The 55,486-nt window shown below is 70.1% G+C and carries 55 protein-coding genes and 4 tRNA genes (2 of these 59 only partly in view); 21 read left to right on the top strand and 38 right to left on the bottom strand.

The annotated features are described in order from the left end of the window. From AC06E6_RS05845 to serS, 10 genes are all read right to left on the bottom strand, one after another. A protein-coding gene (locus AC06E6_RS05845) for a thiamine pyrophosphate-dependent enzyme (protein WP_240211991.1) crosses the window boundary here: on the bottom strand, positions 1-1,765 show its 5' portion. The gene continues 512 nt to the left of window position 1, outside the view; 1,765 of the gene's 2,277 nt are visible here — the first part of the coding sequence; its start codon is at positions 1,763-1,765; its stop codon lies beyond the left edge, outside the window. Between the two features lie 43 nt (positions 1,766-1,808). After that, positions 1,809-2,468: a glutathione S-transferase family protein gene (locus tag AC06E6_RS05850; protein ID WP_202626338.1), complete on the bottom strand. Its 660-nt coding sequence runs from the start codon at positions 2,466-2,468 to the stop codon at positions 1,809-1,811. Between the two features lie 216 nt (positions 2,469-2,684). After that, positions 2,685-3,221, bottom strand: coding sequence for a GNAT family N-acetyltransferase (locus tag AC06E6_RS05855; protein ID WP_478060579.1), 537 nt, complete (start codon positions 3,219-3,221; stop codon positions 2,685-2,687). A 48-nt stretch (positions 3,222-3,269) separates the two neighbouring features. After that, entirely contained in the window at positions 3,270-4,124 is an 855-nt protein-coding gene (locus AC06E6_RS05860) for an EcsC family protein (protein ID WP_240211989.1), read from the bottom strand. A 3-nt stretch (positions 4,125-4,127) separates the two neighbouring features. Further along, positions 4,128-4,712, bottom strand: a complete 585-nt coding sequence (gene orn, locus AC06E6_RS05865) for an oligoribonuclease (protein ID WP_104939007.1) — start codon at positions 4,710-4,712, stop codon at positions 4,128-4,130. 97 nt (positions 4,713-4,809) lie between these two features. Next, positions 4,810-5,322, bottom strand: coding sequence for a tRNA adenosine(34) deaminase TadA (gene tadA / locus AC06E6_RS05870; protein WP_240211988.1), 513 nt, complete (start codon positions 5,320-5,322; stop codon positions 4,810-4,812). Continuing rightward, positions 5,319-5,783: an acetyltransferase gene (locus AC06E6_RS05875; protein WP_240211987.1), complete on the bottom strand. Its 465-nt coding sequence runs from the start codon at positions 5,781-5,783 to the stop codon at positions 5,319-5,321. Before AC06E6_RS05875 ends, tadA begins: the two co-directional genes overlap by 4 nt. A gap of 63 nt (positions 5,784-5,846) precedes the next feature. Then, positions 5,847-5,936: transfer RNA gene (locus AC06E6_RS05880), tRNA-Ser, on the bottom strand. A 69-nt stretch (positions 5,937-6,005) separates the two neighbouring features. Beyond that, positions 6,006-6,998, bottom strand: coding sequence for a LysR family transcriptional regulator (locus AC06E6_RS05885; RefSeq protein WP_161613668.1), 993 nt, complete (start codon positions 6,996-6,998; stop codon positions 6,006-6,008). A 173-nt stretch (positions 6,999-7,171) separates the two neighbouring features. After that, entirely contained in the window at positions 7,172-8,452 is a 1,281-nt protein-coding gene (gene serS, locus AC06E6_RS05890; protein ID WP_104939011.1) for a serine--tRNA ligase, read from the bottom strand. A 130-nt stretch (positions 8,453-8,582) separates the two neighbouring features. Between serS and AC06E6_RS05895 the strand changes: the two genes are divergently transcribed. Both AC06E6_RS05895 and AC06E6_RS05900 read left to right on the top strand, forming a co-directional pair. Beyond that, on the top strand, positions 8,583-9,233 hold the full coding sequence (locus AC06E6_RS05895) for an energy transducer TonB (protein ID WP_240211986.1): 651 nt from the start codon (positions 8,583-8,585) through the stop codon (positions 9,231-9,233). 130 nt (positions 9,234-9,363) lie between these two features. After that, on the top strand, positions 9,364-9,918 hold the full coding sequence (locus AC06E6_RS05900; RefSeq protein ID WP_478060581.1) for an energy transducer TonB: 555 nt from the start codon (positions 9,364-9,366) through the stop codon (positions 9,916-9,918). Positions 9,919-9,987: 69 nt separating this feature from the next. On the opposite strand, the gene aroA is transcribed toward AC06E6_RS05900, so the two are convergent. From aroA to AC06E6_RS05920, 4 genes are all read right to left on the bottom strand, one after another. Next, the gene (gene aroA, locus AC06E6_RS05905; RefSeq protein ID WP_240211984.1) at positions 9,988-11,298 is read right to left on the bottom strand and encodes a 3-phosphoshikimate 1-carboxyvinyltransferase; all 1,311 of its coding nucleotides are present in this window, start codon (positions 11,296-11,298) and stop codon (positions 9,988-9,990) included. A 142-nt stretch (positions 11,299-11,440) separates the two neighbouring features. Next, entirely contained in the window at positions 11,441-12,589 is a 1,149-nt protein-coding gene (pheA, locus tag AC06E6_RS05910) for a prephenate dehydratase (protein ID WP_161614095.1), read from the bottom strand. 56 nt (positions 12,590-12,645) lie between these two features. Continuing rightward, positions 12,646-13,731, bottom strand: coding sequence for a phosphoserine transaminase (gene serC / locus AC06E6_RS05915; RefSeq protein ID WP_240211983.1), 1,086 nt, complete (start codon positions 13,729-13,731; stop codon positions 12,646-12,648). Positions 13,732-13,872: 141 nt separating this feature from the next. Then, on the bottom strand, positions 13,873-14,673 hold the full coding sequence (locus AC06E6_RS05920) for an FHA domain-containing protein (protein ID WP_240211982.1): 801 nt from the start codon (positions 14,671-14,673) through the stop codon (positions 13,873-13,875). Between the two features lie 119 nt (positions 14,674-14,792). On the opposite strand from AC06E6_RS05920, the gene AC06E6_RS05925 reads away from it, so the two are divergent. Next, positions 14,793-15,068: a polyhydroxyalkanoic acid system family protein gene (locus tag AC06E6_RS05925; RefSeq protein ID WP_240211981.1), complete on the top strand. Its 276-nt coding sequence runs from the start codon at positions 14,793-14,795 to the stop codon at positions 15,066-15,068. A 92-nt stretch (positions 15,069-15,160) separates the two neighbouring features. Next, the gene (locus AC06E6_RS05930) at positions 15,161-15,622 is read left to right on the top strand and encodes a phasin family protein (protein ID WP_478060585.1); all 462 of its coding nucleotides are present in this window, start codon (positions 15,161-15,163) and stop codon (positions 15,620-15,622) included. Between the two features lie 185 nt (positions 15,623-15,807). Here the strand turns inward: AC06E6_RS05930 and AC06E6_RS05935 are convergent, their stop codons facing one another. The 4 genes from AC06E6_RS05935 to AC06E6_RS05950 form a co-directional block, all read right to left on the bottom strand. Further along, positions 15,808-17,214 carry a coniferyl aldehyde dehydrogenase gene (locus AC06E6_RS05935; protein ID WP_478060586.1) on the bottom strand — a complete coding sequence of 469 codons (1,407 nt, stop codon included), beginning with the start codon at positions 17,212-17,214 and terminating at the stop codon, positions 15,808-15,810. A gap of 105 nt (positions 17,215-17,319) precedes the next feature. Then, positions 17,320-19,782, bottom strand: a complete 2,463-nt coding sequence (locus AC06E6_RS05940; RefSeq protein WP_240211978.1) for a TonB-dependent receptor — start codon at positions 19,780-19,782, stop codon at positions 17,320-17,322. A gap of 92 nt (positions 19,783-19,874) precedes the next feature. Then, on the bottom strand, positions 19,875-21,002 hold the full coding sequence (locus tag AC06E6_RS05945; protein ID WP_240211977.1) for an SO2930 family diheme c-type cytochrome: 1,128 nt from the start codon (positions 21,000-21,002) through the stop codon (positions 19,875-19,877). A gap of 10 nt (positions 21,003-21,012) precedes the next feature. Further along, positions 21,013-22,230, bottom strand: coding sequence for a parallel beta-helix domain-containing protein (locus AC06E6_RS05950; protein WP_478060588.1), 1,218 nt, complete (start codon positions 22,228-22,230; stop codon positions 21,013-21,015). 121 nt (positions 22,231-22,351) lie between these two features. Here AC06E6_RS05950 and AC06E6_RS05955 point away from each other — a divergent pair, with 121 nt between their 5' ends. After that, positions 22,352-23,389 (top strand): AraC family transcriptional regulator, encoded by a 1,038-nt coding sequence (locus AC06E6_RS05955; RefSeq protein ID WP_104939021.1) that lies wholly within the window; start codon positions 22,352-22,354, stop codon positions 23,387-23,389. Positions 23,390-23,516: 127 nt separating this feature from the next. Here the strand turns inward: AC06E6_RS05955 and pgi are convergent, their stop codons facing one another. The 6 genes from pgi to pcnB form a co-directional block, all read right to left on the bottom strand. After that, a complete protein-coding gene (gene pgi, locus AC06E6_RS05960) occupies positions 23,517-25,031 on the bottom strand; it encodes a glucose-6-phosphate isomerase (RefSeq protein ID WP_240211975.1) in 1,515 nt (504 codons plus the stop codon). Next, positions 25,028-25,408 (bottom strand): aspartate 1-decarboxylase, encoded by a 381-nt coding sequence (gene panD / locus AC06E6_RS05965; RefSeq protein ID WP_104939022.1) that lies wholly within the window; start codon positions 25,406-25,408, stop codon positions 25,028-25,030. The genes pgi and panD overlap by 4 nt, the downstream gene beginning before the upstream one ends. A 180-nt stretch (positions 25,409-25,588) precedes the next feature. Further along, entirely contained in the window at positions 25,589-26,428 is an 840-nt protein-coding gene (gene panC / locus AC06E6_RS05970; protein ID WP_104939023.1) for a pantoate--beta-alanine ligase, read from the bottom strand. Next, positions 26,425-27,240, bottom strand: a complete 816-nt coding sequence (gene panB, locus AC06E6_RS05975) for a 3-methyl-2-oxobutanoate hydroxymethyltransferase (protein WP_240211974.1) — start codon at positions 27,238-27,240, stop codon at positions 26,425-26,427. The genes panC and panB overlap by 4 nt, the downstream gene beginning before the upstream one ends. Positions 27,241-27,271: 31 nt before the next feature. Next, on the bottom strand, positions 27,272-27,760 hold the full coding sequence (gene folK, locus AC06E6_RS05980) for a 2-amino-4-hydroxy-6-hydroxymethyldihydropteridine diphosphokinase (protein WP_104939025.1): 489 nt from the start codon (positions 27,758-27,760) through the stop codon (positions 27,272-27,274). A gap of 5 nt (positions 27,761-27,765) precedes the next feature. After that, complete coding sequence (gene pcnB, locus AC06E6_RS05985) at positions 27,766-29,139, bottom strand: polynucleotide adenylyltransferase PcnB (RefSeq protein ID WP_240211973.1); 1,374 nt, start codon at positions 29,137-29,139, stop codon at positions 27,766-27,768. A 41-nt stretch (positions 29,140-29,180) separates the two neighbouring features. Here pcnB and AC06E6_RS05990 point away from each other — a divergent pair. Then, positions 29,181-29,255 (top strand) — tRNA-Glu (locus AC06E6_RS05990). A gap of 223 nt (positions 29,256-29,478) precedes the next feature. Then, positions 29,479-29,802, top strand: coding sequence for a ferredoxin FdxA (fdxA, locus tag AC06E6_RS05995; RefSeq protein WP_161614083.1), 324 nt, complete (start codon positions 29,479-29,481; stop codon positions 29,800-29,802). 131 nt (positions 29,803-29,933) lie between these two features. Here the strand turns inward: fdxA and AC06E6_RS06000 are convergent, their stop codons facing one another. Together AC06E6_RS06000 and dapA are read right to left on the bottom strand one after the other, a co-directional pair. Next, positions 29,934-30,443 carry a hypothetical protein gene (locus AC06E6_RS06000; protein ID WP_161614082.1) on the bottom strand — a complete coding sequence of 170 codons (510 nt, stop codon included), beginning with the start codon at positions 30,441-30,443 and terminating at the stop codon, positions 29,934-29,936. 31 nt (positions 30,444-30,474) lie between these two features. Continuing rightward, positions 30,475-31,368 carry a 4-hydroxy-tetrahydrodipicolinate synthase gene (gene dapA / locus AC06E6_RS06005; RefSeq protein WP_240211972.1) on the bottom strand — a complete coding sequence of 298 codons (894 nt, stop codon included), beginning with the start codon at positions 31,366-31,368 and terminating at the stop codon, positions 30,475-30,477. 63 nt (positions 31,369-31,431) lie between these two features. Between dapA and AC06E6_RS06010 the strand changes: the two genes are divergently transcribed. The 10 genes from AC06E6_RS06010 to AC06E6_RS06055 all read left to right on the top strand — a co-directional run bounded on the left by AC06E6_RS06010 (position 31,432) and on the right by AC06E6_RS06055 (position 37,585). After that, positions 31,432-32,091: a glycine cleavage system transcriptional repressor gene (locus tag AC06E6_RS06010; protein WP_380610844.1), complete on the top strand. Its 660-nt coding sequence runs from the start codon at positions 31,432-31,434 to the stop codon at positions 32,089-32,091. 78 nt (positions 32,092-32,169) lie between these two features. Beyond that, a complete protein-coding gene (locus AC06E6_RS06015) occupies positions 32,170-32,649 on the top strand; it encodes a peroxiredoxin (protein ID WP_240211971.1) in 480 nt (159 codons plus the stop codon). An 81-nt stretch (positions 32,650-32,730) separates the two neighbouring features. After that, positions 32,731-34,131 carry a PhoH family protein gene (locus AC06E6_RS06020; RefSeq protein WP_240211970.1) on the top strand — a complete coding sequence of 467 codons (1,401 nt, stop codon included), beginning with the start codon at positions 32,731-32,733 and terminating at the stop codon, positions 34,129-34,131. A 42-nt stretch (positions 34,132-34,173) separates the two neighbouring features. Further along, the gene (locus AC06E6_RS06025; RefSeq protein WP_158681870.1) at positions 34,174-34,410 is read left to right on the top strand and encodes a hypothetical protein; all 237 of its coding nucleotides are present in this window, start codon (positions 34,174-34,176) and stop codon (positions 34,408-34,410) included. A gap of 28 nt (positions 34,411-34,438) precedes the next feature. After that, complete coding sequence (locus AC06E6_RS06030; RefSeq protein ID WP_427851842.1) at positions 34,439-34,933, top strand: hypothetical protein; 495 nt, start codon at positions 34,439-34,441, stop codon at positions 34,931-34,933. A 25-nt stretch (positions 34,934-34,958) separates the two neighbouring features. Beyond that, positions 34,959-35,633, top strand: coding sequence for a YoaK family protein (locus AC06E6_RS06035; protein WP_104940213.1), 675 nt, complete (start codon positions 34,959-34,961; stop codon positions 35,631-35,633). A 35-nt stretch (positions 35,634-35,668) separates the two neighbouring features. Then, positions 35,669-36,478, top strand: a complete 810-nt coding sequence (gene thiD, locus AC06E6_RS06040; RefSeq protein ID WP_240211969.1) for a bifunctional hydroxymethylpyrimidine kinase/phosphomethylpyrimidine kinase — start codon at positions 35,669-35,671, stop codon at positions 36,476-36,478. Further along, a complete protein-coding gene (locus AC06E6_RS06045) occupies positions 36,475-37,317 on the top strand; it encodes an alpha/beta hydrolase family protein (RefSeq protein WP_240211968.1) in 843 nt (280 codons plus the stop codon). Before thiD ends, AC06E6_RS06045 begins: the two co-directional genes overlap by 4 nt. 62 nt (positions 37,318-37,379) lie before the next feature. Next, positions 37,380-37,456 (top strand) — tRNA-Arg (locus AC06E6_RS06050). A gap of 52 nt (positions 37,457-37,508) precedes the next feature. Further along, positions 37,509-37,585, top strand: a tRNA-Arg gene (locus AC06E6_RS06055). A gap of 255 nt (positions 37,586-37,840) precedes the next feature. On the opposite strand, the gene gyrA is transcribed toward AC06E6_RS06055, so the two are convergent. The 12 genes from gyrA to AC06E6_RS06115 all read right to left on the bottom strand — a co-directional run bounded on the left by gyrA (position 37,841) and on the right by AC06E6_RS06115 (position 53,122). After that, positions 37,841-40,537 carry a DNA gyrase subunit A gene (gene gyrA, locus AC06E6_RS06060; protein WP_240211967.1) on the bottom strand — a complete coding sequence of 899 codons (2,697 nt, stop codon included), beginning with the start codon at positions 40,535-40,537 and terminating at the stop codon, positions 37,841-37,843. Between the two features lie 234 nt (positions 40,538-40,771). After that, entirely contained in the window at positions 40,772-41,836 is a 1,065-nt protein-coding gene (gene mtnA, locus AC06E6_RS06065) for an S-methyl-5-thioribose-1-phosphate isomerase (RefSeq protein WP_240211966.1), read from the bottom strand. A 22-nt stretch (positions 41,837-41,858) separates the two neighbouring features. After that, positions 41,859-42,554: a DUF3011 domain-containing protein gene (locus AC06E6_RS06070; protein ID WP_240211965.1), complete on the bottom strand. Its 696-nt coding sequence runs from the start codon at positions 42,552-42,554 to the stop codon at positions 41,859-41,861. 183 nt (positions 42,555-42,737) lie between these two features. Then, a complete protein-coding gene (epmA, locus tag AC06E6_RS06075) occupies positions 42,738-43,682 on the bottom strand; it encodes an EF-P lysine aminoacylase EpmA (RefSeq protein WP_478060596.1) in 945 nt (314 codons plus the stop codon). Continuing rightward, positions 43,679-44,155 carry a GNAT family N-acetyltransferase gene (locus tag AC06E6_RS06080; protein ID WP_161614073.1) on the bottom strand — a complete coding sequence of 159 codons (477 nt, stop codon included), beginning with the start codon at positions 44,153-44,155 and terminating at the stop codon, positions 43,679-43,681. Before AC06E6_RS06080 ends, epmA begins: the two co-directional genes overlap by 4 nt. Beyond that, on the bottom strand, positions 44,152-46,632 hold the full coding sequence (gene ligA / locus AC06E6_RS06085; RefSeq protein ID WP_240211963.1) for an NAD-dependent DNA ligase LigA: 2,481 nt from the start codon (positions 46,630-46,632) through the stop codon (positions 44,152-44,154). Before ligA ends, AC06E6_RS06080 begins: the two co-directional genes overlap by 4 nt. Positions 46,633-46,739: 107 nt before the next feature. Then, the gene (zipA, locus tag AC06E6_RS06090; protein ID WP_161614071.1) at positions 46,740-47,474 is read right to left on the bottom strand and encodes a cell division protein ZipA; all 735 of its coding nucleotides are present in this window, start codon (positions 47,472-47,474) and stop codon (positions 46,740-46,742) included. Positions 47,475-47,520: 46 nt separating this feature from the next. After that, the gene (smc, locus tag AC06E6_RS06095; RefSeq protein ID WP_240211962.1) at positions 47,521-51,024 is read right to left on the bottom strand and encodes a chromosome segregation protein SMC; all 3,504 of its coding nucleotides are present in this window, start codon (positions 51,022-51,024) and stop codon (positions 47,521-47,523) included. Positions 51,025-51,247: 223 nt separating this feature from the next. Further along, complete coding sequence (gene rplI / locus AC06E6_RS06100) at positions 51,248-51,697, bottom strand: 50S ribosomal protein L9 (protein ID WP_104939041.1); 450 nt, start codon at positions 51,695-51,697, stop codon at positions 51,248-51,250. Positions 51,698-51,859: 162 nt separating this feature from the next. Then, on the bottom strand, positions 51,860-52,090 hold the full coding sequence (gene rpsR / locus AC06E6_RS06105; RefSeq protein ID WP_054666474.1) for a 30S ribosomal protein S18: 231 nt from the start codon (positions 52,088-52,090) through the stop codon (positions 51,860-51,862). A gap of 11 nt (positions 52,091-52,101) precedes the next feature. Further along, positions 52,102-52,533 (bottom strand): 30S ribosomal protein S6, encoded by a 432-nt coding sequence (rpsF, locus tag AC06E6_RS06110; protein WP_104939042.1) that lies wholly within the window; start codon positions 52,531-52,533, stop codon positions 52,102-52,104. Positions 52,534-52,783: 250 nt separating this feature from the next. Then, a complete protein-coding gene (locus tag AC06E6_RS06115; RefSeq protein ID WP_104939043.1) occupies positions 52,784-53,122 on the bottom strand; it encodes a HesB/IscA family protein in 339 nt (112 codons plus the stop codon). 145 nt (positions 53,123-53,267) lie between these two features. Between AC06E6_RS06115 and asnS the strand changes: the two genes are divergently transcribed. From asnS to AC06E6_RS06135, 4 genes are all read left to right on the top strand, one after another. Beyond that, positions 53,268-54,662 carry an asparagine--tRNA ligase gene (gene asnS / locus AC06E6_RS06120; protein ID WP_161614068.1) on the top strand — a complete coding sequence of 465 codons (1,395 nt, stop codon included), beginning with the start codon at positions 53,268-53,270 and terminating at the stop codon, positions 54,660-54,662. A gap of 109 nt (positions 54,663-54,771) precedes the next feature. Further along, entirely contained in the window at positions 54,772-55,077 is a 306-nt protein-coding gene (locus AC06E6_RS06125) for a hypothetical protein (RefSeq protein WP_240211961.1), read from the top strand. After that, the gene (locus AC06E6_RS06130) at positions 55,074-55,388 is read left to right on the top strand and encodes a hypothetical protein (RefSeq protein WP_240211960.1); all 315 of its coding nucleotides are present in this window, start codon (positions 55,074-55,076) and stop codon (positions 55,386-55,388) included. Before AC06E6_RS06125 ends, AC06E6_RS06130 begins: the two co-directional genes overlap by 4 nt. Before the next feature lie 7 nt (positions 55,389-55,395). Then, positions 55,396-55,486, top strand: partial view of an FMN-binding negative transcriptional regulator gene (locus tag AC06E6_RS06135; protein ID WP_240211959.1) — the beginning only. Its footprint extends 620 nt past the window's final position; 91 of the gene's 711 nt are visible here — the first part of the coding sequence; it begins with the start codon at positions 55,396-55,398; its stop codon lies beyond the right edge, outside the window.

Below are 55,486 nucleotides of genomic sequence, written 5' to 3' on the forward strand. Positions count from 1 at the left end.
GCCCGTCCACCCTGGACAGCGCCGCCAGCGTGCGCAGCATCATCGCCGCATCGTCGCCACGCGACGGGCAGCCGACCACCAGCCCGGGGATGTCGCGGATGGCGGTGATCGAATTGTCGTTGTGGAAATGGCCGCCGAAGCCCTTCTGGTAGCCCAGCCCGGCGATGCGGATCAGCATCGGGTTGCGGTACTGGTCGTTGGAGAAGAACTGCAGCGAGCAGGCTTCGCCACGCACCTGGTCGATGGCGTTGTGCAGGTAGGCCAGGTACTGGATCTCCGGCACCGGCAGCATGCCCATGTTGGCGAAGCCCTGGGCCATGCCCAGGATCATGGTCTCGTCGAGCAGGGTATTGAACACCCGGCGCGGGCCGAACGCCTTGTGCAGGCCCTTGGTCACCGTGTAGACGCCGCCCTTCTGCGCCACGTCCTCGCCGAACAGCAGGGTGTCCGGGTACTTGCAGAACAGGTCGTGCAGGGCCTGGTTGATCTGGATGGCAAGGTGCCGCGGCGGCAGGTTCTCGGGCAGCGACGCCTCGCTGCCGAACACCTGCAGGCGGCGCTGCGCGTAGTCGGCGCGGGTCGCCTCGGCGCGCACCTGCTCCGGGGTGTACGGCGCCAGCGGCGCCATGACGTCCTTGAGCGAGGTCAGCCGCGGGCGCTGGTCAGCCTCCTCGGCGGCGGCGAAACAGCGCGCGCGGGTGCGCTCGTACAACGCCAGCACCTCATCGGCACTCATCACCCCGGACTCGACCGCGATCTGCGCCGAGCGCAGCAGCGGGTCGCCCGCCTCCACCGCGCACAGTTCCTCCAGCGCGCGCCATTCGATCTCGAAGTCGGTGCCGGCGTGGCCCATGATGCGGGTGGTGCGCAGGTGCAGGAAGGTCGGCCGGCGGGTGCGCCGGCAATGCTCCACCGCGCGCTGCACGTCGGCGTAGCCGGCGGCCAGGTCCAGGCCGTCGGCGTAGAAGTAATCCAGGTCCGGGCGGTTGCGGAAGCTCTCGGCGATCCAGCCCCCGGGGGTCTTCACCGAGATGCCGATGCCATTGTCCTCGCACACGTACAGCACCGGCGCCGGCAGCTTCTGGTAGGCGGTCCACGACGCGGCGTTGAAGGCGGTCTGGGCGGTGGCATGGTTGGCCGAGGCGTCGCCGAAGGAACAGATGGCGATGCTGTCGCCCGGCACCGGCAGCTCCACCCCGAGCCGCTTGCCGGCCTCGATCGCCAGCGCCGTGCCCAGCGCCTTGGGCAGGTGCGAGGCGATGGTCGAGGTCTGCGGCAGCACCCACAACGGCTTGCTGCCCCACACCTTGTGGCGGCCGCCGCTGGCCGGGTCCTCGGCGCTGGCGGCGAAGCTCAGCGCCGAGTCCATGATCGGGTCCATGCCCGGCAGCTTGCGGAAGCGCTCGGCCATGAAGCCGCCGGAACGGTAGTGCAGGAACGCCGGGTCGGTGTGGCGAGTGGCGCGCGCCACCATGGCGTTGCCCTCGTGCCCGGACGAGCCGATGGTGTAGAAGACCTTGTTCTGCACGCGCAGCACGCGCGCCATCAGGTCCAGGTGGCGGCTCACCAGCTGCGATTCGAACAGTTCGCGGAATCCGCGCGCGTCCAGCGCGCTGCCCGGCAGCACCGGCGCCCCGTCCTGCGGCGCGCCGGCCGGCCCCTGCCCCAGCCCCTTCACGAATTCGATGAAATTGGTATCGCAGATCTCGGCGCGGTTCAGGCCCTTCATGCGGGCCGGAATGGGGTTGGGTACACGGGCGAACATCAGGCAGGACTCCACGGTGCAGACGGGTTGGGGAAAGGAAGGATCAGGGTGACGCGGCGAAGTTGCGCAGCACCTCCGGCGAGGGATCGGGCATGGCCACGAAGCCGGGCCGGGCGCGCAGCGCCTGCAACCAGCGGCCGATGGCCGGATAGGAGGACAGTTCGATGCCGCCGTCGGCGGCGACCGCGGTATAGGCGAACAGCGCGATATCGGCGATGCCGTAGTCCGGCCCGGTGAACCAGGCGTGGCCGGCCAGGTGCTGCTCCATCACCGCCAGCGCCGCATGGCCGCGCTCGCGCAGCCGTGGCAGCTCCTGCCGCCGCGGCGAATCCGGTGGCGTCCAGCCCCGGATGAAACGCGCCACCGCGATGTACGGCTCATGGCTGTACTGCTCGAAGAACATCCACGAAAGCGCCTGCGCGCGCTGCCAGCCATCGGCCGGCAGGAACGGCGTGCCTTCGGCCAGCCAGAACAGGATGGCATTGGACTCGGTGAGCACGCGCCCGTCGCCGCGCTCCAGCAGCGGCACCTTGCCGTTCGGATTCAGCGCCAGGAAAGCGGCCGTGCGGGTCTGGCCGGCGGCACTGTCCACCTCGACCCAGCGATGGCGCGTGCCCAGCTGCGCCAGCAACAAACGGACCTTGTGGCAATTGCCCGAGGTGGACATGCCATACACCGTCAACGCAGCACCTGGATTGCTCAACGACACGATTCCCCACACCGCCGACTGGCAGGCGATCCTGCCATCTGACCGGAATCGGGGGCGGTTGGTAAAGCTGCGACCGCAGCAAAATCCACGCGCGGTCCAGGACCGCACCGCGGCGGCGCCGCCCTTCGCCGCAGGCTGCGCATGCGCCGGGCGGCCGCCGCGCATGCCGGACCCGCGGCCGGCCACGATGGATACATCGGCAACGATGCGTCAGCGGTGGGCTTTCCAGGCCTCCCGCGGCTGTCCCCACACCTCGACGTCGACCTCGTGCGGCGGTGGCAGGCGGGCATGCCGCAGCACCCGCGCGCCCAGCTTGCGCGCCACCGCCTGCGAATTGCTGTTGTCCGGCGCGATGGTGTGGATCACCTGGTCCCAGCCCAGCACGTCGAACGCCCAGTCGATGGCCGCGCGCGCGGCCTCCGGCGCGTAGCCACGGCCCCACCGGTCCGGCACGATGCTCCAGCCCACCTCCGGTCCCGGCCAGCCGTGCGGCTGCCACGGGCCGGCGCGTCCGACCCAACGCCCACTGTCCTTCTCGATCACCGAGAACATCGAATAGCCGAGCAGATGCCAGCTGCCGGCCATGGTAGCCAGGCTGCGCCACGCCACCGACGGCGCCTGCACGCCGCCCAGGTGCTGCATCGGCAGCGGGTCGGCGCAGAACGCGGCGAACGCGTCGAAATCCTCCGCGCACGGTGGCCGCAGCAGCAGCCGCTCGGTTTCCAGGCGCAGGTCGAAAATGCTCATCGCGGGCTCTCAATGTATCCGGCAGGCCACGCTACCACCGCGTGGCGCTCAGGCGGTCATGCGCCCGCTGACCGCGCCGTAGGCCAGGCGCACGGTCTCGAAGCCGTACTTGCGTTCCAGCCGGCGGACAATGAAATGGCCCCGCGCCATGTCCTGGTAGTAGCCGGTGAACAGGGTGTTCAAGGTGGCGCCGGCGACCGCGCCGAGCACCGGCACCGCCTGCGCGGCGAACTTCTCCGACACCACCACGCCGAAGCGGGCGGCGACCTTTTCCACGATCCGGGCCAGCCATTTGCCGGCTTCCTTCGGCCCCAGCCCCAGCAGCAGGCCGTGGCTGCCGCTGAGCGTGGTCCCGGCCAGCTCGGCCGACAGGTGCCGCATCAGCTCGGTGGTGAAGCCGCGTGCCAGGTAATAGCCGGTTTCGCTGGCGTCGTCACCGCCCGAATTGCCGCCCAGCGCGAATACCTCCAGGCACGCCTGGCGGGTGCCGAAGTCCTCCAGGTCGAAGCCCTCGCTGCGGGCGATGTCGGCCACCGCGCGCATGATGATGGTGGTCGACAGCGGCAGCTCGATCGCCAGTGCCGGCAGCCCGCCGGCACCGCCCAGCGCACCGGACGCGGCCGCCGCCAGCTTGTGCAGGCGCGGCGACGCCGGCTTGCCGGGCCGGGTGCGGTCCATGCTCCACAGCGCCGCCTGCGCGGCCTTGTGCAGCGCGGCCTCGGCCGCGCCCTGGATGCGCCTGGATACGCCCGCCGGCAGCCGGCGCACGGCGAACTCCAGCGGCGAGCCGACCAGGTTGGCCATGCGTGCACTGAGCGTCGGCGCTTCCAGCAGCGCCACCGCACGTCGCAGGTCGGCCATGTCCTGCGGGCTGTCGGCCAGGGTCGGCGCCAGTTCGCCCATCGCTCAGGCCGGTTCCGCCACGCCCGGCAGCCCGGCCAGCGCACCCATGTACTGGCGGTAGTGGCGCAGTTCGGCGATCGAATCGTGCACGTCGCTCAGCGCGGTGTGGCTGGAATTCTTGCCCACCCCGGCGGCGATGGCCGGCGCCCAGCGCCGGGCCAGTTCCTTGACCGTGGACACGTCCAGGTTGCGGTAATGGAAATAGCGCTCCAGGCGCGGCATCTGCCGGTGCAGGAAGCGGCGGTCCTGGCAGATGGAATTGCCGCACATCGGCGAGGCGCCGGCCTTGATCCAGTCCTGCAGGAAGGCGATGGTCCGCGCCTCGGCCTGGCCCAGGCTGACGTCGCTGTCGAGCACGCGCTGCCACAGGCCGGAACGGCGGTGCTGGTTGCGGTTCCATTCGTCCATCGCCTCCAGCGTCGCCAGCGGGTGGGCGATGGCGAACTCGGGGCCTTCGGCCAGCACGTTGAGCTGGGCATCGGTGACCACGGTGGCGATCTCGATGATCGAATCGTTGTCCGTGTCCAGCCCGGTCATCTCCAGATCGATCCAGATCAACCGGTCGTTGCCTGTGCTGTTGTCCGTCATGTGGCGCCTCGTGCAGGGGGCCGGCGGCGACGCCGGCCGTGTTGTCGGGCGCCCATGATACGCCGCGGGTTCACCGGGCCGGACGCCGGCCGGCCGCTCAGCTGCCCTCGCCGGGCAGCAGCGGCCGGCCACGCTTGGCACGGAAATAGTTGGTCAGGCGCAGGCTCGCCTCGCGCGCCAGCACGCCGCCGGCCACCTGCACGCGGTGGTTGTGGCGCGGGTCGCCCAGCAGGTCGAACACACTGCCGCAGGCGCCTGTCTTCGGATCGGTGGCGGCATACACCACCCGCGCCACCCGCGCGTGCACCAGTGCCATCGCGCACATCGCGCACGGCTCCAGCGTCACGTACAGGGTGCAGCCGACCAGCCGGTGATTGCGCAGCCGTGCGCCGGCCTCGCGCATGGCCACGATCTCGGCATGCGCGCTGGGATCGTGGCGGGCGATGTTGAGGTTCCAGCCCTCGCCCAGCAGCTGCCCGTCGGCGCCGACCAGCACCGCGCCCACCGGGATTTCGTCGAACTCGCGCTGCGCGCGTTCGGCCAGCGCCAGCGCATGCCGCATCCAGCGTTCGTCGGCCTGCGGATCGGGGCCGGTGGCGGCAGCGTTCATGCTGCCGCGTCCGCTGCGGTGGGCGCACCGGCGTGGCGCAGGTGCACCAGCGGATATGCGCGCCCCTGCCCATCCAGCGGCGAGCGCCCGGTCTCGACGAAACCCAGGCGCGTGTAGAACGCCAGCGCCTGCGGGTTCTGCGCGTTGACGTCGGTACACAGGTGCGGGTGTTCGCGCAGCGCCTGCTCCACCAGCCGGCGTCCCAGCCCGCGGCCGTGCTGCGCCGGATCCACGAACAGCGCCTCCAGCTGGCCGTCCACGACCCACATGAAGGCCTGCGGCACATCGTCGGCGTCCACCGCCAGCCGCAGCGGCGCCGCGGGCAGCAATGCACTGACCTCGGCATCGAGGGCCTGGCGGTCGGCGGGGGCAAGGAAGTGATGCGTGGCATCGACGGCGCGACGCCAGATGTCGATGACCCGGGCGCCGTCTTGCGGGCGCGATGGACGCAGTGTCGGCATGGTTCGCAAGTCCGGAAAGAGCCGGCGACGGGGCCGGGGCCACATGCGCCCGGGCCGTCGGAATGGCGGGCAGAGTGGGATTCGAACCCACGGAAGGTTTGACCCTTCGCCGGTTTTCAAGACCGGTGCCTTAAACCGCTCGGCCATCTGCCCGTGACTGTCGTGCCGATGCCTGCGCACCGGCCAGAGGCGCGCATTCTCGCACGCCGCCGGGGATTGTGCTCAACCGGCCTCGATCGCCAGCGCGCCCATGGTCGAGGCGCGGATCTTTTCCTTGGCGCGTTCGCAGGCGCCGCCGCAGTCCAGGCGCGAGGCCTCCAGCTGCGGCGGCAGGTGTTCGGCGAGGAAGTCGATGAACACCCGCACCGCCGGCAACAGCCCGCGGCGCGAGGCGAACACCGCATGGCAGATGCCCTGCGGCAGCGACCAGTCCGGCAGCACCACTTCCAGTTCGCCGTTGCGCACCGCTTCGGCGCAGACCGTTTCCGGCAGCATGGTGATGCCGAAGCCGTCCTTGACCATGCTCTGCAGCAGCGGGAAATCGAAACCGGCCACGCGCGGCTGCAGGTCCACGCGGCTGACCACGCCACCCGGGCCGTGCAGTTCCCAGCGCTGGCGCGCCTCGTCCTCGCTGATGCTCAGGGTGACGTGCTGGGCCAGGTCGTCGGGCGTCTTGGGGCGGCCGGCGCGGTCCAGGTATTTCGGGCTGGCCACCAGCAGCTCCTGCACCTGGCCGAAGCTTCGCATCACCAGGCTGCCGTCGTCGTCCAGCCGCGAGCGTACCCGCAGCGCCACGTCGTAGCCCTCGTTGATGATGTCCACGCGGCGGTTGCTGATGTTCAGCTGCAGCCGCACCTTGGGGTACTGCTCCAGGAACTTCGGCAGCAGCTTGGGCAACTGCATCTGCGCCAGCGACACCGGCACGCTGGCACGCACCAGCCCGCGCGGCTCGGCACTGAGCCGGTCCACCACTTCGCGCGCGGCCTGCGCCTCGGCCAGCATGGTCTGCGCATGGCGGTGCACGCTCATGCCGACGTCGGTCACCGCGAAGCGGCGCGTCGAGCGCTGCAGCAGGCGCACGCCCAGGTCGGTTTCCAGCTGGCTGATGCGCCGGCTCAGGCGCGATTTGGGGATGCCCAGCGCACGCTCGGCGGCGGCAAAACCGCCATGGTCCACCACCATCGCGAAGTAGTAGAGGTCGTTGAGGTCCTGCATGGATTGATCCCACAACTGGAACGAATGGCAAGATTCAACCACCTTTGTCCTGATTTTACAAATCAGGCCTCAAACGGTCCTGTATGGGCGACCTTCCCGCCCCCTGCTCGCCCCAAAAACGCAGAGGCCCGCATCGCTGCGGGCCTCCGGGACAACCAGGACGACGGCCAGGTTCAGCCGATCCGCTCCACGCCGCCCATGTACGCGCGCAGCGCCTCGGGCACGGTGATCGAGCCATCCGCGTTCTGGTAGTTCTCCATGACCGCGATCATCGCCCGGCCCACGGCCACGCCGGAGCCGTTGAGGGTATGCACCAGCTCCGGCTTGCCGGTGGCGGGGTTGCGCCAGCGCGCCTGCATGCGCCGCGCCTGGAAATCGCCGCAGTTCGAGCACGAGGAGATCTCGCGATAGGTCTGCTGCGACGGCAGCCACACCTCTAGGTCGTAGGTCTTCACCGCCGAGAAACCCATGTCGCCGGTGCACAGCAGCATCTTGCGGTACGGCAGGCCCAGCTTCTGCAGCACGGCCTCGGCACAGGCGGTCATGCGCTGGTGCTCGGCGTCGCTTTCCTCGGGGCGGCAGACCGAGACCAGCTCGACCTTCTCGAACTGGTGCTGGCGGATCATGCCGCGCACGTCGCGGCCGCCGCTGCCGGCCTCGGAACGGAAGCACAGCGAGTGCGCGGTCATCCGCAGCGGCAGGCGCTCGGCCTCCACGATCTCGTCGCGCACGATGTTGGTCAGCGAGATCTCCGAGGTCGAGATCAGGTAACGCTTCTGCTCACCCAGGTGGGTGATGAACATGTCTTCCTCGAACTTGGGCAGCTGACCGGTGCCGTACAGGCTGTCGGCATTGACGATCACCGGCACGTTGGTTTCCTGGTATTCATGCGCGCCGCTGTGCAGGTCGAGCATGAACTGGGCCAAGGCACGGTGCAGGCGCGCGAGTGGACCGCGCAGCACGGTGAAGCGCGAACCGGACAGCTTGGCCGCGGTCTCGCCGTCGAGCCACTTGTTGCGGGCGCCCAGTTCGACGTGGTCGAGCACCGCGAAATCGAACGTGCGCGGCGTGCCCCAGCGCGACTGCTCGACGTTGTCGTTCTCGTCGGCCCCGGCCGGCACGTCATCGGCCGGCAGGTTCGGGATGCCCATCGAGATCGCCTCGATCCGCGCGCGCAGTTCGTCCAGCTGGACCTCCGAGGCTTTCAGCTCATCGGCGAAGGCAGCCACCTCGGCCATGATCGCCGACACGTCCTCGCCCCTGGCCTTGGCCTGGCCGATCGCCTTGGAGCGGCTGTTGCGCAGGTTCTGCAGTTCCTGGGTACGCACCTGGATGCGCTTGCGGTCGGCCTCCAGGGACTCGATCGCGGCCACGTCGAGTTCGAAGCCGCGCGTGTCGCGCAGGCGTTGCGCCAGTTCGGCGGGCTGCTGTCGGAGAAGGGCGGGATCGAGCATGGGGCGGCACTGTAAACGGATACGGAACGCGATTATCGCCCGAACCGCGCCGCTCTGCCGCGCGCCGCTGCGGTCCTGTGCCAGAATCCGATGGTCACCCTCCCGGTCACGCCCCCCGCACGCGCCGCCCATGCCCGCTTCCCGCTCCGACCATACCCCCGCCTTCGTGTTGCCGCACAACGCCCTGAAGGTCGCCGGCATCGCTTTCTGCGCCGGCCTGCTGCTGTTCGTGGTGGTGTGGTTGAACGCGCGCCGGCACAACGACGCCCACCCGGTCGATCCGACGCAGCCGCAGGCCCAGGCCAATGCGGCCATGCCGTTGCCCGAGCCCTTGCCGGCCGGCACCGGCGCCAGCGACATGCCCGATGCGCGCCCGGAAGCGCCGGCGGAGGACGCGCCGCAGATGGTGGAGACCGCGCCTGCGCCACCGCAGCCGCTGCCCGAGACCCCGCTGGCCACGGCGCCGGCCAACCCGGCCGCGCCGCCCGCCGCCGCCGCGCCGGGCGACCGCCCGGTGCCACTGCCGGGGCAGAGTCCGCCGCCGTCCTATCCGCCGGCGGCGCTGCGCCGTGGCGAAAGCGGCACCGTGGTGGTGCGCGTCGAGGTCGATGCCAGCGGCACCCCGCTGGATGCGCGGATCATCCAGCGCAGTGGCTCGCGCGATCTCGACCGCGCGGCACTGGAGGCCGTGCGCGGTTGGCGCTTCCAGCCGGCGCAGAGCAACGGCCAGCCGATGGCCGGCAGCCTGGAAATTCCCTTCGACTTCCAGCCGGCGCAATAAGCTGAACGGCACCTGCGCCGCACGCTGAACTGTGGCGGACCCGGCGGCGCCGCATTGACGTTCCGCTGACACCTGCGCGGCGCGCATCGGGCCAGACTCCAAGCGCCACTGGACGCAGAAGGAGCCGACCATGAGTGCCACCCATGCCCATGAACTGAACAACGCCACGCAGAGCGGGCAGTCGCCCCGTCACGCGGTGTCGCCCGTCCTGTGGGTTGCCCTGCTGCTGGCGATCCTGCTCGGCGTGTTCGCCCTGGTGCGGCGCCACGCCGAGCCCACGCCGGCACTGCCGCCGGCCACCGAAACCGCGCCCATGGCAGCCGTACCGGCGGACGCGGCGCCGGCCGCGGCAACGCCGCTGGAGGCGCCTGCCGCCGGCGAGCGCAGGCCGGCCATGGCGCGCGACCACCAGGCGCGGCCGCTGGCTGGCAACCCTGCCCCCACCTACCCGCCGGCCGCGCTCCGCGCCGGCATTGAAGGCAGCGTGGTCGCCAGCGTGCAGGTCGACGCCCACGGCAAGGTCACCGATGCCAGCATCGTCGCGCACGATGGCCAGCGCAGCCGCGACCTCGATCGCGCGGTGCTGGACACGCTGCGCGGCTGGCGCTTCGAGCCGGCGGTGCGCGATGGCCGCGCGGTGGCGAGCGTGGTCCGGGTGCCGGTGGATTTCCGCACCGGCCGCTGATCGGCTCCGGTGCCACGGACACGGGCCGGCCGCGCCGCGTGGCCGGCCCGGTACGTCGGTTTACCGCCCTCAGGCGGAGGTCAGCGCGAACCCCGCCTCGCGTGCCAGCCGGTCGTAGCCCGGGAACGAGGTGGCCACGTTGGCGACATCGTTGATCCGTACCTGCCCGCGGCTCAACTGGCCGGCGATGGAGAACGCCATGGCGATGCGATGGTCGCCATGGCTTTCGATGGTGCCGCTGCCGAGCACGCCGGGATGGACGGTGGCGCCGTCGTCGGTTTCGTCGACGCGCAGGCCGAGCGTGCGCAGCCCGGTCGCCATCGCCGCCAGGCGGTCCGATTCCTTCACCCGCAGCTCGGCGGCGCCGCTCACCACGATGGGGCCGTCGGCCGCGGCGGCGGCAATGAACAGCGCGGGGAACTCGTCGATCATGTCCGGCACCAGCGCCTCGGGGATCCGGACACCCTTGAGCGGCGCATGGCGCACGACCAGGTCCGCCACCGGCTCGCCGCCGTGCTCGGCAGGGTTCTCCTCGACGATGTCCGCGCCCATCAGCCGCAGCGCGGCCAGCAGGCCGGTGCGGCGCGGATTGAGCCCCACCGAGCGCAGCCGCACCTGTGAGCCGGGAATGACGCTGGCGGCGACGATGAAGAACGCGGCCGAGGAGAAATCCGCCGGCACCGCGATATCGGTGGCGCGCAGCCGCTGGCCACCGCGCAGGCGTGCCCTGCCGGGTTCGAACTCGATCTCCACGCCGAACGCGCGCAGCATCCGCTCGGTGTAGTCGCGGGTCGGGTGCGGCTCGACCACGCTGGTTTCGCCGCTGGCATACAGGCCGGCCAACAGCAGCGCCGATTTCACCTGCGCGCTGGCCACCGGCAGCGCGTAGTCGATGCCGTGCAGCGGCTGGCCGCCGTGGATGCGCAATGGCGGGGTGCCGTCGTCGCGGGTGTCGATGCGCGCCCCCATCTGCGCCAGCGGGCCGGTGACGCGGCGCATCGGCCGCCGCGACAACGATGCGTCGCCGACCAGCACACTGTCGAACGGCTGCGCCGCCAGCAGCCCGGCCAGCAGGCGCATGCCGGTACCGGCGTTGCCGCAGTCCAGTTCGCCGTCCGGCGCCTTCAGCCCATCGACGCCCACGCCATGGACGATGCGCCGCGACGGCGACGGGGTTTCGAAGCGCACGCCCATGCGCGCGAAGATCGCCGCGGTGGCGCGGGTGTCCTCGCCCTCGAGGAAACCGTCGATGTGCGATACGCCGTCGGCCAGCGCGGCGAACATCACCGCGCGGTGCGACACCGATTTGTCGCCGGGAATGTCGAGCGTGCCCTGCAGGGGCTGGCCTTTGCTTGCGATCCAGTGGGGCTGGGAGGTCATGCGGGTCTCGTTGGTTGTGCGTCTGCCATGCCGGCGCAGGCCGCGCATGGCGTTGTCCATGCCGCCCTGGCCGGCAGCGGCGGTGCCAGGCGGCGGCCGGAAGGGGCGCGGAGTACCGTCCACGCGGCGGAGCGGGGTCAGCTCACGGCACCGCGACCGGATAGGAACCCAGCACCTTGATCTGCGCCGAATGAGCCTCGAGTTCGGCCAGTGCCGCCTGCATCGAGGCGTCCTCGATATGCCCGGCCAGGTCGATGAAGAACGCGTATTCCCACTTGGCCTGGTGCGACGGGCGCGACTCGATCCGGTTCATGCTGATGCCGTGGCGCGCGAACGGGCTGAGCACGTCGAACAGGGCGCCGGGCTTGTCGTGGATGAACACCAGCACCGAGGTGCGGTCGTGGCCCGAGGAAGGGAAGAACCGGCGGCCGATCACCAGGAAGCGCGTGGTGTTGTCCGCGTCGTTCTGGATCGGCTTGGTGACCACCTTCTTCAGCCCGTACACGTGGCCGGCACTCTCGCCGCCGATGGCCGCCGCGTCGTCGGCGTTGCGCGCGCGGCGCGCGCCCTCCGCGTTGCTGGACACCGGCACCTTCTCCGCCGCGGGCAGGTTGGCGCGCAGCCAGGCCGAGGTCTGCATGAACGACTGCGGGTGCGCGTAGACCCGCTCGATGTCCTCCAGCCGGCCGCTGCGCGACATCAGGAACTGCTGCACGCGCAGCTCCACTTCACCGCAGATCTTGAGGCTGGAGGTCAGGAACATGTCCAGGGTGATCTGGATCGTGCCCTGCCCGGAGTTTTCCACCGGCACCACGCCGAAGTCGGCGTTGCCCGCTTCCACTTCCTGGAACACTTCCTCGATGCTGGCCAGCGGCAGGCCCAGCGCCGAGCGCCCGAAATGCTTGAGCACGGCCTGCTGGCTGAAGGTGCCCTCGGGGCCGAGGTAGCCGATCTTCAGTGGTTCCTGCTGCGCCAGGCAGGCGGACATGATCTCGCGGAACACGTGCACCAGCAGCTCGTCCGACAGCGGGCCTTCGTTGCGGTCGACCACCATGCGCAGCACCTGCGCCTCGCGCTCGGGGCGGTAGTAGTCGACGGCGGCGGCGAGCTTGCCCTTGGCCTTGCCGACCTGGTGCGCGAACCGCGCGCGCTCGGCGATCAGCGACTGGATGCTGCGGTCGATCTGGTCGATCTTGGCGCGCACGTCGGCCAGCGCCGGCGGCGCGGCCGCCGCTTCGGCGGCGCGCGCCGGCGGCTTGTCTGCGGGGGTCTTCTTCGGCTTTGCGGCCACGTTGCCTTCCTCGATGACGTCTGCTTTCCGCCGCCCGCGGGCGGCGGCCTGTGGGTTCAACCGTTGCGCTGCTGGAAGTCGCGCATGAACGCCGCCAGCGCCTGCGCGCCTTCCAGCGGCATGGCGTTGTACAGCGAGGCGCGGATGCCGCCGACCGCCTTGTGGCCCTTGAGCGCGAGCAGCCCGGCGGCCCTGGCCTCGGCGACGAAGCGCGCGTCCAGCTCGGCGCTGGGCAGGAAGAACGGGATGTTCATGCGCGAGCGCACGGCCGGCGCCACCTGGTTGCGGTAGAAGCCGCCCGACTGGTCGATGGTGGCGTACACCAGCGATGCCTTGGCGGCGTTGCGGCGCGCGAACTCGGTGGTGCCGCCCTGCGCCAGCATCCACTTCACGGTCAGGCCGAGCAGGTACCAGTTCCAGGTCGGCGGGGTGTTGAGCATGGAGTCGCGCGCGGCGTGCGAGCGGTAGTCGAAGATGTCCGCGCGCGGCTGCCCGGCGCGCTCGAGCAGGTCGCGGCGGATGATGACCACGGCGATGCCGACCGGGCCGAGGTTCTTCTGCGCGCCGGCGTAGATCACGCCGTAGCGCGTGACATCGATCGGCTCGGAGGCGATCGACGAGCTGAAATCGGCCACCAGCGGCACCGCGCCCACGTCCGGCGCATCGCGGAATTCGACGCCATGGATGGTCTCGTTGGCGGTGATGTGCACGTAGGCCGCGGCGTCGGACAGCCGCCACTGCGCGCGCGCGGGGATGTCGCGGAAGCCATCGGCCTCGCCGTCGGCGGCGATGTTCACGTCCACGTACGGCCGCGCCTGCTTGACCGCGGTCTTGCCCCAGTGCCCGCTGACCACGTAGTCCACGCGCTGCCCCGGCGCGGCCAGGTTCAGCGGCAGCAGCGCCTGCTGGGTAGTCGCGCCGCCGCTCAGGAACAGCACGGCGTAGTCATCGGGAATGCCGACCAGGGTGCGCAGGTCGGCTTCGGCCTGCGCCGCCACCTGCATGAAGTCGGCGCTGCGGTGGCTGATCTCGACGATGGACGCGCCCACGCCGTTCCATTCCAACATTTCCGCCTGCGCCTGGCGCAGGACCGATTCCGGCAGCGTCGCGGGGCCGGCACTGAAATTGAACGCGCGCGTCATGTCACACCTGTCCGAGGGGAACCCCAAGTATGCCGCAGCGCAACAGGCTTTGGGGGCGCGGAAAAAGTTGCATCTGCAGCCAATTCGCGGGGCCGCGCGTGGCGCGATGGCGCGGCCGCCATGCGCGGCCGCCGGGGTGGTTCAACGGGCGCCGAACAGCAGCAGTGCGCTGATCGCAGCGCCCAGCAGCAGCGCGCTGAGCAGCAGCCAGGGCCAGCGCCGCGCGCGCGGCCGGGTGTCGTCCGTGGCGGTCTCCGGCTCCACGCCGGGGCTATCGGGCGCCGTGGAGAACGCGGCCGCGTGGACGTCCAGCGGCACTTCCAGCACGAAACGCTGGTTGCCTTCGAACACCACCTGGTCGCCCCCCTGCAGCCAGCAGTGGCGAACCGCGACGCCGTTGACCCGGCATCCCTCCGGCGAACCCAGGTCGCGCAGCAGCACCCGGTCGCCATGGCGCTCGAACCGCGCCTGCCGCTCGGGAAAGGCCGGGTCGTCGATCACCACGTCGGCGCTGCCGTCGCGGCCGAGGGTGCGCGGCCGGTCGAGCGGGTAGCAGCGGCCGTGGTGGCGGCCACCGACGCCGCGCAGCAGCACGCGCAGGTCGTCGCCGTGGTCGCCGCCCGCGGCCGGCGGCTGGGCGACGGCTTCGCACTCGCCGCGCAGTAGCATCTCCACGCCGTCGGCATAGACCGAATCCCCGGCGCGCAGCAATGCCATGCGCCGCACCGGGCGGCCATTGACGTGGATGCCGCGGCTGCCGCTGGCCACCTGCAGCCAGACCCCGCGCTCGTCGGTGCAGAAGCGGGCCAGCAGCAACGGGCCGACGCTGTCGTCGCCCAGGCGGACCTGCCCGCTGGCATCGCGGACGATGCGCTGCACCCCCGGCGCTAGGGGCTGATCCGGTTGCTGGCGATTGCTGAAATGGACTTGCAGGGTGCGCACCGGCGGCAGCCTAGCAGGTTGGCAGAGCGTGCAGAAGCCGGACACGGGGCTTGGACTGTGGCGCGCCGGTCCGCACAATGCCGCACCCGCGTTCCACGCCCGATTGCCAGGAGCCCCGCATGTCCACCATCGATATCCGCCATGCCCACCCGCTGACCGACGAGCGGGCCCGCGACGCCATCGCCGAGGTCGCGCGGAAGCTGCAGGAGCGCTTCGACGTGAGTGCGCGCTGGGAGGGGGACAACCTGCATTTCGCCCGTTCCGGGGTCGACGGAGTGATTGAACTGTTGCCGGGCGCGGTCCGGGTCAAGGCCGAGCTCGGCTTCCTGTTGTCGGCCATGAAGGGCACGGTGGAATCGGAGATCCGGCGGGTGCTGTCCGAAAAGCTGGGCTGAACGGCCGGCACGGGCGCCGCTTCCATCACGCCGCGCTTGCGCCGCCGGCGCTACGGTGGTCCCCGCTCGCCGCAAACGGAGGAACACCCGCAATGACTACCCATGAACACCGCAATCCGGGCCACGAGCCGGGCGCGACCGCGCAGGAGCGTGGCGCCCGCGGCGGCCGCACGCTGGGCGGCTCGGCGCAGCAGGTCTGGCTGGCCGGGCTTGGCGCGCTGTCGCGGGCCCAGGCCGGCGGCAGCCGGCTGTTCGAATCGCTGGTCCGCGAAGGCGAGTCGATGGAGGCCCGCAGCCGCGAGGAATCGCCGCGCGGCGAAAGCCTGCGCGATTCCGTGGAGAACACCCTGGGCAACGCCCGCGAGCGCGCGGCCGGCACTTGGGACCGAGTCGAAAAATCGTTCGAGGACCGGGTGCAGCGGGTGCTGCGACGCATGGACATTCCCAGCCGCTCGGACATCGAGGCACTCAACGCACGCCTGGACGCGCTCAATGCGCGCCTGAACCGGGCCGAAGCGCAGGCCAGCACCCGGCCCTCCCCCGACCACACGTGATGTTGCAAAGCAACATCAACTGAGCAAGAATCCCTACACCCGCCAGCAGTACCGCGCCGTTTGTCTCCCTCCCCTCACGGCGCCGGATGGCGGGTTTTTTGTGCCCGTTCCCCAGGCCGCGGCGCCTGCCCTGCGCCGCAGCCGGCGCCAGCGCCGCGAATTGGGGGGAGCCGGCAGCGGCACGCTCAGCGCACGATCAGGTCGATCAGCCACTGCGCCTGCCGGTAGGGCGGCTTCAGCAGGTCGCCGCCGCTGCGCCGCGCCTGCCACAGGATCGGCAGCTGCTTGCTCATCGCGTCGAAGCCGGCGCGGCCATGGTAGGCGCCCATCCCGCTCGGCCCGATGCCACCGAACGGCAGGTCGTTGATGGCGAAATGGAACAGCGTGTCGTTGACGCAGACGCCGCCGGCCAGGGTGGCCCCCAGGATCCGCTCCACCTGCGCGCGGTCGTGGCTGAACGGGTACAGCGCCAGCGGCCGGTCGTGCGCGTTGACGTAGGCGATGGCCTCGTCCAGCGAGCGCACGCTGCGGATTGGAAACACCGGGCCGAAGATCTCTTCCTGCATCACCGTGGCGTCATCGCCCGGCTCCAGCACCAGCGTCGGCGGGAACAGCCGCTGCACCGGATCGGCCTGGCCCAGTTCGATCACCTCCAGGCCACGGGCGCGGGCATCGTCCACGTAGCCCTGCAGGCGCGCGTACTGGCCGGCGTTGATGATGCGGCTGTAGTCGTCGTTGCCGGCCAGGGCCTGGCCATAGCGCGCACGCACCTGCGCGCGCAGCGCCTGCACCAGCGCGTCGCGCCGCGCCGCGCCCACCAGCACGTAGTCGGGGGCGATGCAGGTCTGCCCGCCGTTGAACCATTTGCCGGTGGCCAGGCGCGCGGCGGCCAGCTCCAGCGGATAGTCGTCGCAGACGATCGCCGGCGATTTGCCGCCCAGTTCGAGGGTCAGCGGGGTCAGGTTCGGCGCGGCGGCCGCCATCACCTTGCGCCCGACCGCGGTGGACCCGGTGAACACCAGGTGGTCGAACGGCAGCGCGGCGAACGCGGCGGCGACCTCGGCCGCGCCCTCGGCGATGGCCACGCGCCCGTCCGGGAACACCTCGACCAGCAGCTCGCGCAGGAACGCGCTGGTGCGCGGGGTGTGTTCGGAGGGCTTCAGGTAGACGTGGTTGCCGGCGGCGATGGCGGTCGCCAGTGGGATCAACGCCAGATTGACCGGATAGTTCCACGGCGAGATCACGCCGACCACGCCGACCGGTTCGGCGCGGATCTCCGCGCGCGCCGGCAGGAACCGCCAGCCCACGCCGACCCGGCGCGGCTTCATCCAGCGGCGCAGGTGCCGGCGCAGGTGGTCGATCTCGTTGAGCACGGCCATGCCGTCGGCGATGCGCGACTCATGCAGCGAACGATGGCCGAAATCGGCGGCGATGGCCTGCGCCATCGCGTCCAGCCGCCGTTTCAGGGCCTGGCGCAGGCGCAGCAGGTCGGCGCTGCGCTGCGCGCGATCCGGCTTGCGCGCCTGCCAGGCCGCGCGCAGGCGGTCCAGGGTGGGGCGCAGTTCGGCAATGGGCGTGGTGGTGGTGTCCATGGGCTCGAGTCTAGAGGCTGCGCCGCGACCGGCGCGAGCGGCGGTTGCATCGGGCGGCATGCCGGGGCTGCGGGGGGCCGCTGCCGCACCCGCGCCCCGGCCGGCTCAGAAGCGGTACATCAGTTCCATGCCGTAGAACCGCGGCTCGCTGATGCCGGCCGCGGTGGTGCCGACCACCGTGGTGCCATAGGTATACAGGCCGTTGACATAGCGGTTGTCGAAGACGTTGTTGGCGTAGGCCGCCACGCTCCAGTGCGTGGACGGCGAGCGCCAGCGCAGGTATAGGTCGGTGCGGTTGCGCTCCTCGCCGATGCTGAAGGCCGGGTAGCGGCCGCAGTTGCCCTGGCTCAGCGAACCGGCGTTGCAGCGCGCGCTGCCGCCATACGCGTGGCGCGCCGACAGCGTCAGCTCGCCATGCGCGCCCAGCGGCACGGTGTAGGCGGCGCCAGCGGCGAAGGACAGGCTCGGCTCGCCGGTCGGCTGCCCGTCGAGGTCGATCCCCTCGGGGGTGACGTAGTTTTTGTAGGTCGAGTCGATCCACTCGGCGGCGACATCCACGCTCAGCCGGTCGCTGGCCTGCCAGCGCGCGCTGAAGTCGATGCCGCGCGCGGCCAGGTCGCTGGTGCTGACCATGTAGCGCGGGATCTCGGACGTCGTGTCCAGGCGGATCGCCTGGCGGTTGTCGTAGACATAGTGGAACACCGACGCCTCGTACTGGATGCGCAGGTCGCGCAGGTCGCGCTTGATGCCGGCCTCGAAGTTCCACACGCTTTCGTTGGCGAAGCTGGCGCCCGGCGAGAACGCGTTGTAGCCGCCGGCCTTGTAGCCCTTGGCCACCGAGGCGAACAGCATGGTGTCGGCCGACGGGTGATAGTCGACGACCAGCCGCGGGCTCCAGTCGCTCCAGGCGTGGCGGGCGCGGTTGGTCACGCCCTTGTTGGCCATCGACACGGGGTCGCTGAACGCCAGGTCGAAGCCCGCCAGGAACGCCGCGTCGATCGCGATCAGGCCATCGCCATCCCCGTCCAGGGCGCACAGGCCCAGCACCGCGCAGGGCAGTGGCTGCGGCAGCACGCCGTACTGCTCCAAGGTCTGCAGCGCCTGGTTGAGGGCGTCGGCGCGGTGGTGGTCGTTGAACCAGGTAAAGGCCTTGCGGTCGCGCGTATAGCGCAGGCCCAGGGTCAGGTTGAGGGTGTCGGTGGCATGCCAGATCACGTCACCGAACACCGCGTAGGCGGTCGAATCGAGCGTGTTGTCGTAGGCTTCGCGCCACGGATGGCCGAACAGCTGCACCGGGATGCCGTAGTAGTCGGCCGCGTCCTGCAGCATGCCGAACAGGGGCAGGCCGTACAGTCCGGCGGCGGCGGTGTTGATGCTGTCGCTGGTCAGGTCGACCACGCTGGACTGGCTGGCCTTTTCCTGGAACCAGCTGGTGCCGGCCACCCAGTCCAGTCGCCCGCTGGTGCCGCTGAACTTGAACTCCTGGTACCAGGTGGTGTTGTCCTCGATGTTGATGGTGTCCAGGTACAGCTCGCGGCGGCGGGTGCCGTCTTCCTCGGCGCGGTTGTAGGTGTCGAAGCTGCGCCAGGCGCTGGTCGACACCAGGTGGCCCCATTCGAACGCGTGGTCCAGGATCAGCGTCGCGCCATCGAAGGTGCGGGTTTCGTTGTTGTCCACCACGTCGGTGTAGGCGGCGTGGCCGACCGGGTCCTGATAGCCGGCCGGGTCGGCGGGCACCGGTGGCACGCCCGGCGCCGGCGGCAGCGCGACGATGCCGATCGCCGGGCGCGAGCGCTGGTCCAGGTCCTCGTGGTCCCAGCTCAGCAGCATCTGCGTGTTGTCGCCGATGTCCCAGCGCAACGCGGCGCGCGCGGCCCAGTTGCGGCCGTCGTCCAGCGGCCGGCCGGTGGCGGCGTCCCTGATCCAGCCGTCGCTGCGGCTGTCCATGGCATTGAGGCGGAAGGCCACGGTGTCGCCGGCCGGCAGGTTGAGCATGCCATCGACGTACTGCTTGCCATGGTTGCCGAGGCGTACCCGCGCGCGGCCTTCAGGCGTGTCGCCCGGGCGCTTGGTCACGATGGACACCGCGCCGGCGGCGGTGTTGCGACCGAACAGGGTGCCCTGCGGCCCCTTCAGCACCTCGATGCGTTCCACGTCCAGGAACGGCAGCACGGTGCCGCCGCCGCGGCCGGCATAGACGCCGTCGACATAGACGCCGACCGTGGGGTCGGTGCCGATGCCGAAGTCGCCGGTACTCAGCCCGCGCAGCTTGAAACTGGCCTGGGTCGGCTGGTCGTCGCTGATCGACAGCCCGGGGACGAAGCTGTCCAGGTCGCCCAGGTTCTCGGCCATGGTCTGTTCGATGACGTTTTCGCCGACGACCTGCAGGGCGATGGGGACGTCCTTGAGTTCCTGCTCGCGGCTCTGCGCGGTGACCACGATCCGGTCCAGCTCGACCGCCTCCGGCGGCGGGTGCTGCGCCTGCGCCTGCACGGCCAGCGCCGGCGTGGCCAGCAACGAGGTCAGCAGCGCCCTGCGGACGCCGCGCGACAATCTGTTGTACGTCATCGCGTTCCCCTTTCCCATGTGAGTTGCCCCCTTGCGACCCGGGACGCGGCACGGCCAGCACCGCCGGTTCCCGGTGTGTGCCCCGTCCGGCGCTAGGCGCCGCAGTCCTGCGCGGCCATCGCCGCGATCCACTGCCGTATCAGCGCCACGCCCTCCTCGTGGACAAGCGCGCGCCCCAGTTCCGGCATCATCACGCCCGGGTCGGTGCTTTCCATCCGGTAGGTCAGGATCGAATCGTCCGGCGCGCCGGGCACGATGTCCCAGGCCCGGTTGCCGGTGCCCTGCCCCGCGGCGATCGGCAGTTTGCAGCGGCCGATGCGCAGCGGATCGTGGGTGTTGGCATCCAGCCACATGCCCGAGGTGCGGGCCGCGCCCTTGTCGCTGTGGCAGTGCCCGCAGTTGATGTCCAGGTACGCGCGGGCGCGCGCTTCCAGCGGCGCCTGCGGGTCGTTCCAGGCAACGTTGCGCGGCAGCGTGCCGGCCGGCACGTCGACCAGCTGGCCGAGCGCCTGCCAGTGCCGCAGCTGGTTGGCCTTGCCGGAGGCGTAGGCGAAGTCGTGGTTCAGATGCCGCGCCTTCGGCCCGATCGGGGAAATCTGCCTGGACCTGAGGTCGGTGCCGTGGCAGCCGGCGCACTGGTTCTCGTCCGGCACCAGGTAGTCCAGCTGCTGCCGCCGGCCATCCGCACCGGCCAGGGTCAGCGGCACCAGGTCGCCGGTGCGCATCAGCCGCGCCTCGGTCTGCGCGTCGTTCCACACATAGGGCAATGCCAGCCAGCCCGAGGCACGGCGCACCAGCAGCCGCGTCTCCACCAGCCGCACCCTGTCCAGCGTCAGCCCGCCATCGGGCTCGGCGCCGGTGTCGGCGCTGCGCAGCACGGTGCCGTCATCGCCACGCGGGTAGTAGAACGTCTTGCTGATGATGGTGCCGACCGGGAAATCCAGCGCCCCGTCCGGCTGGTAGCGCGCGGCGCTGCCCGCCGGCATCCACACCGTGCGCAGCTTGTGCGCGTAGTCGGTGAACAGCGCCGAATCCAGGTCGTACGGCAGCACCCGCGCGTTGAGCCGCAGCCGGCCATCGGCCACGTACAGCACGTTCCACTCGGCCAGGCGCTCGGGCTGGCCGTCGGCGAAGAAGCGTACCGGCTCCGGCGCCGGGGCGCGGGCGCAACCCGCCAGCAGCAGTGCGGCCAGCGCCAGCAGCGGGCGATGCAACGGCATGCGCACCCCCTCAACCACGCTTCAGGTCGACCGCCGGCAGCGACGGCAGCGTGCAGTCGTAGGGCCTGGCGTCCTTGCTCGGGTTCTTGTAGCCGCCGGGGCCGTCGGCGTTGAGCACGCCGGAGACGTCGCGCAGGCAGATCTGCGGGCCTTCGGCGCGGCGCGGGTTGACGTAACCGTCGAACAGCACGTCCGGGAAGCTGCCGGTGAGGCCGTACATCGCCACCTTCAGCGCCTTGAAGTCCATCCGGTCGGGTGAATCGCCGCCACCGGACAGGCGGTTGCCGTGCACGTGGATCCGCTCGGGATACGGATCGAACGCACCGGAGGCCTTGTCGTCCTTGTAGCCGGTGGAATACACGCTGGACACGATGATGTTGGCGGTGCGGTTGCCGGCGATATCGTTGTCGAAGATCTCGATGTTGTCGTTGGAGTTGATCACCACGCCGCTGCCGGCCGGCACGCTGGCCACCGGCGTGCCCTTGGCGCCGAAATTGTCGTGGTTGTTCTCCACCACCTTGTTGCGGAACACCCGGATCGCATCGCCCTGCTGGGTCAGCGCCGGCATGTTGAACACCAGGATGCCGCCGGTGTTGCCGGTGGCCTGGTTGTCGTGGACGTCGGCGTTGATGGTGTTCTCGATCTCGATGCCGGCCACGTTGCGTTCGGCGCGGTTGTTGCGGACGATGACGTCGCGCGACTGGCCGACGTAGATGCCCGAGTCCGAGGCGCCGATGGCCACCGAGTCCTCGATCAGCACGTTCCTGCACAGCACCGGGTACAGGCCGTAGCCACCGTTGCTGGTGCTGGGCCCGCCGGTCCACTCCACCCGCACGCCGCGCACGGTGACGTTCTCGCACTGGCTGATCTTGAAGCCGTCGCCCTTGCTGTCCTCGATCGCCAGGTTCTCCAGGGTGAAGCCATTGGCGTTCACCAGCAGGCCCTCGGCGCCGGCCTTCTGCCCCTTGAAGCTGAGGATGGATTTGTCCATGCCCCTGCCGCGCAGGGTGACGTTGTCCACCCGCAGGCTGAGGCTGCGGTCGAAGCGGAAGGTGCCTTCGGGCACCTCGATCACGTCGCCGGGCTGGGCGTCGAGCAGCTTCTGCTGCAACAGCCTGGCGAAGCCGGCATCGCCGGGCGCCGTTGCCGGGGCCTCGGGAGTCTTCTGGCAAGCGGAGAGCAATAGCGCAAGTGCGCCGATCGTGCCGACAAGAATGCTGCGCTGCATGAATTCTCTCCCGTACGTGCTCGCCAAGTCTGGGCCGCAGTCTGGTGCGGCGGGGCACATTGCGCGAAGGGCATAAGCGGCATACAAAGGGGGGCAAACCGGACAATCGGAAGGACCTCGGATGCGTTTGACCACCGCAATCGGCGATGACCTGTCCTCCGCCGACCGACCGACCAACATCCTCTGCGGGCTGATGCAGTTCGCCGCCGAGAGGGCAATCGACTGCAGCGCCTGGTTCGCCGGCACCCGCCTGCAACCCGAGGAAATCAGCAATCCCGACACCCGCATCTCGTACCGCCAGGCGAGCACGGTGATCCGCCGCGCGCTGGCGGCACTGGCCGTGGAGGGCCTGGGCCTGGAGCTCGGCGGCCGCCAGAACCTGGGCAACTTCGGGCTGCTCGGGCTGGCGATGAAGACCGCCCCCGATTTCGGCGAGGCGGTGCGCGTCGGCCTGGCCTACCAGCGCAACAGCGGCGCGCTGATGGACATCACCCTGGCCGAGCATGGCGACGGCTGCGTGGCGGCGGTCGCCAGCGCGCCGGACGAAGCCCACGACCTGCAGCCGTTCCTGTGCGAGGAGCTGTTTGCAAGCGTGCTGCAACTGGTGCGCGAGCTGGTCGGCCCGGGGTTCCAGCCGCAGCGCCTGGAACTGGGCTACCCGGCGCCGCGCCATGCACAGCGCTACCGCGACCTGTTCGGCTGCGAGGTGCGTTTCGAACAGTCGCGGCATGCGCTGGTGATCGACCGGCGCTGGCTGGAGCTGCCCTTCACCAGCTACAACCCGGTGACCTCGAACCAGGTGATGACCCTGTGCCGCATGCAGATGGATGCGCGGCCGGTCTGCGGCGAGACCACCGCCGCGCTGGAAAGCCACCTGCGCACGCGCCTGCGCGAGAACCCGCAGATGGCAGAGATGGCCGCGGCGCTGCACCTGAGCGAACGCACCCTGCGCCGGCAGCTGGCCGAGGAAGGCACCTCGTTCAGCGCGATCCACGACCGCGTGCGCACTAAGCGGGCGATGGAACTGCTGCGCGACCCGACGCTGTCCATCGTCGCCATCGGTGGCCGGCTGGGGTTCAACGACGCCCGCGAGTTCCGCCGCGCGTTCAAGCGCTGGACTGGGCGCGCACCGAGCCAGGCACGGCGCGCCGGCGATTGAAGGCAGGCAGGGCCGCGGGTGCAGCGCACCTTGACGGATGCCGGCGGCAGGACGGACGACGCCGCGCATCACTGCGCGGCGTCGGTCCTGCCTCCATGGCCCGGCACCCAGCGCCGGGCGCGACCGCTCAGCCGCGCAGCTGGGCCAGCGCCTCGCGCGTCATCGGATCGGCGATCTCCACCGCCCCGCCCTGCAGCGCCGGCAACAGCTGGTTGGCCAACTGCTTGCCCAGCTCGACGCCGAACTGGTCGAAGGCGTTGATGCCCCACACCAGCGACTGCACGTAGACCGCATGCTCGTACATGGCCACCAGCGCGCCCAGCGCGCGCGGGGTGAGCGCGTCGAGCAGGATCAGCGTGCTCGGGCGGCCACCGGGATAGCGGCGGTGCGGATCGTCGCTGTCCTGGCCGTTGGCCAGCGCCTCGGTCTGCGCCAGCAGGTTGGCCAGCAGCGCCTGGTGGTTGAGCGTGTACGGGTCGTCGCCGCGCACGCAGCCGATGAAATCGGCCGGCACGATGCTGGTGCCCTGGTGCAGCGCCTGGAAGAAGCTGTGCTGCACGTCGGTGCCCGCCCCGCCCCACCACACCGGCACGGTGTCGGCTTCGACCGGGCTGCCGTCGAGCCGGACCCGCTTGCCCAGGCTTTCCATCACCAGCTGCTGCAGGTACGCCGGCAGCAGCGCCAGGCGCTGGTCGTAGGTCATCACCGCGTGGGTGGCGTAACCCAGCGCGTTGCGGTTCCAGATGTCGGTCAGCGCGTGCAGCACCGGCAGGTTGCGCTCCAGCGGCGCGCTGGCCGCATGCGCGTCCATTTCCGCGGCGCCGGCCAGCAGCTGGCCGAAGCGCTCGAAGCCGATCGCCAGCGCGATCGGGAACCCCACCGCCGACCACAGCGAATAGCGGCCGCCGACCCAGTCCCACATGGGCAGCACGCGCGCGGCGTCGATGTCGAACGTGCCGGCGGCGCGGTCGGGATTGGCGCTGACCGCGTACAGCCGGTCGCTGCCGCCCAGCCAGTCGCGCAGGATCGCGCCGTTGAGCAGCGTTTCCTGGGTGCCGAAAGTCTTGGAGATCAGGATGCCGGCGGTGGTGGCCGGATGGAGCGTGGCCAGCGTGCGCTGCATCGCCGCGCCGTCGACATTGGAGACGAAGTGCACGCGGAAGCGCGCGCCGCTGGCCGGGCGCAGCGCATCGGCCACCAGCCGCGGGCCGAGGTCCGAACCGCCGATGCCGACGCTGACGATGTCGGTGACGTTGCTGGCCTCCAGTGCCTGCACCAGCGCGCCCATGCGCGCCTGCACGGCCGCCGCTTCGGCATGCGCCGCCACCGCCGCGGGGGCATCGCTGGCAGCACCGCGCAACGCGCTGTGCAGCACCGCACGGTCTTCGGTCAGGTTGATCCGAGCGCCGCCGAACAGGCGCGCGAAGCCGCCGGCGACGTCGCGCGCGGCGGCCAGGTCCAGCAGTGCCTGCAGGGCGGCGCGGTCATATGTCTGCCGCGCGAAGTTCACGTACAACGGACCGACCTTGAACGCCAAGGATTTCACCCGGTCCGGCTCGGCGGCCAACAGCGAGGGAATACCCGTGCCCTGCAGACGCTGGGCGTGGGCGTGCAATGCGGTCAATCCGTTGTGCGTGGTCATGCGGCCTGTGTGGGGATGGAGTGGTTGGTGTGGGTGATGCGGTTGTTGCCGTCGACATACACCAGCTTGGGCTGGAAGCTGTCGGCCTCGGCCTCGCTCATGCCGGCGAAGGCGGCGATGATGATGATGTCGCCCACCTGCACGTGGCGCGCGGCGCCGCCGTTGAGCGAGATCACCCCGCTGCCGGCCTCGGCGCGGATGGCATAGGTGGAGAAACGCGCGCCGTTGGTCACGTCCCAGATGTGCACCTGTTCGAACTCGCGGATGCCGGTGGCTTCCAGCAGGTCGCCGTCGATCGCGATGGAGCCTTCGTAGTTCAGCTCCGAGTGGGTGACGGTGGCGCGGTGGATCTTGGTCTTGAGCAGGGAAAGTTGCATGGCGATGCCGGGAAACTGCGATAGAAAGCACGCAGTCTAGCACCGGCGGGGGCCCTTGCCCGCACTGCAACATGAGCGGCCCTGCCCGCCCGCGCGGGCAGCGAAATGGCGCCACGAGGGCGCCATTGCAGGACATCGGAGCGCATCGGCCGGGACAACGGCGGTCCCGGCCGGGGCGGGTCAGAACTCGATGTTGTCGATCAACCGGGTGCTGCCCAGGCGGGCGGCGACCAGGGCCACGCGGGCGCCTGCGTCCTCGCCCGGCTCGCCCAGGTCCGGCAGCCGCACCACCGCGTAGTCGACCTGGAACCCGGCCGCCTGCAGCCGTGCCGCGCCCTCGGCCTCGACCTGCGCCCGCGGGGTGCCGGCCCGGCTGGCGTCGCGCATGCCCAGCAGCACCTGGCGGATCACCGCGGCCTGCGGGCGGGTATCGGCGGTCAGGTACTGGTTGCGCGAGCTCATCGCCAGGCCGTCGTCCTCGCGCACGATGTCGCCGCCGACGATCTCGATCGGGAATGCTAGGTCGGCCACCATCTGCCGGATCACCGCCAGTTGCTGGTAGTCCTTGCGCCCGAACGCGGCCATGTCCGGCTGCACCTGGTTGAACAGGCGCGCGACAACGGTGCACACGCCGTCGAAATGGCCCGGGCGGTGGGCGCCCTCGAGCAGCGCGCTGACCCCCGGCACGTGCACCTTGGCCGCCAGCTCCACGCCGAACGGATACATCGATTCGACCGTGGGCAGCCAGAGCACGTCGCAGCCGGCCTGCTCAAGCCCGCTGGTGTCCGCCTCGGGGGTGCGCGGGTAGCGGGTGAAGTCCTCGTTCGGGCCGAACTGGGTCGGGTTGACGAATACGCTGGACACCACCCGGTCGGCGTGCCGGCGCGCCAGCGTGACCAGCGAATAGTGGCCGGCGTGCAGGTTGCCCATGGTCGGCACGAAGCCCACCCGCAGCCCCTGTCGCTTCCAGCCGCCGACGATGGCGCGCAGCCGGGAAAGTTCGGTGACGGTCTCGATCATGATGCGTACGCATGCTCCGCGTCGGGGAAGGTACCGGCGCGGACCGCGTCGGCGTAGGCGCGGACGGCGCCGGCCACCGAACCGCCTTCGGCAAGGAAATCCTTGACGAACTTGGGCCGGCGGTGGCCACTGTCCAGGCCGAGGAAATCGTGCATCACCAGCACTTGGCCGTCGCAGCCGGGGCCGGCGCCGATGCCGATGGTGGGGATCGCCACGTCGGCGGTGACCTGCGCGGCCAGCGGCGACGGCACGCATTCGAGCACCAGCAGCGCGGCGCCGGTGGCGGCCACCGCGCGGGCGTCGGCCCGCAGCCGCTCGGCGGCTTCGCCGCGCCCCTGCACCTTGAAGCCGCCCAGGGTCAGCACCGACTGCGGGGTCAGGCCCAGGTGCGAGCACACCGGGATCTCGCGCTCGACCAGGTAACGGATCACGTCCAGCTTGAAGCCGGCGCCCTCGATCTTGACCATCTCCGCGCCGGCGCGCAGCAGCTGCAGCGAGGCCTCGAACGCACGCTCGGGGGTGGCATCGGCGCCGAACGGCAGGTCGGCCACCAGCAGCGCGCGCTGCAGTACCCGCGCCACCGCGGTGGTGTGGTAGGCGATGTCGGCCACGGTGACCGGCAGGGTCGAATCATGCCCCTGCACCACCATGCCCAGCGAATCGCCGATCAGGATCAGGTCGACCCCGTTGGCATCGAACGTGCGGGCGAAACCGGCGTCGTAGGCGGTCAACATCACCAGCTTCTGGCCATTGCGCTTGGCCTCGGCCAGCGCCGGGACGGTCCAGGGCTTGCTGTCTGCGTGGGTGCTCATGTGGGGATAACGATCGGTGATGAGCCGCGCATTATCCCCCTATCGGCGTGATACCGCAGGTTTCGATGGCAGCCAGCGCGCCACGCACCGTTCCATGGCCGGGAATCACCGCCTCCGGCGCCACCTCGGCCAGCGGCAGCAGGGCGAAAGCGCGCTCATGCAGGTGCGGATGCGGCACCTTGAGCTGCGGCAGGTCGATCACCTGCGCCGCGTACAGCAGCAGGTCCAGGTCGAGCGTGCGCGGGCCCCAGCGCTCGCCGGCCATGCGCACGCGGCCGAACGCCTGCTCGGTCGCCAGCAGGCGCTCCAGCAGGGCCGGCGCCGGCAGCGTGGTCTCCAGCGCCACCGCGGCATTGATGAAATCCGGCTGGTCCTCGTTGCCCCAGGCCGGGGTGCGGTACAGCCGCGACGCGGCCAGCAGGCGGCAGCCCGGCAGCGTCGCCAACGCCTGCACCGCCGCACGCACGGTGGCCGGCGCATCGCCGAGGTTGGCGCCCAGGCCCACGCACGCCATGACCATGGCGCTTACTCGCCCGCGGCGGCGCTGCTGCGGCGACGGCGGCGGCGACGCCGCGGGGCCGCGCCCTCCTCGGCAGCGCCCTCGGCCTGCAGCGAGTCCAGCGACGACTCCAGTTCGCGCCCGGACTGCTGCTGCGCCTCGCGCCAGAACGCGATGTCGGCGGCATGTTCACTGGACGCGGCCTGGCGCAGCACCAGGAAATCGAACGCGGCGCGGAAACGCGGATGGGTCAGGGTGCGGAACACGCGCTTGCGCTGGCGCGAGGCGAAGCGCGACTGCAGCAGCCAGATTTCCTGCATCGGCAACGAGAACCGGCGCGGCAGCGCGATGGTGGTGAGCTGGTGCAGGGTCACCCGGTCGGCGGCGCGGCGCTGCGCCTCTTCCGGCGCCAGCCCCTGCCGCTGCAGGGCGATCAGGGTGCGGCAGAACGCCGGCCACAGCAGCAGCGCGAACAGGAACGCCGGCGACACCGGCTCGTCGTTGGCCACGCGCTCATCGGTGCTGCGCAGCCCCTCGATCACGAAGCGGCGCAGGGCCCCGCTGCGGTTGCTCTTCAGCGCGGCCGCGCTCTCCGGGAACAGGACCGGCAGCAGGCCATGGCGCTCCAGGCCCTCGAAACTGGCCACGCCGTGCCCGGACAGGAACAGCTTGAGCACTTCCTCGAACAGCCGTGCCGGCGCCGCCTCTTCCAGCAGCCCGGCCAGGCGCGGGATCGGCTCGGCCGTGGCCGGCTCGATCCCGAAATCGAGCTTGGCCGCCAGCCGCACCGCGCGCAGCATGCGCACCGGGTCCTCGCGGTAGCGCTGCTCGGGGTCGCCGATCAGCTTCATGCGCCGCGCCAGCACGTCCTCGAAGCCGCCGACGTAGTCGCGTACCGAGAAATCCTCGATGGCGTAATACAGGGCGTTGCAGGTGAAGTCGCGGCGCACCGCGTCGTCCTCGATGCTGCCGTAGACGTTGTCGCGCACCAGCATGCCGTTCTCGACCTCGCGGTCGCCGCTGCCGTCGTCGATGTTGGCGCGGAAGGTCGCGACCTCGATGATCTCGCGGCCGAACACCACGTGCGCCAGGCGGAAGCGGCGGCCGATCAGCCGGCAGTTGCGGAACAGCTGCTTGATCTGCTCCGGCGTGGCATCGGTGGCCACGTCGAAATCCTTGGGCCGCCCCCCTACCAGCAGGTCGCGGACGGCGCCGCCGACCAGGTAGGCACCGAACCCGGCCTCGCGCAGGCGGTAGAGCACACGCAGGGCGTTGGGACTGACGTCCTTGCGCGAAATGGTGTGCTGGTCGCGCGGGATGACGCGCAGGGTGAACGGCGTTGTAACTGTGGAATTGATGTTGGCGATTCCGGTTGGGGTTGCAGGGTTGCCTGACGGCAAACAGGTGCATATACTAGCGCGCTCGCCGGACGCGACCAAACGCTCCCTTCGTCTAGTGGTTAGGACGTGGCCCTCTCAAGGCTAAAACAGGGGTTCGAGTCCCCTAGGGAGCGCCAACTCCGTCCGCGAAATCAAAAAGCCCCGCCCGTGCGGGGTTTTTTGTTGCCCGCGCCCTCGCCACCGGCGCATCGCGGCGGCGCCACCAGCGCAGGCCGGCCGCCGCGCCCTGGCACACGCCACGGGCATGGCCGGCGCGCAACAGCCGGCGCGAATGAAAATGGTCCCGCCCAGCGACGGCATCCTGCTCTAGAATTGGCGCGTTCAACGCCGGACCCCGTCATGCCCTTTGTCGTCACCGAAAACTGCATCAAGTGCAAACACACCGATTGCGTCGAAGTCTGCCCCGTGGACTGCTTCCATGAAGGCCCCAACTTCCTGGTGATCGACCCGGACGAGTGCATCGACTGCACCCTGTGCGAGCCGGAATGCCCGGTCAACGCCATCTATCCGGAGGACGATGTGCCGGCGGGCCAGGAAGCCTTCGTCGCGCTGAACGCCGAGCTGGCCAAGGCCTGGCCGGTACTGACCGTGCGCAAGGACCCGCCGGCCGATGCCGCCGAGTGGGACGGCAAGCCGGACAAGCTCAAGCTGCTGGAACGCTGACCCGCCAGGCGGGACACGAAAAAAGGGCGCCGTCGGCGCCCTTTTCGTTTCCGCGAGCAGGCGCCGGCCAGGCCGGCGCAGCGCGCCCGTTGCCCATGGCGGCATGCCGCCATGGGCAACGGCAACCGTACTTACGGCGCCAGCTTGGCCTTCAGCGCACCGAGCAGCTTGATCGCCGCCGGATCGGTGGCCGGCAGGCCACGCGGATCGACCGCCGACACGTAGGCGCCGGCATCGACGCCGACCACGCGCACCAGGAAATTGCTGCCTTCATAGGCCACGTCGTACGAGCCCAGCAGCTGCGCGCGGCTGGCGATGGTCACGCCCTCGACCGTGGCCAGGGCGTCGCCGACCTTGCCGAACACCTCGTCGCGGCTGCCGCTGGCGGTGAAGCCGCCCTGCGCCGGCTGCGCCGCGGCGGGCTGCGCCGGACGCGCGGCCGATGCCAGCGCCGGCACCTGCGACGCGCCGGCGGTGTTGGGCAGGGTCAGGTCCGGCGGCACTTCGAGCGGACGCATTTCCGGCGCCAGCGCGTAGTCGCCGCGCGCGCCACGCTTGAAGCAGCCGGTCGCGGTGACGGTGGTGGCGATGGCCAGCAGGGCCAGCGAAAGTGCGCGGACGGCGGAACGGGAATGACGCATGGTGGATCTCCAGGTTCTGGCCACTGCAGGTTCAGTGGCTGGATAGTGCTTCCAGGGCGCCCACGTCGGCCGCCAGGTGGTCGGCGGCGGCGTGGTGCGGGGCGGACAGGGGCAACAGCGGCAGGCGCAGTCCATGGCCGATGCCCAGGCGCTGCAGCAATGCCTTGACCGGGATCGGGTTGGACTCGAGGGTGAAGAAATCGTGGTAGGGCTGCAAGCGCGCGTCCCAGGCTTCGGCGGCGGCATGGTTGCCGGCGCGCGCCAGGTCGCACAGGGTACGGAACGCCCCCGGCAGCACGTTGGAACCGACCGACACCAGGCCGTCGGCACCGGCCAGCAGCGCGCGCGCGGCGCTGGCATCGTCGCCGCCGAGGACGGCAAAGCCGTCGCCGCGCAGTTCCAGCAGCGCCTTCATGCGGGTCGGGTCGCTGACCGCTTCCTTGATGCCGACGATCCGCGGATGCGCCGCCAGCTGCGCCACGGTGTCGGGCAGCAGGTCGCAGCCGGTGCGGCCGGGCACGTTGTACAGCACCACCGGCAGCCCGCCCTGCTCGGCCACGGCCAGGTAATGCTGGCACAGGCCGTCCTGGGTCGGGCGCACATAGGGCGGGGTGACCACCAGCGCATGGGTGGCACCGTTGCGCGCGGCACGGCGGGTCGCCTCGATGGTGCGGGCGGTACCGGAATGGCCGGTCCCGGCAAGCACCGGCATGCGGCCACCGAGGACCTCCACGGCGGTGCGCAGCAGGGTGTCGTATTCGGCGTCGGACAGGGTGGCCGCCTCGCCGGTGGAGCCGGCCACCACCACGCCCTGCGCGCCCCCGGCTTCCTGCAGCGCCAGCAGCCGCCGCCAACCGGCGCCATCCAGTGCGCCGTCGGCAAGGAAAGGCGTCGCCAGGGCGGTGATGAGGCCGGAAATGGACAAGGGGAACGCCGTTCTTCGAGGGGGCTGGGAATCCCGCCTGGCGGCGGGTTCGTGACCGGGGGCATGTTACTTGCCGGTCGAAAGCACGGGCAAGTATGCTGGGTGCCAGCGAACGTGCCCGCGCCGGCGCCGTTCAGACTCACAGAGCACCCCGGAACCACCTTGACCAACAGCACCCCGCGGCCGCAGCCGACCGAAAACCACCTCCTGATCAACGCCTACACGACGCATCCGGAGTCCCCGCTGCTGTCCGTCACCCGCCGCATCGCCGACAGTGGCTGCAACCTGGTCGACGCGCGGCTGTCCACGGTGGGGCGCGATGTCTCGGTCACCACGCTGGCCACCGGCTCGTGGGACGCGGTGGCCAAGCTCGAGGCGATGCTGACCCGGCTGGAGCGCGAGGAAGGCCTGAAGCTGGTGTGGTACCGCACCGCCGCCAAGCAGGCGCAGTCCAACCTGCTGCCCTACATCGTGGAAGTGATCGCCGCGGACAAGCCCGGCATCCTGTTCCAGCTGGCCGACTTCTTCGACCGCCAGGGCATCACCATCGAGAACCTGCAGAGCACCCGCTACCAGGCCATGCAGACCGGCGCGGAGATGTTCTCGGCGCAGATCACCATCGGCGTGCCGGCCAACATGCACATCGCCGCGCTGCGCGACGATTTCCTCGAGTTCTGCGACCACCTCAACCTGGACGCGATCATGGACCCGATGAAGTTCTGAACATTCGCGCGTCCGTCACGGGCGTACGGCGTTTCATGTAGCTGCAATGGAAGTACCCCAGGCTCCGGAAAGGATCTGATGAACATCGGCGATACCCTGGACCGCACCACCCTCGAGCTGCCGCTGGCCTTGTCCGGCGGCGCCACTACCACCCTCGCCGCGCAGGCCGGCCACTGGCTGGTGCTGTACTTCTACCCGAAGGACAGTACCCCCGGCTGCACCACCGAAGGCTTGGAGTTCAACGCCCTGCTGCCGGCGTTCAAGCGCGCCGGCGCGCGGGTGTTCGGCGTCTCCCGCGACTCGGTGAAGTCGCACGACAACTTCTGCGCGAAGCAGGGCTTCGGGTTCCCGCTCATCAGCGATGGCGACGAGGCGCTGTGCAATGCCTTCGACGTGATCCGCATGAAGAACATGTACGGCAAGCAGGTGCGCGGCATCGAGCGCAGCACCTTCCTGGTCTCGCCCGACGGCACCCTGGTGCAGGAATGGCGCAAGGTCAAGGTCGCCGGCCATGCCCAGGCCGTGCTCGACGCCCTGAAGGCCGCCCGGTCCACGTGAGTCCCATCGCCCACCTCGTTCGCCGCGCCCCTGCCCCGCAGGTCGTGGCGGTTTTTCCCTGCCCGTAACCAGGAATCGACGATGACCCGAGGCAAGCGCATCTACGTGCTGGATACCAACGTGCTGATGCACGATCCGACCGCGCTGTTCAAATTCGAGGAGCACGACGTCTACCTGCCGATGCAGGTGATCGAGGAACTGGACAACGGCAAGAAGGGCACCTCCGAGGCCAGCCGCAACGCGCGCCAGGTCAGCCGCTTCCTCAACGAGCTGATCGAGGCCTCCGGCATCGGCGGCATCGCCAGAGGCGTGCCGCTGGTGCTGCCGCAGGGACTGCAGTTGCGCGGCGCGCGCAGCGCCGGCCACCTGTACTTCCAGACCAGCCATTTCGAGGCCGGCAAGAGCTTCGGCGCGGTGATCCCGGACAACGCGATCCTCGGCGCGATCCTGGCGCTGAAGGAACAGACCCCGGACGTGCCGGTGGTGTTCGTGTCCAAGGACATCAACCTGCGGATCAAGGCGGCCATCGCCGGGATCAACTCGGAGGATTACGAGAACGACCGCGCGCTGGACGACTTCAGCCTGCTGTACACCGGCGCCACCGCGCTGCCCGAGGATTTCTGGAAGAAGCACGCAAGCGACCTGCGCAGCTGGAGCGACAAGGGCCGCACCAGCTACGAGATCCGCGCCACTGACGACGAACAGTGGTTCCCCAACCAGTACGTCTACCTGCCGGGCGATGACGAGGTCGAACTCAAGGTCGCCCGGGTCGAGGCCGATGGCCGCATCACCCTGACCCTGGTCGATGACTTCCGCCACGGCGCGCATTCGGTGTGGGGCATCACCGCGCGCAACCGCGAGCAGAACTTCGCGCTCAACGCGCTGATGGACCCGGAGATCGACTTCGTCACCCTGCTCGGCACCGCCGGCACCGGCAAGACCCTGCTGGCGCTGGCCGCCGGCCTGGCGCAGACCATGGACACCCAGCGCTACCGCGAGATCATCATGACCCGCGCCACGGTCAGCGTCGGCGAGGACATCGGCTTCCTGCCCGGCACCGAGGAAGAGAAGATGACGCCATGGATGGGCGCGCTCACCGACAACCTGGAAGTGCTCACCCACAACCAGGAAGGCGGCGCCTGGGGCCGCGCGGCCACCAACGACCTGCTGGCCTCGCGCATCAAGATCCGTTCGCTGAACTTCATGCGCGGGCGCACTTTCCTGTCGCGCTACCTGATCCTGGACGAGGCGCAGAACCTCACCCCGAAGCAGATGAAGACGCTGATCACCCGCGCCGGCCCCGGCACCAAGATCGTCTGCCTGGGCAACGTCGAACAGATCGATACGCCCTACCTGACCGAGACCACCTCGGGCCTGACCTACGCCGTGGACCGCTTCAAGAACTGGCCGCACAGCGCGCACATCACCCTGCGCCGCGGCGAGCGCTCGCGGCTGGCCGATTACGCATCCGAAGTACTGTAACGTCGCCGACGCGATGCCCCGCCCTCCCGAGCGCCCATGCCCATGACCCATCCCGAACTGGAATGCTGCAAATGCCACGCTCCGATGCACCCCGGCTATCTGCTGGAGGAGGGTCATGCCAATGAACGCTCGATCACGGCCTGGGTGGAAGGCCAGCCGCAGAAGTCGTTCTGGATGGGCCTGAAGACGCCGCGCCAGAAACTGGCCACGCGCACCTATCGCTGCACCGGTTGTGGTTACCTTGAGAGCTACGCGCCCGCCCCTGCCACCACTGCCTGAAGTCCGCCACGCACTGCCCGGAGTCGCCGTGAAAGCCGCCCGTTCCCTGCTCCTGTTCGTCCCCGGCCTGCTCGCGCTGGCCGCCTGCACGCCGGCCAACGTGAAGCCCGGCGCCACCGTGCCGACAGCGATCAAGGCCGGGCAGTCGTGGGTGGTCACGCGCCCGCTCGTCGCCGCGCAGGTGCTCGACACCTGCTCGCGCGACAGTCCCGCCAGGCAGCCCGATGGCGTCAGCGGTTACTGGGCGCCCAGCCGCGCGCAGATCGACGCGCTGGAAAGCCGCCTGCAGCAGCTGCAGCCCACCATCGCCGAGCCGGCACGCTCCAACCGCCAGTACGTGGGCTTCATCGCGCGGGGCCGGCAGCTGATCTACATCAACGCCTTCACCCTGCCCGACCACGACAAGACCAACCCGGCGCGCGAGGCGGTGCGGGTCTGCGACGGCGGCGCGGCCTTCTGGGGGGCGGTGTACGACCCGCAGACCGGCAGCTTCTCCGAGATCGCCCGCAACGGCGGTTTCTGAGCGGGCCGGCGGTACCGTCAGCGCCATGGGCATACAGCTCCCCCGCTGGGTATGGATCGGCGCGATCGCGCTGTCCTGCGTGGCCGGCATGGTCAACGTGGTCGGCTTCCTCGGCTTCGAGCACCAGGCGGTCAGCCACCTCACCGGTACCACCAGCCAGCTCGGCATGGCCCTGGCGCAGCGCGACTGGCGCAGCGTGTCGCACCTGTGGGGCATGCTGATCGCCTTCTCGCTGGGCGCCATGCTCAGCGGGCTGATCGTGCAGGACGGCACCTTGCGGCTGGGCCGGCGCTACGGCGTGGTGCTGACCATCGAATCGCTGTTGCTGCTGGTGGCGATCCCGTTGTTCAAGCAACAGCAGATATGGGGCGCGCTGGCCGCGGCCATGGCCTGCGGCCTGCAGAACGCCATGGTCACCACTTTCAGCGGCGCGGTGGTGCGCACCACCCACCTCAGCGGCATGTTCACCGACCTGGGCATCGGCCTGGGCCATCTGCTGCGCGGGCTGCCGCTGCAGATGCGGCGGCTGACGCTGAGCGGGCTGATCATCAGCGGCTTCCTCGCCGGCGGCATCATCGGCGCCTGGCTGTTCCAGCGTTACGGGTACGACGCGCTGCTCGCGCCGGCGCTGCTGACCGGCTGCACCGGCGCCACCTACATCATCTACCGGCTGTCGCAGCACCTGTACCCCGCGCCCTGACGGCAGCAGCAGGCCAAACGCGGCACAATCGTGCCATGACGCCTTCCACTCCCGTTTCCGTCCTCACCATCGCCGGCTCCGATTCGGGTGGCGGCGCCGGCATCCAGGCCGACCTCAAGGCCTTCGCCGCGCACCGCGTGCATGGCCTGTCCGCGATCGCCGCGCTGACCGCACAGAACACCCGCGGCGTCGTCGCCGTGCACGTGCCGCCGCTGGAATTCCTGCAGGCCCAGCTCGACGCCTGCTTCGATGATTTCGACATCCACGGGGTCAAGCTCGGCATGCTCGCCAACGCCGATGTCATCCACCTGGTCGCCGACGTGCTGGAAACGCGCCGGCCGCCGCAGGTGGTGCTGGACCCGGTGATGGTCGCCACCAGCGGCGCGCGCCTGCTGGAAGCCAGCGCGCTGCGCGCGCTGCGCGAGCGCCTGCTGCCGCTGGCCACGCTGCTCACGCCGAATGCGCCCGAGGCCGAACTGCTGCTCGGTCGCCGCATCGGCAACGCCGGCGAGGCCGAGGACGCCGCCGCCGCGCTGCTCGGGCTCGGCGCCGGGGCGGTGCTGCTCAAGGGCGGGCACCTGGATGAAGGCCCGCGGGTGATCGACCGCTACTTCGATGGCGTCACCGGCGAGGAGTTCAGCCACGCCCGGCTGCCGGTAAATGCGCACGGCACCGGCTGCACCCTCGCGGCGGCCATCGCCGCGCAGCTGTGCCGCGGGCTGTCGCTGCCCAATGCCTGCGGGGCCGCCATCGACTACGTGGCCCGCGGGCTGCGCAACGGCTACCACCCCGGGCGCGGCGAGGTCATGGTGCTGGATCACTTCGGCGCCGCCGGGCCGGCATGAGCGCGCATACCGTCATCGACGTCGCCGCGGCCGACGGACACCGCTTCCAGCTGCTCGCCCAGGTACCCGCGCAGCCGCGGGCGGCGGTGCTGTGGCTGCCCGCCCTGGGCGTGGCCGCCCGCCACTATCTGGCGCTGGCCGAGGCCCTGGGCGCACGCGACGTCGCCGTATTCGTGCACGAATGGCGCGGCAACGGCAGCAGCAGCCTGCGCGCCGGCAGGCGCGACGACTGGGGCTATCGCGAGCTGCTGCTGCACGACCTCCCCGCCGCCGAGGCAGCGGTCCGCTCGGCGCTGCCCGGGCTCGCGCTGCGGCTGGGCGGGCACAGCCTCGGCGGACAACTGGCGTGCTGCCATGCCGGCCTGCACCCGGAGGCGTTCACCGCGCTCTGGCTGGTCGCCAGTGGCACCCCGTGGTGGCCGGGTTTCCCGGCGCCGCGGCGCTGGCTGCTGCCGTCGGCCTACCGTTTCCTGCCCTGGCTGGCGCACCGGCGCGGGGCGCTGCCCGGGCGCCAGCTCGGCTTCGGCGGCAACGAGGCACGCGGCCTGATCCAGGACTGGGCCCGGGTGGGCCTCAGCGGCCGTTACGCCGCGGCGGGGCTGGCGGTCGACCTGGAGGCGGCGATGCGCGCGCTCGCGCTGCCGGTGAACGCGCTGCTGTTCGAGGCCGATTGGCTGGCCCCGGCCGGATCCATGCGCCACCTGCTGTCCAAGCTGCCGGCCGCGCCGGCGACGCTGCGGATCCTGTCCGGCAGCGAGCTGGGCACCCGCGCGGACCATTTCAGCTGGATGAAATCACCGGCCATCGTCGCCGATGCGCTGGCATCGGCAGCGTTATAGGAAAATTTCACAAAAGCGTTGACGCCTGCGCGTCATATCCGCATAATTCCGCTCCTGACGACGCGCCCGTAGCTCAGTTGGATAGAGTACCTGGCTACGAACCAGGCGGTCGGGAGTTCGAATCTCTCCGGGCGCGCCAGTTTGGAACACTGCACATACAGTGCTCCCCGTCAGAACAATAAAGGTAAAACGCGCCCGTAGCTCAGTTGGATAGAGTACCTGGCTACGAACCAGGCGGTCGGGAGTTCGAATCTCTCCGGGCGCGCCATTACACCGAACAGCAGGCATTGCCTGCTGTTTTTTTTTGCGCTCCGGAAAAGCCGCGAGCGCGACGGGCCCGCTGCCGCACCAGCCTTCAACACACCGCACGCGATGCCTCAAGACAGGTCCAGCGCAGCGGCCACGGCCACCGTACCGGCAGGCCTGCCTGGCGAACGCCGCGCGACAACCCGCTTGGACGGACGGGCGGCAAAAAAAACGCCGGCTTGCGCCGGCGCTTTCATGCAACGCGGACGGTGGCTTTTCAGCCCTCCGATACCGGCACGCCCTGCTCCGCCCCGTCGGACACCGGATCCTCGTCGGCGTCGTCGCCCGACTGCAGCGACGCATCCAGGCGTTCGACCGCCTGCAGCTTCTCGCCCTTGGACAGGCGGATCAGGGTCACGCCCTGGGTGTTGCGGCCCACGCGCGAGATTTCCGAACCGCGGGTGCGCACCAGGGTGCCACCATCGGAGATCAGCAGCACCTCGTCGCCCGTGCCCAGCAGCACCGCGCTGACCAGCCTGCCGTTGCGCTCGCTGGTCTGGATGCCGATCACGCCCTGCGTGCCACGCCCCTTGCGCGGGTAGTCGGCCAGCGGCGTGCGCTTGCCGTAACCGTTCTCGGTGGCGGTGAGGATGTACTGCACGCCGGCATCGTCGGCCGACTCGATGATCTCGCCGCCCTCGGCCGCGATCTCCTCGACGCCGTTGTCGTCCTCGTTCTCGTCCTCGGCGCCGCCGGCGCTTTCGGCCACGATCAGGCTGACCACTTCCTCGCCCTTGGCCATCTTGATGCCGCGCACGCCGGTGGCGGTACGGCCCATCGAACGCACCCGGTCCTCGCCGAAGCGCACGGTCTTGCCGTTGGAGGCGAACAGCAGGATGTCGCGCCCGCCATCGGTCAGGCCGACGCCGACCAGCGCATCGCCCTCGTCCAGGTTGATGGCGATCTTGCCGCGCGCCAGGCGGAACGCGAATTCGCTCAGCGGGGTCTTCTTGACCGTGCCGTTGCGGGTGGCGAAGAACACGAAGTGGTTGTCGTCGTACTCGCGCACCGGCAGCACCGCCTGCACGCGCTCGCCGTTCTCCAGCGCGATCCAGTTGATGATCGGGCGGCCACGCGCGTTGGAGCCGGCCTCCGGCAGCTGGTACACCGGCAACCAGAACACCTTGCCGGAACTGGTGAATGTCAGCAGCGTGTCATGGGTGTTGACCAGCCACAGCTGTTCGATCGAATCCTCGTCCTTGGTCGCCGCCGCGCTGCGGCCGCGGCCGCCGCGCTTCTGCGCACGGTAGGCCGACACCGGCTGGCGCTTGACGTAGCCGGCGCGCGACAGCGTCACCACCACGTCCTCCGGCGCGATCAGGTCGAGGATGTCCAGGTCTTCCTCGCTGTGGCGGATCTCGGTGCGGCGCTCGTCGCCGTACTCGGCGCGCACGCTCTCCAGCTCCTCACGGATCACCTGCAGCAGGCGATCGGGATTTTCCAGGATGTGGATCAGCCCGGCGATCACGTCCAGCAGCTGCCTGTATTCCTCGGTGAGCTTGTCCTGCTCCAGGCCGGTGAGGCGGTGCAGGCGCATTTCCAGGATCTGGGTGGCCTGCACGTCGGACAACTGGTAGTGGCCGTCGACCAGGCCAATGCCCCTGGGCAGGTCTTCCGGACGCGAGGCCTCGGCGCCGGCGGCACCCAGCAGCGCGCCGACCAGGCCCGGCTCCCACACCTTGGCGAGCATGCGCTCCTTGGCCTCGGCGGGGTTGGACGAGGTCTTGATCAGCTCGATCATCTCGTCGATGTTGGCCAGCGCGACGGTCAGGCCTTCCAGCACGTGCGCGCGGGCGCGCGCCTTGCGCAGTTCGAAGATGGTGCGGCGGGTGACCACCTCGCGGCGGTGGCGGACGAACGCCTCCAGCATCTCCTTGAGGTTCAGCAGCTTCGGGCGGCCGTCGACCAGCGCCACCATGTTGATGCCGAACACCGACTCCATCTGGGTCTGCTGGTACAGGTTGTTCAGCACCACCTCGGCCGATTCGCCGCGCTTGACCTCGATGTAGATGCGCATGCCGTCCTTGTCGGACTCGTCGCGCAGCTCGCTGATGCCCTCGAGCTTCTTTTCCTTGACCAGCTCGGCGATCTTCTCGATCAGCCGCGCCTTGTTCACCTGGTAGGGAATCTCGGTGACGATGATCGACTCGCGGCCGTTGTCGGCCACTTCGATGTCGGCCCTGGCGCGGATGCGCACGCGGCCACGGCCGGTGCGGTAGCCGGCGATGATGCCGGCGGTACCGTTGATGATGCCGGCGGTCGGGAAATCAGGCCCCGGGATGTACTCCATCAGCCCGTCCACGTCGATCGACGGGTTGTCGATCAGCGCGATGCAGGCGTTGATGGATTCGGTGAGGTTGTGCGGCGGGATGTTGGTGGCCATGCCCACCGCGATGCCGGCCGAGCCATTGACCAGCAGGTTCGGGAAGCGCGTCGGCAGGACCGTCGGCTCCAGTTCCTTCTCGTCGTAGTTGGGCTGGAAATCGACGGTTTCCTTGTCGATGTCGGCCAGCATCTCGTGGCTGATCCGCGACAGGCGCGATTCGGTGTAACGCATCGCCGCCGGGCTGTCGCCGTCGACCGAGCCGAAGTTGCCCTGGCCGTCGATCTGCATGTAGCGCAGCGAGAACGGCTGCGCCATGCGCACCAGCGTATCGTAGACCGCGCTGTCGCCGTGCGGGTGGTACTTGCCGATGACGTCACCGACGATGCGCGCCGACTTGTAGTACGGCTTGTTGGCGTGCGCGCCAAGCTCCTGCATCGCGTAGAGGACGCGGCGATGGACCGGCTTGAGGCCATCGCGGGCGTCGGGGAGCGCGCGGCCCACGATCACGCTCATGGCGTAATCGAGGTAGCTCTTGCGCATCTCGTCTTCCAGGTTGACCTGGATGATTTCCTTGGCGGTTTCTGCCATTCGGATTCCGTATTCTGGTAGCGGTCCGGAGCAGCGCCGACGGCCCTTGTGGGCGGTCCCGGCACAAGCCCGATTCAAGTGGCCGAGTTTACCACACGGCGCCGTCTGCCGCCTCGGGCGGCAGCACTTTTAACGGAATAAATCAGGGACTTAGCTGCTGCGCGGCAGCGTCAGCAGCGGTTTTACCGCACCGCCGCCGGCAGCCCGCCGCCGGCGCCCGCGCCAGCCCCGGGGTCAGCCGCCGAACGCCGCGCGCATGGCCGCGCTGTCGGGGTCCAGGATCACGCCCTTCTCGGTCACGATGGCGTCGATCAGGCTGCCCGGGGTCACGTCGAACACCGGGTTCCAGGCCTGGATGCCCTCGGCCACGGTGCGCACGCCGCCGACCCCGAACAGTTCGCCCGGGTCGCGCTGCTCGATCTCGATCGCATCGCCATGGGCGGTGCCCATGTCCACGGTCGAGGACGGCGCCACCACCATGAACTTGACCCCGTGGTGGCGCGCGGCGATGGCCAGCTGGTAGGTGCCGATCTTGTTGGCGGTGTCGCCGTTGGCGCAGATGCGGTCGGCGCCGACCACCACCCACTGCACCGCGCCGGTCTTCATCAGGTGCGACGCCGCCGAGTCGGCGACCAGGGTGGCATCGATGCCGTCCTGCTGCAGCTCCCACACCGTCAGGCGCGCGCCCTGCAGCCACGGCCGGGTCTCGCCGGCGAACACCCGGGCGATGCGCCCCTGGGCCACGCCCGCGCGGATCACGCCCAACGCGGTGCCGAAGCCGGCGGTGGCCAGCGAGCCGGTGTTGCAGTGGGTCAGCACGCCGCTGCCGGGCGCGATCAGGGCCGCCCCGCGCTCGCCCATGTGCCGGTTGGCGGCCAGGTCCTCGTCGGCGATCGCCTGCGCCTCCAGCGCCAGCACCTGCCGCCAGTCGCTGCCGGCCGCGGCCAGTGCGCGGCGCATGCGCGCCAGCGCCCACGCCAGGTTGACCGCGGTCGGGCGCGCGGCATTGAGCCGCGCCATCGCCGGTTCCAGCGCCTGCAGCGCGGCGGCGCCATCGCCGGCATCGACCTCGCGCGCGGCCAGCACCACGCCCCAGGCCGCGGCGATGCCGATCGCCGGCGCGCCACGCACGGTGAGCGCATGGATGGCGGCGGCGACCGCATCACTGTCGCCGCACAGCACGTGCTCGACGACGAACGGCAGTCTGCGCTGGTCCAGCAGCTCCAAGGCGTCGCCGGTCCAGCGGATCGGGCGGATGTGGTCGTAACGGGCGTAGTCGATGGCGTGGTTGTCGTTCATCGCGCCATTGTACGGGCCGCCGTCAATCGGCGGAAAACTCGGCGCGGCAGCCCTTGTCCACCCAGATGCCGGCGCGGTCCCAGCCCCAGCTGCGTCCTTCCTCGCAGGCCGCGTTGGACAACTGCCTGACCAGCGTGACCTTGCGCTCCACGCTTACTCCGCACTCGCGGCGCATCTCGCTCTTCGACTCGCAGATGACCTGGCGCGGGACGTCGACGAATCCGGAGCCATCCTCGGCACCGACCTCGAACTGCCCCTCGCAGCCACGGCTCACCCAGATCTCGTTGCGCCCGTATCCCCAGGTACGCCCTTCCCTGCAGGGCAGCAGCGACTGCTGGCGGATCAGGCGTACCGGCGCGCCACGCAGCAGCACCGGGCAGGTCACGGTGCGGCCCTTGGATTCACAGCGGACCATGCGCCGCACCAGGCGTTGCCCGGGCGCCGGTTGTTCGGGCGCGAACTCGGCGCGGCAGCCGCGGCTGACCCAGATCCCGCGCTCGTCCACGCCCCAGCTGGTCTCGCGGATGCAGCTCTGGGTGGACAGCTGGCGCACCAGCTGCACGCCACGCGAGACATCCATCGCGCAGCGCTGGCGCACGCCATCTTCCGATTCGCAACGCACCACCTGCGCCGGCGCTGGCGCCGTGTCGTCGGGCCCCGCCATGGCTGGCATCGGCAACAGCCACAGTGCTGGCAACAGGCCGCACACACCCTTCATCAGACCTTCCCGCGCTGCAATCGGATGGACTCCGCCGGCACACACACTGCGCCCGCAGGCGTGATCAGAGCATCATCGGCGGTGCGCAGGCAATACATGCGCGCAGCGGGCACGGCACCGGCAACCGGGCACGCGCGCGTGCAATGCCCGCATGCCGGGGGCGCTGCCGCGCCGGCCGCGCGCTCAGGCGTGGGCGAAATCGAAGGCCAGCACGTCGGCGATGCGGCCGGTTCCGGCCAGCGCCATCAACAGCCGGTCCACGCCCACCGCCACGCCGGCGCAATGCGGCAGGGCCGGCAACGCGGCCAGGAACCGCTCATCCAGCGGCGGCTGCACGTCACCGCGCGCGGCGCGTACCGCCAGGTCGCGCTGGAAGCGCTGGCGCTGCTCCACCGCATCGTTCAGCTCGTGGTAGCCGTTGGCCAGCTCCACCGCGCCCAGGTACAGCTCGAAGCGCTCGGCCAGCGGCGGCTGCCCGGGGCGGATGCGGGCCAGCGCGGCCTGCGTCGCCGGCCAATCGTGGACCACGGTGATGCGGTCGGCGGGAAAGCAAGGCTGGATGCGATGGGTCATCAGCAGGTCCAGCCAGTCGTCGCGGGTGAGGCCGCCGGCAGTGAGGCCGACGCCGGCCAACGGCGCGCGCAGCTGCGCCTCGTCGGCGCTGAACGGGTCCACGCCGAGCGTGCCGACGAACAGTTCGCGGTAGCTCAGTACCTGCAGCGCCGCCTCGCGCCCGACCATCGCCAGCGCCTCGCGCACCAGCGCCACCGTCTCCTCGATCAGGCGATGGTGGTCCCAGCCGACGCGATACCACTCGAGCATGGTGAATTCGGGGTTGTGGCGGCCGCCGGCCTCGCCGTTGCGGAACACCCGGCCGAGCTCATAGCAGTCGCCGACGCCGGCGGCGAGCAGCCGCTTGAGCGGGTACTCGGGCGAGGTGCGCAGCCAGCGCAGCGGCGAGCCGGCGTCGACGTGGCCGCTGAAGCGGGTCTGGAAACCGTCGATGTTCGGCTCGGTGTTGCCGGCCGCGGACAGGATCGGCGTTTCCACCTCCAGCACCCCGCGGCGCGCGAAGAAATCGCGGATCAGCGCGTTCAGGCGCGCGCGCCGCTGCAGCGCCTCGATCACGGATGCAGGCCCGTCGGCGACACCGCCAGCGGCAGGGTCAGGATGTCGCGCTGGTCGTCGCGGTAGCCGGCCGACAGGTACAACGCCCTGGCCCTGGCGTTGTGGTGGTTCACTTCCAGCCGCATCACGCTGGCGCCCTCGACGATCGCCCAGTCGCGCGCCAGCGCCAGCGCCTGCCGCCCCCAGCCGCGGCCCCGCGCGGCGGGGGCCAGGTACAGCTCGTCCAGCAGCACGAAGCGACCGCCCTGCTCCACGCTGAAGCACCAGCCCAGGGTGATGTAGCCGGCCTCGGCCACGTCGTCGCCCTCCAGCAGCAGGGCCGCGCCGCAGGCCGGCTCGGCCAGCAGGGTGCGCAGGCCGGGCTCGACCAGCGCCGCGTCGTAGGCGATCTGGTCCTCGGCATAGAACGCCCGCACCATGGCGAGCAGGCGCGGGAAATCCTCGGGCGTGGCGAGGCGGAAACGCAGGTTCATGGGTGTTGTCCGTGTTCGGTGAGGAAGGCGAGCAGGCGCGGTTCGTCCCACACCTCCACGCCCAGTTCGGTGGCCTTGTCCAGTTTGGAGCCGGCCTCGCTGCCGGCAACCACGAAGGCGGTCTTCTTCGAAACGCTGCCGGCGACCTTGGCGCCCAGCGCTTCCAGACGGGCCTTGGCGGCGTCGCGGGTCAGCGCCGACAGCGTACCGGTCAGCACCACGGTCTGGCCGTCCAGCGGCCCGGCCGGCTGCGCGGCCGCCTCCGGGGCCAGTTCCAGCAGGCGCCGCATCTGCGCCTCGCCCCTGAGCAGCAGCTGCCCGTGGTTGTCGCTGTCCAGCCATTGCGCCAGGCCGTGCGCGGTGTCCTCGGGCAGCCCGGCGGCAAGCAGGTGCTGCGGCTCGGCGTCCAGGATCTGCTGCGCCGACGGCAGCGCCGCCACCAGCTTCTCCGCACGCAGCCGGGTGATGCCCGGTATCTCGGCCTCGACCAGCAGCTGCGCTAGGTCCAGCCCTTCGCGCAGCCGCGGCGACGGCAGGTGGGTATCGCCGATGCGCACCCGCCCGACCTGCAGCAGCGCGTCGATCGCCTGCTGGTTGCCTTCCTGCTCGAAGAAATGGCCCAGCGAGCGCGCCACCTCGCCGCCGATATCGGGCACCCGCTTGAACAGCGGCCACGGCAGCTGGCGGATCAGTTCCAGGTCGCCGAACCACTGCGCCAGCGCCTTGGCGGTGCTCTCGCCGACATGCTCGATGCCCAGCGCGAACAGCAGCCGCTCCAGCGTGGTGGTGCGGCTGGCGTCGATGGCCGCGATCAGGTTGTCGGCCCAGCGGGTGGCGATCTTCTTCGGGTTCCACTCGAAGCGTGCCGGCAATGCCAGGGCCTGCGCGCGCCACCGCGGATCGGTGCCGTCCAGGCGCAGCAGCGCCTTGAGCCACTCGCCGCTGCCCTCGGCCGGCAGGTGCGGGGCGATGCCGTTGGCCAGCGCCGAGGGGTCGGCCGCGTCCAGCGCCAGCTTGAGCAGCAGCAGGGTGTCGCGCTGCAGGCGGTAGAGATCGGCCACGCCGCGCACGATGCCGGCGTCGACCAGGATTTCGATGTACCTGTCGCCGAGCCCGTCGATGTCCATCGCGCGGCGCGAGGCGAAATGGGCGATGGCCTCCTTGCGCTGCGCCGGGCAGCTCAGCTCGCCCGAGCAGCGCCACACCGCCGCGCCCTCCTCGCGCACGATCTCGGCGCCACATACCGGGCACGCCGCCGGCATCGTCCACGGCAGCGCGCCGGGCGGGCGGCGCCCGGGGATGACGCTGACCACTTCGGGGATCACGTCGCCGGCGCGGCGCACGATGACGCTGTCGCCCACGCGCACGTCCAGCCGCGCGATCTGGTCGGCGTTGTGCAGGGTGGCGTTGGTGACGGTCACCCCGGCCACCTGCACCGGCTGCAGGCGCGCCACCGGCGTGGCCGCGCCGGTGCGGCCGATCTGGATCTCGATCGCCTCGACCGTGGTGGTCTGCTCCTGCGCCGGAAATTTGTGGGCGATGGCCCAGCGCGGCGCGCGGGCGACGAAGCCCATCTCGCGCTGGCCGTCGCGGTCGTCGAGCTTGTAGACCACGCCGTCGATGTCGAATGCCAGCCCGTCGCGGCGCGCGCCGATGTCGCGGTAGTAGTCCAGCAGTCCATCGACACCCTCGACCACCCGGCACAGGTCGCTCACCGGGAAGCCCCACTGCGCCAGCCGCGCCAGCGTCGCCGAATGGGTGGGCGGCAGCTCGCCGCCCTCGACCTCGCCGGTGCCGTAGGCATAGAAACTCAGCGGCCGCTGCGCGCTCACCCGCGGATCGAGCTGGCGCAGCGAGCCGGCGGCGCCGTTGCGCGGGTTGGCCAGCACCTTGCCGCCGTGCAGCCGCGCCTGCTCGTTGTATTTCTCGAAATCGGCGCGCGGCATGTAGACCTCGCCTCGCACCTCCAGCACCGCCGGCCAGCCCGCGCCTTCGAGCCGGGCCGGGATCACCTTGATCTGGCGCAGGTTGGCGGTGACGTCCTCGCCGCGGCTGCCGTCGCCGCGGGTCGCGCCCTGCACGAACACGCCGTCCTCGTAGCGCAGGCTGATCGCCAGGCCATCAAGCTTGGGCTCGGCCGAGAACAGCAGCGTGCGGCGCTGCAGGCGCTCGTCGATGCGGCGCACGAAGTCGCGCACTTCCTCGTCGCTGAAGGCATTGCCCAGCGACAGCATCGGCATTGCGTGCACCACCTCGGGAAAGCGCGAGGACGGCCTGCCGCCGATCTGGTGGGTCGGGGAATCGGCGCTGTCCAGCTGCGGATGGGCCGCCTCCAGCGCTTCCAGTTCGCGCAGCAGCCGGTCGTAATCGGCATCGGGAATCAGCTGCTCGTCATGCTCGTGGTAGGCCTGCGCGGCCGTGGCCAGCTGCTGGCGGAGTTCGGCGATGCGGCGGCGGGCGGTGGCTTCGGAAGTCATGCCCGGATTTTACCCGCGCACGGGTGCATGCAACGCGTGTGGCCGGCCGCGCAAACAGCAAGGGGCGCCGCATGCGACGCCCCCTTGCCGTGGTCAGCGCGGCGCGCTCACCAGCGCGGCGGCTTGGTCAGCGGTGGCGCCTGGTGCTGGCGGTCGTAGGCGCGCAGTTCGTCGCGGATGTGGGCGATGCGCTGGCGCCCCAGCGCGTTGCGGCTGTCGTCCAGGACCACGCCGTCCAGCAGCTCGGCCATACGCTGCACGGTGGGCAGCATCTTTTCCCAGGCGTCGAGCGCGGTCATCGGCGCCGGCAGGGTCAGGAAGAAGGCGATGGCCGGGGTTTCCATCTCGCGGATGTGGGCCATGTCGAAACTGCCCGGCTTCATGATGCTGGCCATGCTGAAGATCGGCCCGCGCTCGGGGTGGCCTTCGACCATGCGGTGGAACACGTTCATGTAGCCGAACACCAGCCCGGTCTTTTCGGCGGCGACCACGATGTCCTCGCCGCGCAGCGACAACCCGGCGCGCGCGGCCACGTACAGCGAGACGATCTTGTCGAAATCCTGGGTCGCGCGCTTGCCCAGTTCGCTGCCCGGCGCGTCCACGTCCGGCAGCCCCAGCTCCTGCTGGGCGGCCTCCTGGCCCGCCTCGGGCACGGCGACCGCGTCGGCGCCCTCCTCGCCTGCCGCCAGCACCGGCTCACGCCGCGGCCGCTCGCCACTTTCGGCCGGTTCGCGGCGCTTGCCCTGCGCCGGCTTCCGCGGCCGCCCGAACAGGAGGATCGCCGCGATCAGCAGCAGCCCGGCGGCAAGGATGCCGATACGCAACAGTGCCGTGTCGGACATTCGATAGGTTCTCCGGCTGGTTCGTTCAGGTAACTAGCATGGCACGTCAGGCCGCGCCCGCCAAACGCGCCGCTTCCTCCAGGTCCACGCTGACTAGGCGGCTGACGCCCGGCTCGCGCATGGTGACGCCGGAGAGCTGGTGCGCGGCCTCCATCGTCGCCTTGTTGTGGCTGACGAACAGGAACTGCACCTTCTCGCTCATTTCCTTGACCATGTTGGCCAGGCGGCCGACGTTGGCCTCGTCCAGCGGCGCGTCCACCTCGTCCAGCAGGCAGAACGGCGCCGGGTTGAGCTGGAAGATGGCGAACACCAGCGCCACCGCGGTCATCGCCTTCTCGCCACCGGACAGCAGCGAAATGCTGGACACGCGCTTGCCGGGCGGGCGCGCCATGATGGTCACGCCGGTATCGAGCAGGTCCTCGCCGGTCAGCTCCAGGTAGGCGTGGCCACCGCCGAACAGGCGCGGATACAGCGCCTGCACGCCGGCGTTGACGCGGTCGAAGGTGTCCTTGAAGCGGCCGCGGGTCTCGCGGTCGATCTTGCGGATCGCCTCTTCCAGCGTCTCCAGCGCGGTGGTCAGGTCCACGTGCTGCGATTCCAGGTACTCCGAGCGCTGCGAGGCCTCGCCGTACTCGTGGATGGCGGCCAGGTTGACCGGCTCCAACCGGCGCATGCGCGCGTCGATCTGCTGCACCGCCTGCTCCCATTCGCCGATGCGCGCGTCCTCCGGCAGGGCGTTGACCACGTCCTCCAGCACGAAGCCGGCCTTCTCCACCGCCGCCTGCAGCTGCTCGGCGCTGAGCACCAGCGCCTGCTGGTCGAGCTTTCGCTGGGAAATGCGCTCGCGCTGCGCCAGCGCCTGTTCGTCGCGCTGGTGGCGGGTCTGCTCCAGCGTGCGCAGTTCGGCGTCGATGCCGTCCAGCTGCGCGCGCGCCTCGGCCAGCACCCGGTCCACGCGCACGCGCTCGGCCAGCGCGTTCTGGTGTTCGGCCTCCAGCGCCTGCACCGGCGTGTCGCCCTGGTCCAGCTGCGAATGCAGCTCGCCCAGGCGCGAGTCCAGCTGTCCGCGCTGGGTGCTCATGCGCTCGAGCGACTGCGACAGCGAGGCGATCTGCGCGCGTTGTGACTCCAGCGTCAGCGCCAGCGCATGCATGCTGTCGCGCACGTTGCGCGCGGCGTCGCGGGCCAGGTCGCGGGCCTCGGTCAGCTGGCGGCGTTCGCCCTCCAGCGCCTGCCGCGTGGTTTCCAGGTCGCCCATGCTGGAAACCGCGTCCTCCAGCCGCACGCGCGCCTCGCCAGCCTGCTCGCGGCTGGCGTCCAGCGCTTCCAGCAGCTGCGCAAGCTCGGTCTCGATGCGCTCGATGCGGGTGCGCGCCGACTCCAGCCGGCCGCGCTGGCTCTGCACCTGCCCGGCCAGTTCGGACGCACTGCGATGCGCCTGGTACAACGCCCGCTGCGCTTCCTCGCGCTGCTGCTCGGCGGCCAGCAGCTGCTCGCGGAACGCGCCGAGCTGGCGTTCGAGCCCGCCCTCGCGCTCCTGCAGTTCCTCGATCTGCCCGCGCAGGGTGACGATCTCGCGCTCGCGCAGCAGCGCGCCCTGCTTGGCCGCCCCCTGCCGCGACACCCGCACCCAGCCCTCGCCCAGGCGCTCGCCATTGCGGGTGATGACCGAGTCGCCCTCGCCCAGGCGTTGCTGCAGCGCGCGCGCCGCGGCCAGGTCCTCGGCGCCATGCAGGCGCGCCAGCAGGCGGCGGATCGCCAGTGGCCCCTGCACCCGCGCGGCCAGCGAGGTCGGCGCGAAATCCGCATCGCCCGCGGCATCAGCCACCAGCGCGATGCGGCCCTCGCCCAGCTCGCCCAGTGCATCGACCAGTGCTTCGGGCGCATCGACCAGCACGCCTTCGATCAACTGGCCCAACGCGCTTTCCACCGCGTTTTCCCAGCCGCTCTCGACGGTGATGCGCTCGCCCACGCGCGCGGCCGAATCCAACCCCTGCGCCTTCAGCCAGGCCACCGCCGCGCCCTGCTCCTGGCCGAGCGCGGCCTGCTGCAGGGTTTCCAGCGAAGACAGGCGGCCGCGCGCGGCCTGCGCCTGCTTGCGCACCTCGGCCAGTTCGGCCTGGCTGGCGCGCTGCCGTTCCTGCAGTGCCGCCGCGCTTTCCCTGCGCAGCTCTACCTGCTCGTTCAGCTCATCGAGCACGGTGGCCTGCGATTCGTGCTGCAGCTGCAGCTGCTCGAACGCCTCGGCCAGGGCCTCGACGTCGAGCCCGGCGCGCTCGGCCAGCAGCGCTTCGCGGCGGCGATCGGCTTCCAGTATCTGCCGGTCGAGGTAATCGACACGGGTGCGCTCCACCTCGCCCGAGCGGGTGGCCTCGGAGGTGTTGCGGTTGTGCGCTTCCCAGCGCTGCTGCCAGTCGTGCAGCGCGGCCTCGGCTTCGCGCAGTCCTTCCTGGCGGAATTCGTTCTCTTCCTGCAGCTGCTCCAGCTGCGGCTCGGCGTTCTCCACCGCCTCGCGCAGCACCGCCAGCCGGGCTTCGTCGCCACTGATGTGCTGGCCCAGCTCGGCCAAGGCCTGGCGGGTCTCGTCGCGCGCCTTGTGCAGGCGCTGCGCCATCTCGCGCTGGTGCTGGATCTGCTGTTCCAGCCGCGCCAGGGTGCTGCCGACCTGGTAGACGTCGGCCTGCGCCCGGGACAGGGTTTCGGCGGCCTCCTCGCGGCGCACGCGCCCGGTCTCGATCCGGCTCTCGGCTTCGCGCTGCTCGGCCACCAGCTGCTGCAGCCGGGTCTCCTCGCGCGCCAGCGCTTCACGCAGCCCGCCCAGGCGGCCGTCCAGCCCGCGGTATTCCAGCGCCTTCCATTCGGCGTCCTTGACCCGGCGCTCTTCCTGCAGCGCCTGGTACTGCTCGGCCTGGCGCGCCTGCCGGCGCAGGTGTTCGAGCTGCTTGCCGATCTCCTCGCGCAGGTCGTTCAGGCGGTCCAGGTTCTCGCGGGTGTGGCGGATGCGGGTCTCGGTTTCCTTGCGGCGTTCCTTGTACTTGGAGATGCCGGCGGCCTCTTCCAGATACACGCGCAGGTCTTCCGGGCGCGCCTCGATGATCTGGCTGATCATGCCCTGCTCGATGATCGAGTAACTGCGCGGGCCCAGGCCGGTACCGAGGAACAGGTCGGTGATGTCGCGGCGCCGGCACTTGGTGCCGTTGAGGTAGTAGTTGCTGCTGCCGTCGCGGCTGACCGTGCGCTTGACCGAGATCTCGTTGAACGAGGCGTATTCGCCGGCGATGGTGTGGTCGGTGTTGTCGAAGATCAGCTCGACCGTGGCCTGCGACACCGGCTTGCGCCCAGCCGAGCCGGAGAAAATCACGTCGGTCAGCGAGTCACCACGCAGGCGGCTGGCCGAGCTCTCGCCCATCACCCAGCGCACCGCGTCGATGATGTTGGACTTGCCGCAGCCGTTGGGCCCGACCACGCCGGTCATGTTGGTCGGCAGGTGCAGCGTCGTGGGATCGACGAACGACTTGAAACCGGAGAGCTTGATCGTGGATAGACGCATGGGGCAGGCAAGGTTCCAGTGCCGGGCCGGGGGGCGGCACCGTGGGTTCTGCGGGGAATCGGGGCTTGGGAACAGCAGTCTGCGGGGAGTATAAGCCCCTCTTCCACCGTGGCGCGGGGCCCGGGCAGCCCGGGGCCGGCCGCGGCCGGGCCGCGCGCGACCGGACAAAAAAAGAACGGGCGCCTTGCGGCGCCCGTTCCGGGTACAACGTGAACCGCAGGGATCAGGCGTCGGCTTCGACGATGACCTTGACGGTGGCTTCCACGTCGGCGTGCAGCTTGATCAGCACGTCGTACTCGCCGACGGCACGGAAAGCGCCCTCGCCGAGGATGACTTCGCTCTTCTCCAGCGGCAGGCCGGCGGCGGTGAAGGCCTCGGCGATGTCGCGCGGGCCGACCGAGCCGTACAGCTTGCCTTCGGTCGAGGCATGCGCACCGATGGTGACGCTGGCGTCGGCGAACTTGGCGGCGCGGGCTTCGGCTTCGTCATGCGACGCCTTGGCCTTGGCTTCGTACTCGGCGCGCTTGGCTTCGAAGGCGGCAACGTTGGCTTCGGTGGCCGGCACGGCCTTGCCGTGCGGCACCAGGAAGTTGCGGCCGTAGCCCGGCTTCACGTCGACCAGGTCGCCCAGGTTGCCCAGGTTGGTCACCTTCTGCAGCAGAATCAGCTTCATTTTTCTTGCTCCGTTATTCGTTAGCGATGCCCCGCAGGACACCGCAACGCTTGCTGTCCGAATGGACGGGTGGGGTCAGGAGTGAGTCAAGAGGAGTGAGAAGCGAGAGAAAACATCTCACTCCTCACTTCTACGGCGCATGCGCCGCACTCACTTCTGCACTCAGACGTCGTGGTTGTCCGTGTACGGGATCAGCGCCAGGAAACGGGCGCGCTTGACCGCCGTGGACAGCTGACGCTGGTACTTGGACTTGGTGCCGGTGACGCGGCTCGGCACGATCTTGCCGTTCTCGGTCAGGTACTGGCGCAGGGTGTTGAGATCCTTGTAGTCGATCTCCTTCACACCTTCAGCCGTGAACTTGCAGAACTTGCGGCGACGGAAGAACTTGGACATGAGCTGACTCCTTATTCGGCAGAGGCGGCGTCGTCGCCGGCTTCTTCATTGTTGGAATTGGCAGCTTCTTCGTCGTCACGACGACGGCGCTCGCCACGCTCGGGCTTGTCGCCCTTCTCATCCTTGCTCTTCATGATCAGCGACTGCTCGGTCTCGGCCTCGTCACGCTTGATGACCAGGTTGCGCAGCACGGCGTCGTTGAAACGGAAGCTTTCGGTCAGTTCGTTCATCACCGACTGGTCGGCTTCGATGTTCATCAGAACATAGTGGGCCTTGACCAGGTTCTGGATCGGGTAAGCCAGCTGGCGGCGGCCCCAGTCTTCCAGGCGGTGGATCTTGCCGTTGCCGCCCTCGACCAGCGCCTTGTAGCGCTCGACCATGGCCGGGACCTGTTCGCTCTGGTCCGGGTGGACCAGGAACACGACTTCGTAATGACGACTCATGTTTTTCTACCTTTCGGATGTAGCCCTCTCGGGCCGGACAGCCCCCCGCCGTTGAGACCGCGGTGGGGCAAGGACTCCCGCCCCGGAAGGCAGGAAGCCGCGCATTATGGCGCAGATGGGGTGGCCGGGCAATCGAGCGGCCACCGGACAACCTGAACCGGGTGCCGCCCGGCCCTGCCCGCCTGACCATGGACATGCCCGGGCCGCGGCCGGCAGCCGCCTGGACCCGGCAACCGGAGGGAACGCCGGATCAGGCCTTGTCGGCGTCGGTGGTGAAGCTCTCGCCGCACCCGCACTCGGCGGTGGCGTTCGGATTCCTGAACAAAAAGGTCTCGCTCAGGCCCTGCTTGCCGTAATCGATCTCGGTGCCGTCCACCAGGGCCAGGCTCTCGGCGTCGACGAAGATGCGCACGCCGTCCTGCTCGAACACCGTGTCGTCCTCGCGCTGCTCACGGGCCAGGTCGGTGGTATGGCCCCAGCCCGAACAGCCGGTGCGGGTCACGCCGAAACGCAGGCCCAGCGCGCCGGGGGTCTGCGCGACGAAGCGCTGCACGCGGGCAAAGGCGACAGGGGTGAGGTGGATGGCCATGGGCAAGCGACTCCGGGGATTGCGGGGCAATTATAGGAAAACCCGGCTGTACCGGCCCCGGATGGCGGATCCCTCGCCTGTCCGGCCGCGCAGCCGCTAGAATTCCGCGTTCATAGATCGAGTCGATCAGCAGAGGATTCAAGTCATGACGGTGGTCAGCGTTGCGCACGCCCTGGCCGGGAAGATCCCGGAAGGCGGAGAAGTCACGGTTCGCGGTTGGGTTCGCACGGTCCGTGCCTCCAACGGGCTGGCCTTCGTCAATGTCAGCGACGGCTCCGGCTTCGCCCCGATCCAGGTCGTGGCCACCGACGCGCTGGCCAACTTCGACGACATCAAGCGCCTGACCCCGGGCTGCTCGGTCATCGCCACCGGCAAGCTGGTCAAGTCGCAGGGCAAGGGCCAGAGCTTCGAGATCCAGGGCGAAAACCTGGAGATCGTCGGCTGGGTCGAGGACCCGCTGACCTACCCGATCCAGCCCAAGCCGATGTCACCGGAGTTCCTGCGCGAAGTGGCGCACCTGCGCCCGCGCACCAACCTGTTCGGCGCGGTCACCCGCATCCGTGACTGCCTGGCCAAGGCCGTGCACCGCTACTTCCACGAGAACGGCTACTACTGGATCAGCACGCCGATCATCACCACCTCCGACGCCGAGGGCGCCGGGCAGATGTTCCGCGTCTCGACCCTGGACCTGGCCAACCTGCCGCGCGGCGAGAACGGCGGCATCGATTTCAGCCGCGACTTCTTCGGCAAGGAAACCTTCCTGACCGTGTCCGGCCAGCTCAACGTCGAGGCCTACTGCCTGGCGCTGAGCAAGGTCTACACCTTCGGCCCGACCTTCCGCGCCGAGAACAGCCACACCACCCGCCACCTGGCCGAATTCTGGATGGTGGAGCCGGAGATCGCCTTTGCCGACCTGGCCGAGGACGCGCGCGTGGCCGAGGACTTCCTGAAGTACCTGTTCCGCGCGGTGCTCGACGAGCGCGCCGACGACATGGCCTTCATCGCCGAGCGCGTGCAGAAGGACGCCATCACCCGCCTGGAGACGTTCGTCAACGCGCCGTTCGAGCGCATCGAGTACACCGATGCGGTCAGCCTGCTGCAGAAGTCGGGCAGGAAGTTCGACTACCCGGTCGAGTGGGGCCTGGACCTGCAGACCGAGCACGAGCGCTGGCTGACCGAGGAGCATGTCGGCCGCCCGGTGGTGGTGACCAACTACCCCGAGCACATCAAGGCCTTCTACATGCGCCTGAACGACGACGGCAGGACCGTCGCGGCGATGGACGTGCTGGCCCCGGGCATCGGCGAGATCATCGGCGGCAGCCAGCGCGAGGAGCGCCTGGACATCCTCGACGCGCGCATGGCGCAGTTCGGCCTGGATCCGGAGCACTACCAGTGGTACCGCGATTTCCGCCGCTACGGCTCGGTGCCGCACGCCGGCTTCGGCCTGGGCTTCGAGCGGCTGGTGGTCTACGTCTGCGGCCTGTCCAACATCCGCGATGCGATCCCCTACCCGCGCGCGCCGGGCTCGGCGGAATTCTGAGGAGCAGAAGTGAGGAAACAGAAGTGAGAAGAGAGAAAAAAGCAGACCTCCCGGCAGTGGGCAGCAGCCGCTGTTTCTCACTTCTCACTCCTTTTCACTCACTCCTGCCATGACGCTCTTCCTCGCCCTGTGCTTCGTCGGCGTGGCCATCGCCGGCTTCAGCGCGTTCCTGATCTTCTGGCCGCTCACCTTGGTGCATGTCCGTGACCGCCACCCGGCGGTCGCCGCCGGCTTCGGCGATTTCGCCTTCCTCGACGGCAAGGCACTGCGCTGGCTGGTCGGCGGCGCCTACCGCGCGCTCGACGACCGCGCGCTCAGCGGCCTGGCCACCCCGGCGCGGATCGCGATGTGGGTGATCTGGGCCGGGCTGGGCATGGCCGGACTGCTTTGGCTCTATTCCCTGGGACTGAAATGAACGACATCGACACCTGCACCGACCAGTGGTGGCTGGCCAGCCTCGGCACCACCCTGGTATGGGCGCGCCTGCGCGTGCGCCCGGCCGGCACCGCCGAGGTGCTGGACAGCGACGGCAATACCCTGAGCTACGACAGCGAGGACACCGCGCGCGCGCAACTGTTCGACGCCGAGTTCGTCGCCTGGGACGGGCTGGACGAGGAGGACGCGCTGGCGCGCGGCTTCTCGCTGCACGAAGTGCAGCCACCGCAGGCCGGCAGCGACGCCGAGCTGCGCGGACGCATGGTGCAGTCGCTGGGCGGGCGCGCCTGAGCGGCCGATGTTCACCCCACGCGCCTTCGCCGAGCATGATCTGGTCTGGCTGGACCGCCTGCTGGAGCGCGATCCGTTCGTCACCGTGCTGACCACCG

Source organism: Stenotrophomonas sp. Steno-Z10-HUANG (assembly GCF_056393075.1).

Coding starts and splice junctions, on each gene's coding strand:
- AC06E6_RS05855 (WP_478060579.1), bottom strand. CDS start 3,221: ATGAGCATTTTCGACCTGCGCCTGGAAACCGAGCGGCTGCTGCTGCGG.
- AC06E6_RS05860 (WP_240211989.1), bottom strand. CDS start 4,124: ATGGGCGAACTGGCGCCGACCCTGGCCGACAGCCCGCAGGACATGGCC.
- orn (WP_104939007.1), bottom strand. CDS start 4,712: ATGACGGACAACAGCACAGGCAACGACCGGTTGATCTGGATCGATCTG.
- tadA (WP_240211988.1), bottom strand. CDS start 5,322: ATGAACGCTGCCGCCACCGGCCCCGATCCGCAGGCCGACGAACGCTGG.
- AC06E6_RS05875 (WP_240211987.1), bottom strand. CDS start 5,783: ATGCCGACACTGCGTCCATCGCGCCCGCAAGACGGCGCCCGGGTCATC.
- AC06E6_RS05885 (WP_161613668.1), bottom strand. CDS start 6,998: ATGCAGGACCTCAACGACCTCTACTACTTCGCGATGGTGGTGGACCAT.
- serS (WP_104939011.1), bottom strand. CDS start 8,452: ATGCTCGATCCCGCCCTTCTCCGACAGCAGCCCGCCGAACTGGCGCAA.
- AC06E6_RS05895 (WP_240211986.1), top strand. CDS start 8,583: ATGCCCGCTTCCCGCTCCGACCATACCCCCGCCTTCGTGTTGCCGCAC.
- AC06E6_RS05900 (WP_478060581.1), top strand. CDS start 9,364: ATGAGTGCCACCCATGCCCATGAACTGAACAACGCCACGCAGAGCGGG.
- aroA (WP_240211984.1), bottom strand. CDS start 11,298: ATGACCTCCCAGCCCCACTGGATCGCAAGCAAAGGCCAGCCCCTGCAG.
- serC (WP_240211983.1), bottom strand. CDS start 13,731: ATGACGCGCGCGTTCAATTTCAGTGCCGGCCCCGCGACGCTGCCGGAA.
- AC06E6_RS05925 (WP_240211981.1), top strand. CDS start 14,793: ATGTCCACCATCGATATCCGCCATGCCCACCCGCTGACCGACGAGCGG.
- AC06E6_RS05930 (WP_478060585.1), top strand. CDS start 15,161: ATGACTACCCATGAACACCGCAATCCGGGCCACGAGCCGGGCGCGACC.
- AC06E6_RS05935 (WP_478060586.1), bottom strand. CDS start 17,214: ATGGACACCACCACCACGCCCATTGCCGAACTGCGCCCCACCCTGGAC.
- AC06E6_RS05940 (WP_240211978.1), bottom strand. CDS start 19,782: ATGACGTACAACAGATTGTCGCGCGGCGTCCGCAGGGCGCTGCTGACC.
- AC06E6_RS05945 (WP_240211977.1), bottom strand. CDS start 21,002: ATGCCGTTGCATCGCCCGCTGCTGGCGCTGGCCGCACTGCTGCTGGCG.
- AC06E6_RS05950 (WP_478060588.1), bottom strand. CDS start 22,230: ATGCAGCGCAGCATTCTTGTCGGCACGATCGGCGCACTTGCGCTATTG.
- AC06E6_RS05955 (WP_104939021.1), top strand. CDS start 22,352: ATGCGTTTGACCACCGCAATCGGCGATGACCTGTCCTCCGCCGACCGA.
- pgi (WP_240211975.1), bottom strand. CDS start 25,031: ATGACCACGCACAACGGATTGACCGCATTGCACGCCCACGCCCAGCGT.
- panD (WP_104939022.1), bottom strand. CDS start 25,408: ATGCAACTTTCCCTGCTCAAGACCAAGATCCACCGCGCCACCGTCACC.
- panC (WP_104939023.1), bottom strand. CDS start 26,428: ATGATCGAGACCGTCACCGAACTTTCCCGGCTGCGCGCCATCGTCGGC.
- panB (WP_240211974.1), bottom strand. CDS start 27,240: ATGAGCACCCACGCAGACAGCAAGCCCTGGACCGTCCCGGCGCTGGCC.
- folK (WP_104939025.1), bottom strand. CDS start 27,760: ATGGTCATGGCGTGCGTGGGCCTGGGCGCCAACCTCGGCGATGCGCCG.
- fdxA (WP_161614083.1), top strand. CDS start 29,479: ATGCCCTTTGTCGTCACCGAAAACTGCATCAAGTGCAAACACACCGAT.
- AC06E6_RS06000 (WP_161614082.1), bottom strand. CDS start 30,443: ATGCGTCATTCCCGTTCCGCCGTCCGCGCACTTTCGCTGGCCCTGCTG.
- AC06E6_RS06010 (WP_380610844.1), top strand. CDS start 31,432: ATGTTACTTGCCGGTCGAAAGCACGGGCAAGTATGCTGGGTGCCAGCG.
- AC06E6_RS06015 (WP_240211971.1), top strand. CDS start 32,170: ATGAACATCGGCGATACCCTGGACCGCACCACCCTCGAGCTGCCGCTG.
- AC06E6_RS06020 (WP_240211970.1), top strand. CDS start 32,731: ATGACCCGAGGCAAGCGCATCTACGTGCTGGATACCAACGTGCTGATG.
- AC06E6_RS06025 (WP_158681870.1), top strand. CDS start 34,174: ATGACCCATCCCGAACTGGAATGCTGCAAATGCCACGCTCCGATGCAC.
- AC06E6_RS06035 (WP_104940213.1), top strand. CDS start 34,959: ATGGGCATACAGCTCCCCCGCTGGGTATGGATCGGCGCGATCGCGCTG.
- thiD (WP_240211969.1), top strand. CDS start 35,669: ATGACGCCTTCCACTCCCGTTTCCGTCCTCACCATCGCCGGCTCCGAT.
- AC06E6_RS06045 (WP_240211968.1), top strand. CDS start 36,475: ATGAGCGCGCATACCGTCATCGACGTCGCCGCGGCCGACGGACACCGC.
- gyrA (WP_240211967.1), bottom strand. CDS start 40,537: ATGGCAGAAACCGCCAAGGAAATCATCCAGGTCAACCTGGAAGACGAG.
- mtnA (WP_240211966.1), bottom strand. CDS start 41,836: ATGAACGACAACCACGCCATCGACTACGCCCGTTACGACCACATCCGC.
- AC06E6_RS06070 (WP_240211965.1), bottom strand. CDS start 42,554: ATGAAGGGTGTGTGCGGCCTGTTGCCAGCACTGTGGCTGTTGCCGATG.
- AC06E6_RS06080 (WP_161614073.1), bottom strand. CDS start 44,155: ATGAACCTGCGTTTCCGCCTCGCCACGCCCGAGGATTTCCCGCGCCTG.
- ligA (WP_240211963.1), bottom strand. CDS start 46,632: ATGACTTCCGAAGCCACCGCCCGCCGCCGCATCGCCGAACTCCGCCAG.
- zipA (WP_161614071.1), bottom strand. CDS start 47,474: ATGTCCGACACGGCACTGTTGCGTATCGGCATCCTTGCCGCCGGGCTG.
- smc (WP_240211962.1), bottom strand. CDS start 51,024: ATGCGTCTATCCACGATCAAGCTCTCCGGTTTCAAGTCGTTCGTCGAT.
- rplI (WP_104939041.1), bottom strand. CDS start 51,697: ATGAAGCTGATTCTGCTGCAGAAGGTGACCAACCTGGGCAACCTGGGC.
- rpsR (WP_054666474.1), bottom strand. CDS start 52,090: ATGTCCAAGTTCTTCCGTCGCCGCAAGTTCTGCAAGTTCACGGCTGAA.
- rpsF (WP_104939042.1), bottom strand. CDS start 52,533: ATGAGTCGTCATTACGAAGTCGTGTTCCTGGTCCACCCGGACCAGAGC.
- AC06E6_RS06115 (WP_104939043.1), bottom strand. CDS start 53,122: ATGGCCATCCACCTCACCCCTGTCGCCTTTGCCCGCGTGCAGCGCTTC.
- asnS (WP_161614068.1), top strand. CDS start 53,268: ATGACGGTGGTCAGCGTTGCGCACGCCCTGGCCGGGAAGATCCCGGAA.
- AC06E6_RS06125 (WP_240211961.1), top strand. CDS start 54,772: ATGACGCTCTTCCTCGCCCTGTGCTTCGTCGGCGTGGCCATCGCCGGC.
- AC06E6_RS06130 (WP_240211960.1), top strand. CDS start 55,074: ATGAACGACATCGACACCTGCACCGACCAGTGGTGGCTGGCCAGCCTC.